The sequence below is a fragment of the Candidatus Buchananbacteria bacterium genome (assembly GCA_013359225.1).
Classification (GTDB): Bacteria; Patescibacteriota; Patescibacteriia; order Buchananbacterales; family UBA6539; genus JABWCG01.
The window spans coordinates 1-57,350 of record JABWCG010000004.1; the positions used below are offsets into that span (position 1 = coordinate 1).

The 57,350-nt window shown below is 42.9% G+C and carries 61 protein-coding genes and 1 tRNA gene (1 of these 62 running past the window's edge); 35 read left to right on the forward strand and 27 right to left on the reverse strand.

Annotated elements, in window-relative coordinates; genetic code table 11:
- The first annotated feature begins 306 nt into the window (after positions 1–306).
- The 3 genes from HUU49_04730 to HUU49_04740 all read left to right on the forward strand — a co-directional run bounded on the left by HUU49_04730 (position 307) and on the right by HUU49_04740 (position 2,483).
- Positions 307–573 (forward strand): hypothetical protein, encoded by a 267-nt coding sequence (locus HUU49_04730; GenBank protein NUM25885.1) that lies wholly within the window; start codon positions 307–309, stop codon positions 571–573.
- Between the two features lie 65 nt (positions 574–638).
- Positions 639–1,667 (forward strand): Holliday junction branch migration DNA helicase RuvB, encoded by a 1,029-nt coding sequence (gene ruvB / locus HUU49_04735; GenBank protein NUM25886.1) that lies wholly within the window; start codon positions 639–641, stop codon positions 1,665–1,667.
- Between the two features lie 249 nt (positions 1,668–1,916).
- Positions 1,917–2,483, forward strand: a complete 567-nt coding sequence (locus HUU49_04740; protein NUM25887.1) for a PH domain-containing protein — start codon at positions 1,917–1,919, stop codon at positions 2,481–2,483.
- A gap of 140 nt (positions 2,484–2,623) precedes the next feature.
- Here HUU49_04740 and HUU49_04745 read toward each other — a convergent pair whose 3' ends face one another.
- A complete protein-coding gene (locus HUU49_04745; GenBank protein ID NUM25888.1) occupies positions 2,624–2,902 on the reverse strand; it encodes a hypothetical protein in 279 nt (92 codons plus the stop codon).
- A 166-nt stretch (positions 2,903–3,068) separates the two neighbouring features.
- On the opposite strand from HUU49_04745, the gene HUU49_04750 reads away from it, so the two are divergent.
- From HUU49_04750 to HUU49_04760, 3 genes are read left to right on the forward strand one after another with little or no spacing between them, the layout of a single operon-like run.
- Positions 3,069–4,508 carry a flippase gene (locus HUU49_04750; GenBank protein ID NUM25889.1) on the forward strand — a complete coding sequence of 480 codons (1,440 nt, stop codon included), beginning with the start codon at positions 3,069–3,071 and terminating at the stop codon, positions 4,506–4,508.
- Positions 4,489–5,481, forward strand: coding sequence for an HD domain-containing protein (locus HUU49_04755; GenBank protein ID NUM25890.1), 993 nt, complete (start codon positions 4,489–4,491; stop codon positions 5,479–5,481). The genes HUU49_04750 and HUU49_04755 overlap by 20 nt, the downstream gene beginning before the upstream one ends.
- 2 nt (positions 5,482–5,483) lie before the next feature.
- The gene (locus HUU49_04760) at positions 5,484–6,767 is read left to right on the forward strand and encodes an O-antigen ligase family protein (GenBank protein NUM25891.1); all 1,284 of its coding nucleotides are present in this window, start codon (positions 5,484–5,486) and stop codon (positions 6,765–6,767) included.
- A gap of 52 nt (positions 6,768–6,819) precedes the next feature.
- Here the strand turns inward: HUU49_04760 and HUU49_04765 are convergent, their stop codons facing one another.
- Entirely contained in the window at positions 6,820–7,494 is a 675-nt protein-coding gene (locus tag HUU49_04765) for a hypothetical protein (protein ID NUM25892.1), read from the reverse strand.
- 61 nt (positions 7,495–7,555) lie between these two features.
- Positions 7,556–7,915, reverse strand: a complete 360-nt coding sequence (locus tag HUU49_04770; protein ID NUM25893.1) for a hypothetical protein — start codon at positions 7,913–7,915, stop codon at positions 7,556–7,558.
- 162 nt (positions 7,916–8,077) lie between these two features.
- On the opposite strand from HUU49_04770, the gene HUU49_04775 reads away from it, so the two are divergent.
- Positions 8,078–10,294, forward strand: a complete 2,217-nt coding sequence (locus HUU49_04775) for a type VII secretion protein EccB (GenBank protein NUM25894.1) — start codon at positions 8,078–8,080, stop codon at positions 10,292–10,294.
- A gap of 55 nt (positions 10,295–10,349) precedes the next feature.
- Here the strand turns inward: HUU49_04775 and HUU49_04780 are convergent, their stop codons facing one another.
- Both HUU49_04780 and HUU49_04785 read right to left on the reverse strand, forming a co-directional pair.
- Positions 10,350–10,988, reverse strand: a complete 639-nt coding sequence (locus HUU49_04780) for a class I SAM-dependent methyltransferase (protein ID NUM25895.1) — start codon at positions 10,986–10,988, stop codon at positions 10,350–10,352.
- Positions 10,989–10,998: 10 nt separating this feature from the next.
- Positions 10,999–11,226, reverse strand: a complete 228-nt coding sequence (locus tag HUU49_04785) for a DUF1653 domain-containing protein (GenBank protein NUM25896.1) — start codon at positions 11,224–11,226, stop codon at positions 10,999–11,001.
- A 911-nt stretch (positions 11,227–12,137) separates the two neighbouring features.
- On the opposite strand from HUU49_04785, the gene HUU49_04790 reads away from it, so the two are divergent.
- Positions 12,138–13,943, forward strand: coding sequence for a S8 family serine peptidase (locus tag HUU49_04790; protein NUM25897.1), 1,806 nt, complete (start codon positions 12,138–12,140; stop codon positions 13,941–13,943).
- A 205-nt stretch (positions 13,944–14,148) separates the two neighbouring features.
- Here the strand turns inward: HUU49_04790 and HUU49_04795 are convergent, their stop codons facing one another.
- The 4 genes from HUU49_04795 to HUU49_04810 all read right to left on the reverse strand — a co-directional run bounded on the left by HUU49_04795 (position 14,149) and on the right by HUU49_04810 (position 16,927).
- Positions 14,149–14,904 carry a hypothetical protein gene (locus tag HUU49_04795; protein ID NUM25898.1) on the reverse strand — a complete coding sequence of 252 codons (756 nt, stop codon included), beginning with the start codon at positions 14,902–14,904 and terminating at the stop codon, positions 14,149–14,151.
- Positions 14,905–15,021: 117 nt separating this feature from the next.
- Entirely contained in the window at positions 15,022–15,984 is a 963-nt protein-coding gene (locus tag HUU49_04800) for a hypothetical protein (protein NUM25899.1), read from the reverse strand.
- 22 nt (positions 15,985–16,006) lie between these two features.
- Positions 16,007–16,744 (reverse strand): SET domain-containing protein, encoded by a 738-nt coding sequence (locus tag HUU49_04805; GenBank protein NUM25900.1) that lies wholly within the window; start codon positions 16,742–16,744, stop codon positions 16,007–16,009.
- 96 nt (positions 16,745–16,840) lie between these two features.
- A tRNA-Ser gene (locus tag HUU49_04810) sits at positions 16,841–16,927 on the reverse strand.
- 130 nt (positions 16,928–17,057) lie between these two features.
- Here HUU49_04810 and galU point away from each other — a divergent pair.
- The 11 genes from galU to HUU49_04865 all read left to right on the forward strand — a co-directional run bounded on the left by galU (position 17,058) and on the right by HUU49_04865 (position 23,283).
- Positions 17,058–17,924 carry a UTP--glucose-1-phosphate uridylyltransferase GalU gene (gene galU / locus HUU49_04815; GenBank protein ID NUM25901.1) on the forward strand — a complete coding sequence of 289 codons (867 nt, stop codon included), beginning with the start codon at positions 17,058–17,060 and terminating at the stop codon, positions 17,922–17,924.
- Positions 17,921–19,303 (forward strand): extracellular solute-binding protein, encoded by a 1,383-nt coding sequence (locus tag HUU49_04820; protein NUM25902.1) that lies wholly within the window; start codon positions 17,921–17,923, stop codon positions 19,301–19,303. Before galU ends, HUU49_04820 begins: the two co-directional genes overlap by 4 nt.
- A complete protein-coding gene (locus HUU49_04825) occupies positions 19,300–19,767 on the forward strand; it encodes a hypothetical protein (protein ID NUM25903.1) in 468 nt (155 codons plus the stop codon). The genes HUU49_04820 and HUU49_04825 overlap by 4 nt, the downstream gene beginning before the upstream one ends.
- Before the next feature lie 133 nt (positions 19,768–19,900).
- Positions 19,901–20,260, forward strand: coding sequence for a hypothetical protein (locus HUU49_04830; GenBank protein ID NUM25904.1), 360 nt, complete (start codon positions 19,901–19,903; stop codon positions 20,258–20,260).
- Positions 20,261–20,357: 97 nt separating this feature from the next.
- Positions 20,358–20,756, forward strand: a complete 399-nt coding sequence (locus HUU49_04835; protein ID NUM25905.1) for a hypothetical protein — start codon at positions 20,358–20,360, stop codon at positions 20,754–20,756.
- Between the two features lies 1 nt (position 20,757).
- Positions 20,758–21,171: a hypothetical protein gene (locus tag HUU49_04840; protein ID NUM25906.1), complete on the forward strand. Its 414-nt coding sequence runs from the start codon at positions 20,758–20,760 to the stop codon at positions 21,169–21,171.
- A 7-nt stretch (positions 21,172–21,178) separates the two neighbouring features.
- Positions 21,179–21,574: a hypothetical protein gene (locus HUU49_04845; protein ID NUM25907.1), complete on the forward strand. Its 396-nt coding sequence runs from the start codon at positions 21,179–21,181 to the stop codon at positions 21,572–21,574.
- Positions 21,575–21,579: 5 nt separating this feature from the next.
- Positions 21,580–21,975 carry a hypothetical protein gene (locus tag HUU49_04850; GenBank protein ID NUM25908.1) on the forward strand — a complete coding sequence of 132 codons (396 nt, stop codon included), beginning with the start codon at positions 21,580–21,582 and terminating at the stop codon, positions 21,973–21,975.
- A gap of 5 nt (positions 21,976–21,980) precedes the next feature.
- Entirely contained in the window at positions 21,981–22,397 is a 417-nt protein-coding gene (locus HUU49_04855; protein ID NUM25909.1) for a hypothetical protein, read from the forward strand.
- 14 nt (positions 22,398–22,411) lie between these two features.
- Entirely contained in the window at positions 22,412–22,852 is a 441-nt protein-coding gene (locus HUU49_04860; protein NUM25910.1) for a hypothetical protein, read from the forward strand.
- An 11-nt stretch (positions 22,853–22,863) separates the two neighbouring features.
- Positions 22,864–23,283, forward strand: a complete 420-nt coding sequence (locus HUU49_04865; GenBank protein ID NUM25911.1) for a hypothetical protein — start codon at positions 22,864–22,866, stop codon at positions 23,281–23,283.
- Between the two features lie 91 nt (positions 23,284–23,374).
- On the opposite strand, the gene HUU49_04870 is transcribed toward HUU49_04865, so the two are convergent.
- Positions 23,375–23,953 (reverse strand): hypothetical protein, encoded by a 579-nt coding sequence (locus HUU49_04870; GenBank protein ID NUM25912.1) that lies wholly within the window; start codon positions 23,951–23,953, stop codon positions 23,375–23,377.
- 166 nt (positions 23,954–24,119) lie between these two features.
- Here HUU49_04870 and HUU49_04875 point away from each other — a divergent pair, with 166 nt between their 5' ends.
- Both HUU49_04875 and HUU49_04880 read left to right on the forward strand, forming a co-directional pair.
- Complete coding sequence (locus HUU49_04875; GenBank protein ID NUM25913.1) at positions 24,120–24,539, forward strand: hypothetical protein; 420 nt, start codon at positions 24,120–24,122, stop codon at positions 24,537–24,539.
- A gap of 75 nt (positions 24,540–24,614) precedes the next feature.
- Entirely contained in the window at positions 24,615–26,546 is a 1,932-nt protein-coding gene (locus HUU49_04880; GenBank protein ID NUM25914.1) for a DUF2079 domain-containing protein, read from the forward strand.
- Here the strand turns inward: HUU49_04880 and HUU49_04885 are convergent.
- The 8 genes from HUU49_04885 to HUU49_04920 are packed head-to-tail and all read right to left on the reverse strand — an operon-like array spanning position 26,521 to position 35,945.
- Entirely contained in the window at positions 26,521–28,188 is a 1,668-nt protein-coding gene (locus HUU49_04885; protein NUM25915.1) for a hypothetical protein, read from the reverse strand. The genes HUU49_04880 and HUU49_04885 overlap by 26 nt on opposite strands.
- Positions 28,185–29,831 carry a hypothetical protein gene (locus HUU49_04890; protein NUM25916.1) on the reverse strand — a complete coding sequence of 549 codons (1,647 nt, stop codon included), beginning with the start codon at positions 29,829–29,831 and terminating at the stop codon, positions 28,185–28,187. Before HUU49_04890 ends, HUU49_04885 begins: the two co-directional genes overlap by 4 nt.
- Positions 29,824–30,519 carry a glycosyltransferase family 2 protein gene (locus HUU49_04895; GenBank protein ID NUM25917.1) on the reverse strand — a complete coding sequence of 232 codons (696 nt, stop codon included), beginning with the start codon at positions 30,517–30,519 and terminating at the stop codon, positions 29,824–29,826. Before HUU49_04895 ends, HUU49_04890 begins: the two co-directional genes overlap by 8 nt.
- Positions 30,520–30,523: 4 nt before the next feature.
- Positions 30,524–31,234, reverse strand: a complete 711-nt coding sequence (locus HUU49_04900; protein ID NUM25918.1) for a polyprenol monophosphomannose synthase — start codon at positions 31,232–31,234, stop codon at positions 30,524–30,526.
- Between the two features lie 2 nt (positions 31,235–31,236).
- The gene (locus HUU49_04905) at positions 31,237–31,947 is read right to left on the reverse strand and encodes a glycosyltransferase family 2 protein (protein ID NUM25919.1); all 711 of its coding nucleotides are present in this window, start codon (positions 31,945–31,947) and stop codon (positions 31,237–31,239) included.
- The gene (locus HUU49_04910) at positions 31,944–33,299 is read right to left on the reverse strand and encodes a glycosyltransferase family 39 protein (GenBank protein NUM25920.1); all 1,356 of its coding nucleotides are present in this window, start codon (positions 33,297–33,299) and stop codon (positions 31,944–31,946) included. Before HUU49_04910 ends, HUU49_04905 begins: the two co-directional genes overlap by 4 nt.
- A gap of 1 nt (position 33,300) precedes the next feature.
- On the reverse strand, positions 33,301–34,863 hold the full coding sequence (locus HUU49_04915) for a hypothetical protein (protein ID NUM25921.1): 1,563 nt from the start codon (positions 34,861–34,863) through the stop codon (positions 33,301–33,303).
- 2 nt (positions 34,864–34,865) lie between these two features.
- Positions 34,866–35,945 (reverse strand): SIS domain-containing protein, encoded by a 1,080-nt coding sequence (locus tag HUU49_04920; protein ID NUM25922.1) that lies wholly within the window; start codon positions 35,943–35,945, stop codon positions 34,866–34,868.
- Between the two features lie 128 nt (positions 35,946–36,073).
- On the opposite strand from HUU49_04920, the gene HUU49_04925 reads away from it, so the two are divergent.
- From HUU49_04925 to HUU49_04945, 5 genes are read left to right on the forward strand one after another with little or no spacing between them, the layout of a single operon-like run.
- Positions 36,074–36,787, forward strand: coding sequence for a YebC/PmpR family DNA-binding transcriptional regulator (locus HUU49_04925; protein ID NUM25923.1), 714 nt, complete (start codon positions 36,074–36,076; stop codon positions 36,785–36,787).
- Positions 36,774–37,277: a crossover junction endodeoxyribonuclease RuvC gene (ruvC, locus tag HUU49_04930; GenBank protein NUM25924.1), complete on the forward strand. Its 504-nt coding sequence runs from the start codon at positions 36,774–36,776 to the stop codon at positions 37,275–37,277. Before HUU49_04925 ends, ruvC begins: the two co-directional genes overlap by 14 nt.
- A 6-nt stretch (positions 37,278–37,283) precedes the next feature.
- On the forward strand, positions 37,284–38,219 hold the full coding sequence (gene galT / locus HUU49_04935; GenBank protein NUM25925.1) for a galactose-1-phosphate uridylyltransferase: 936 nt from the start codon (positions 37,284–37,286) through the stop codon (positions 38,217–38,219).
- A gap of 27 nt (positions 38,220–38,246) precedes the next feature.
- Complete coding sequence (locus HUU49_04940; protein NUM25926.1) at positions 38,247–41,168, forward strand: PBP1A family penicillin-binding protein; 2,922 nt, start codon at positions 38,247–38,249, stop codon at positions 41,166–41,168.
- Between the two features lie 16 nt (positions 41,169–41,184).
- Positions 41,185–42,201: a hypothetical protein gene (locus tag HUU49_04945; GenBank protein ID NUM25927.1), complete on the forward strand. Its 1,017-nt coding sequence runs from the start codon at positions 41,185–41,187 to the stop codon at positions 42,199–42,201.
- Between the two features lie 45 nt (positions 42,202–42,246).
- On the opposite strand, the gene dnaN is transcribed toward HUU49_04945, so the two are convergent.
- Positions 42,247–43,386, reverse strand: a complete 1,140-nt coding sequence (dnaN, locus tag HUU49_04950) for a DNA polymerase III subunit beta (GenBank protein ID NUM25928.1) — start codon at positions 43,384–43,386, stop codon at positions 42,247–42,249.
- A gap of 284 nt (positions 43,387–43,670) precedes the next feature.
- Positions 43,671–45,032: a chromosomal replication initiator protein DnaA gene (dnaA, locus tag HUU49_04955; GenBank protein ID NUM25929.1), complete on the reverse strand. Its 1,362-nt coding sequence runs from the start codon at positions 45,030–45,032 to the stop codon at positions 43,671–43,673.
- 218 nt (positions 45,033–45,250) lie between these two features.
- Between dnaA and rpmH the strand changes: the two genes are divergently transcribed.
- The 6 genes from rpmH (at position 45,251) to HUU49_04985 (ending at position 47,662) form a co-directional block, all read left to right on the forward strand.
- Positions 45,251–45,388 carry a 50S ribosomal protein L34 gene (gene rpmH, locus HUU49_04960; protein NUM25930.1) on the forward strand — a complete coding sequence of 46 codons (138 nt, stop codon included), beginning with the start codon at positions 45,251–45,253 and terminating at the stop codon, positions 45,386–45,388.
- 4 nt (positions 45,389–45,392) lie between these two features.
- Positions 45,393–45,731, forward strand: a complete 339-nt coding sequence (rnpA, locus tag HUU49_04965; protein ID NUM25931.1) for a ribonuclease P protein component — start codon at positions 45,393–45,395, stop codon at positions 45,729–45,731.
- Between the two features lie 11 nt (positions 45,732–45,742).
- Complete coding sequence (gene yidD / locus HUU49_04970) at positions 45,743–45,982, forward strand: membrane protein insertion efficiency factor YidD (protein ID NUM25932.1); 240 nt, start codon at positions 45,743–45,745, stop codon at positions 45,980–45,982.
- A gap of 14 nt (positions 45,983–45,996) precedes the next feature.
- Positions 45,997–46,746 carry a membrane protein insertase YidC gene (locus tag HUU49_04975; GenBank protein NUM25933.1) on the forward strand — a complete coding sequence of 250 codons (750 nt, stop codon included), beginning with the start codon at positions 45,997–45,999 and terminating at the stop codon, positions 46,744–46,746.
- Complete coding sequence (locus tag HUU49_04980; protein NUM25934.1) at positions 46,730–47,011, forward strand: PRC-barrel domain-containing protein; 282 nt, start codon at positions 46,730–46,732, stop codon at positions 47,009–47,011. Before HUU49_04975 ends, HUU49_04980 begins: the two co-directional genes overlap by 17 nt.
- A 177-nt stretch (positions 47,012–47,188) precedes the next feature.
- Positions 47,189–47,662: a hypothetical protein gene (locus HUU49_04985; GenBank protein NUM25935.1), complete on the forward strand. Its 474-nt coding sequence runs from the start codon at positions 47,189–47,191 to the stop codon at positions 47,660–47,662.
- 21 nt (positions 47,663–47,683) lie between these two features.
- On the opposite strand, the gene HUU49_04990 is transcribed toward HUU49_04985, so the two are convergent.
- Both HUU49_04990 and HUU49_04995 read right to left on the reverse strand, forming a co-directional pair.
- Entirely contained in the window at positions 47,684–48,448 is a 765-nt protein-coding gene (locus tag HUU49_04990; GenBank protein NUM25936.1) for a hypothetical protein, read from the reverse strand.
- A gap of 4 nt (positions 48,449–48,452) precedes the next feature.
- Positions 48,453–48,893: a polymer-forming cytoskeletal protein gene (locus HUU49_04995; protein NUM25937.1), complete on the reverse strand. Its 441-nt coding sequence runs from the start codon at positions 48,891–48,893 to the stop codon at positions 48,453–48,455.
- 135 nt (positions 48,894–49,028) lie between these two features.
- Between HUU49_04995 and HUU49_05000 the strand changes: the two genes are divergently transcribed.
- Complete coding sequence (locus HUU49_05000) at positions 49,029–49,298, forward strand: 30S ribosomal protein S20 (protein NUM25938.1); 270 nt, start codon at positions 49,029–49,031, stop codon at positions 49,296–49,298.
- A 2-nt stretch (positions 49,299–49,300) separates the two neighbouring features.
- On the opposite strand, the gene holA is transcribed toward HUU49_05000, so the two are convergent.
- Complete coding sequence (holA, locus tag HUU49_05005; GenBank protein NUM25939.1) at positions 49,301–50,290, reverse strand: DNA polymerase III subunit delta; 990 nt, start codon at positions 50,288–50,290, stop codon at positions 49,301–49,303.
- 66 nt (positions 50,291–50,356) lie between these two features.
- Between holA and truD the strand changes: the two genes are divergently transcribed.
- Positions 50,357–51,763, forward strand: coding sequence for a tRNA pseudouridine(13) synthase TruD (truD, locus tag HUU49_05010; GenBank protein NUM25940.1), 1,407 nt, complete (start codon positions 50,357–50,359; stop codon positions 51,761–51,763).
- 83 nt (positions 51,764–51,846) lie between these two features.
- Here the strand turns inward: truD and HUU49_05015 are convergent, their stop codons facing one another.
- The 4 genes from HUU49_05015 to dapA all read right to left on the reverse strand — a co-directional run bounded on the left by HUU49_05015 (position 51,847) and on the right by dapA (position 56,945).
- Complete coding sequence (locus HUU49_05015; GenBank protein ID NUM25941.1) at positions 51,847–52,467, reverse strand: hypothetical protein; 621 nt, start codon at positions 52,465–52,467, stop codon at positions 51,847–51,849.
- Between the two features lie 177 nt (positions 52,468–52,644).
- A complete protein-coding gene (gene polA / locus HUU49_05020) occupies positions 52,645–55,374 on the reverse strand; it encodes a DNA polymerase I (GenBank protein ID NUM25942.1) in 2,730 nt (909 codons plus the stop codon).
- Between the two features lie 83 nt (positions 55,375–55,457).
- A complete protein-coding gene (locus tag HUU49_05025) occupies positions 55,458–55,874 on the reverse strand; it encodes a response regulator (protein NUM25943.1) in 417 nt (138 codons plus the stop codon).
- Positions 55,875–55,886: 12 nt separating this feature from the next.
- Positions 55,887–56,945, reverse strand: a complete 1,059-nt coding sequence (gene dapA, locus HUU49_05030; GenBank protein ID NUM25944.1) for a 4-hydroxy-tetrahydrodipicolinate synthase — start codon at positions 56,943–56,945, stop codon at positions 55,887–55,889.
- 130 nt (positions 56,946–57,075) lie between these two features.
- On the opposite strand from dapA, the gene HUU49_05035 reads away from it, so the two are divergent.
- Positions 57,076–57,350 carry the start of an AAA family ATPase gene (locus HUU49_05035; protein NUM25945.1) on the forward strand. The gene runs 2,095 nt beyond the window's last position, so only the first 275 of its 2,370 coding nucleotides appear in the window; it begins with the start codon at positions 57,076–57,078; the stop codon falls past the right edge of the window.

A 57,350-nucleotide genomic window follows, 5' to 3' on the forward strand; every position in this document is an offset into this window, starting at 1 on the left:
GCGAGCGGGCAAGGCGTGGAGGGGTTCAAGGGGAGGAAACGCCTTGCCCGCGAGCCAAAAACAAAGGCCCGCCGCCCGCGCGTCAGCGCGGAGCCGAGCAGAACATTTTGCTTTTCCTTAATTGAAAAATTTTTTGCGAGTGCCCTCTAAAAAATGTAAAGCAAAATGTTCTGCGAGGCAGGCCGCCGCTTTGCGGCGGCTGGCGGCGGGGCGATTCGGTCTGGTTTTTGTCAAAGATTTTTGCTAAAGTGAGTTCGAGCTTGGTTGTATAAATACACCACTCTTAAAATATAGGGTTGTAAAAATATGAGCTTGATTAAAATTTTTATAACGGCAATTGTTGTTAATTTAGTTTTCGTCGGTGGACTTTTATTCGCCGTTCATGACATTAGCCAAGCTTCAACATCAACCAATAAGATAACACCAAAAAAAGTATACTTTTCAGAAACCGAATGCGTTCAGGCAACGAATAAGTCTTGTCAATTTCGAACGTGCGATTATGTACCCGATAGCAAAACGTTTGAAGAAGTCTGCGGCGCCGACTTCAAAAAAGGCTGGGTGCCAATCCAATAGTAATCAAAAACAACCTGCCAGTTACGGTTGTTTTTTTGCGCCTAAAAAGCTAAGATACAGGTACTATGATTGAGTCTGAACAAAATCGAATTATCGACCCGGCCGAGCAGCAGCCCGATGCGGCATTTGATGTCAGTTTGCGCCCTAAAAATTTAAGTGAATTTATCGGGCAGCAAAAAATAAAAGACAACTTACAGATTTTTATGGACGCTGCCAAAGGCCGGCGCGAACCCATTGAACACGTCTTGCTCTACGGCCCACCGGGATTGGGAAAAACCACCCTCGCCCATATCATCGCCAATGAAATGGGGGTTAATATTCGTGTTACTTCCGGACCTGCCCTGGAACGCAGCGGCGACCTAGCAGCCATTTTAACCAATCTTGAGAATGGTGATATTTTATTTATTGACGAAATTCATCGCATGAATAAAATTATTGAAGAAATTTTATACCCGGCGATGGAAGACTTTGCACTCGACATTGTCATTGGCAAAGGGCCGTCGGCCCGAACCTTACGGCTTGACCTACCCCGCTTTTCCATCATCGGTGCTACCACTAAGATCAGCCTATTATCCAGTCCCCTACGTGACCGTTTCGGCAACATCTACCACCTCAACTTCTACGAAGATGAAGAGATTACTCAAATCGTCGGTCGTAGTTCAAGCATTCTTGACGTCAAATTAGACCAGCCCGCCGCTCGCGAAATCGCTTCCCGGGCGCGCAAGACTCCCCGGATTGCCAACCGACTACTAAAGCGCATCCGCGATTTTGCCCAAGTAAAACATAACGGCCTTATTAATCAAGATATTACCAAACAGGCGCTAACAATGCTTGATATTGATGAGTTCGGCCTGGATGAAGTTGACCGAAAAATTTTAGAGGTTATTATTACCAAATTTGATGGCGGCCCCGTCGGGCTTAATACCATTGCGGCGGCAACTGGCGAAGAAATGAGTACGATTGAAGATGTCTATGAGCCATTTTTGATTCAAACCGGGTTTCTGAAACGCACACCCAAGGGCCGAATGGCAACCGAACTCGCCTATCGCCACCTTGGACTTGACGATACTAAAAACCGACACAAGCTGCTATAATTAAATTATGGAGATTTCACTTTCACTATTCTATTTCATCTACCTAATCTTTGTTGTCATCTTTTTATTTTTCACATTTGCTAACGTTTATCACCTCCTGCGCTTTGGTTTTCTCAGCGTTAGTAATCTGGTACTGGTGGCATTTTATATTCTAGGATCAGTTGCAATTCTCGCCATCTCATGGGGCTATATCGGTCAAATTGACTGGACTCAAATGATTCCCATTATGACTCAGGTACAAGTATCATTATGATCAAATTTTTTATTCCTCACCGCAAAGACGGCGAAAAAATTATTTTTTTCCTGCGACGCCACCCATTTACGATTGCCATTAAAATCGTCTTTTGGGCGATTGTCGCTATAATGCCATTAGCATTTCATCTTATCCTGGAAGACACCGTATCGTCGTTATTAACCAACCAGTATATCGCGCCGATTATTATTTTGTTCTTGAGCCTCTACTACCTCTACGTCTGGCTATTCATGTTCCATAGTTTTGTCGACTACTACCTGGATGTTTGGATTGTTACTAATCACCGAGTTATTAATATTGAACAAAAAGGATTATTTTCTCGGACTGTCTCCGAACAAAAAATGTACCGCATCCAGGACGTGACTTCGGAACTTAAAGGATTGTTTGGAACATTCCTGGATTTTGGAACGGTCTATATTCAAACCGCCGGTGAACAAGCCAGGTTTATCTTTAAACAAATTCCCCAACCACAAGAAGTGGCCCGAAAAATTAACCAGCTAGTTGAAGAAAACAAAAAATATCACGAGCTAGAGATACAAAAAAACGGCCGTGAGGCCGACTAACCAACGCTTAATAAAAATATGGCAAACATCGTGCCATATTTTTGTTTTTGTTTTGGTTGTACGCTCGAAAAGAACAAATATATGATCGCCAATGATTTAAAGTATCGCCGGACCGGCGAACACGACTGGCGTTATTTGTATTAAAATCGAAAATAACCCTGGCTAAGCTTTTCACTTACAAGCTGCCCCGGCAAATACGCTGCTGACTGTTCAATCAAAGGAGCCGCCTCAACAGTTGACTGGTTACTCAGCAAATTAGTCGACAAACGCAGCAGCAAACCAACTGCTATAACAATAAAAAAAGCACTGATTAAACTCACCAGGAGCTGGCGCGAAATCAGGCTTTGAGGCAGGGCTTTATTATACTGCACCATCCCAAACAGAGACAGCACATCATGACCGGATTGAATTTTTGACATACAATTTGCTTTTTATTTTTGTTTTTTGGCTTGAACCGGAAAATGCGGTTCAAAAAAGAGAGTCTGTCTTGAGCTCTCTAAAATCAGTATAGCACATCTAAAAAATTTTGTCAATAAAAACCCATAAAACTTTGTATATTTACCAAAATTAAGATATTATCTTAATATGAGCGAAGTCCAAAAAATTGCCCATAACACGATTATTCAACTAATCGGCAAGGCGCTAACAATCGGTTTAGCGCTGATTATTTTTGGTTTCATCGCCCGCTATTTAGGGCAAGGCGGTTTTGGTCACTACTCAACCATCTACGCCTATATGGCAATCTTCGGTATCCTGGTGGACCTCGGGCTGCAGATGACTACTACTAAAATGATTTCCGATCCGGCCGAAAATGAAAATACAATCATTAATAACGCGCTGGCAATCCGATTTATCAGCTCGTTTCTGTTTTTAACGCTCGCGGCGTTTATTGCCGTGCTCATGCCGTATGGAACGATTGTTAAACTGGGCATCATTATTGCCGTTGCCGGTTTTACTGCTTCGGCCCTCACCACGGTTTTAACAAGTCACTTCCAAAAAAACCTTACCACCCATCAAATGGTTATTGCCGAACTAGCCGGTAAAACCGCTACGCTGACGTTAGTCATAATGGCAATCAAACTCAATGTTGGGTTACTGGGCGTAGTCAGCGCCACCATGCTTGACAGTGTCATCGTCTGTGCTGCTGCCTGGGGCTTTGCCAACAAAACACTCCGGCTTCGTTTAGCCTTTGACCCTGAAGTCTGGCAAAAAATTTTTTCAGCCACTTGGCCAATTGGCATAACTATTGCGTTAAACCTGATCTATTTCAAGGGAGACATTTTTATTATGTCGCTGATTAAAACCCCAAACGATGTCGGGCTGTATGCTGCTCCCTACCGGGTGCTGGAAGTATTAATCAACTTTGTGTATCTAATTCTCGGCCTACTTTTGCCGCTTTTAGCGGCCGCTTGGGCAGTCAAAGACCTAGCTAAATTAAAACGGGTAATCCAGGGCGGATTTGACTTTCTAATCAGCATTAGTGTTCCCATGATCGTTGGCGGCTATTTTGCCGGCGAAAGCTTAATGACCCTTGTCGCTGGTAAAGATTTTATTATTTCCGGACAAATCATCAAAATTTTACTGATCGCCACCGGACTGATTTTTATGGCGGGATTGTTTGGCTACGCTATCGTCGCTATTGGCGAACAAAAAAAGATGATCAAGTTCTATGCCGGCAACGCCATCTTTGCTATCGTCGGCTATATTTATTTTATCAATCGTTATTCCTATTGGGGTGCGGCCTGGATGACTGTGGCCACCGAACTGATTATGTTGCTCTCAACAATATATATCCTTAAAAAACAAATCAGTTTCTTACCACGGATTACTATTATTTATAAAGCGCTGGGGGCTAGTGTTGTTATGGCTTTATTCTTGGCGTACATACCATTAGCTAATTTCGTACTTTTAGTTCTGGCAGGCGCAACCATCTATGTAATTTGTCTATACATCTTTGGTGGATTTGATAAAAAAATAATTCAAGAAATTATCAGCGTTAAAAAACATGAAGGCATTAGTCATTAATGACAAAATTTACGGCCGTTTTACTATCACTGAACCGGTGCTAATTGAGCTCATCACTTCCCCTTCCCTCCAACGTCTTAAAAAGATTGAGCAGCACGGAACCTGGCAGTTCCATAAAACGTATCGACACCAATTTAACCGTTATGAACATTCAGTTGGCGTCATGCTGCTATTACGGCACTTTCAGACCTCGCTTGATGAACAAGTCCACGGCTTACTGCACGACATTTCACATACCGCTTTTTCCCATGTTTCTGATTTTCTATTTGGGTCCGATTCGATGAAGCACGACTACCAAGATAACCGAATCGCCAAGGCTTATGAACTACAAGGCATTAATAAGATTCTAAAAAAACACGGAATTGATTCACAATATATTTTAAATGAAAAAAATTTTCCGCTGGCCGAAAACTTGCTGCCCGACCTTTGTGCTGACCGGATTGATTATACCCTACGCGATCCCTGGGGCCGTGATCTAACCGCTGTTGATCCAAAACTGATTTTCAAAAATTTGCGCGTCGTTAACCAAAAATTTGCCTTTACTTCAAAAACCTGGGCAAAAAAATTCGCCAAACTCAACTTTTTACTCAACCAAAATGTTTGGTGCCACCCAATGCAAGTATCAATCTATGTTTTGTCAGCCAACATGCTACGTGAGGCGCTAAACCAAAAAATTATCACCAAAAAAGATCTTTATTTGACCGACAAACAAGTAACTACCAAACTCAGACGAGCTAAAAATCCAATGGTTACCTCCTACCTAAAACAGATCCAGGCCCTAAAAGTAAAGGAAGTTAGCCGACATCACGCCGATTTTGTTCGTTCATCAAAACCCCGGATTGTTAACCCCTTTTTCATTAATGGCCAAAAGCTAACCCGGCTCATGGATGTTGACGCTCAATACAAGAAACAGACCGCTACTTGGGTCAAAAAAGTCAAAAGAGGCTTTAATATAAAAATTATTAATTCGTAATTATGTTTTGGTTTGATTTTGCCTGGGACATCCAACATGTTTTAAACCAGTGGTGGTGGCAGATTAATTTTTTGCTATTAATCGTTTTTGTTCTACTAATCCGGCTCACCTGGAAAAAACCAATTAACGGTCTAGCATTAACCATTGTACTCTTACCCACCTACCTAATACGGTCGCAGATTTGGTTTTTACCTTTTACTTACTTAGAAATTTGTATCTGGGCAGTGTTTCTGACTTGGTTCATTAAAAATCTGACCACTAAAAACAGCCTACAATATTTCAGTAATCCGTATCGGGCGCCAATCATCCTAATCATAATCGCGGCCACTATTTCACTATTTATCTCGCCAGAAGTTCGGCAAGCGGCCGGCCTATGGAAAGCGTACTTCATTGAACCAATCATGCTGTTTACCGTTGCGGCAAACACTATTAAAAATAAATCTGACAAAGAAACTATACTTTGGGCCCTGGGATTATCCACTCTCACCATCTCTTTGTTGGCAATCTACCAAAAATTCAGCGCCTTTGGCATTTTCCAACCAGCCTGGGTTGCAAGCGACCATCGCCGGGTTACCTCAATCTTTAGTTCGCCAAACGCCGTTGGACTGTATCTCGGGCCAATTATTATACTGTACAGCACTTGGATTATTAATGATTTTAAAAAAATTAAAGCCACTGTTTTAAAATTTATCATCATGTTGCCCGCTTTATTGGCCGTATGGTTTACCGTATCACAAGGTACTTGGCTTGGCTTGGCGGCCGCAACAGTTTTTTTGGCATTTTTTGGTTGGGATAAAAAGAAGACGATTTTGTTAGTTATCGCTGGCGGGCTTATTCTCTTTGCTACGCCCGTAATTCGCGAAAAGGCTTGGCCGATCCTAACTTTTGCCGACGCTTCGGGACAAAACCGTTTAATTCTAATTAGTATGAGCGCTGATTACCTTGGCACCAGCGCCAAAAATTTTCTGCTCGGCGCAGGTATCCTGGGATTTGCCGACATCCAAAATCAATTACGAGATCCGCTAAAACTTGAAGCGCTTCTCTACCCTCACAACATTGTTTTAAACTTTTGGCTGGAAATTGGCCTACTGGGGTTAATTGGCTTTGGCTGGATTATTGCGAAATTCTACTACAAAGGCTTAAAACAACTGCAAGCCAGCCCGGACTGGATTACCCTTGGCGTTTTAGCCGCCATGATCACTGTTCTAATCCACGGACTAATTGACGTTCCCTATTTTAAAAATGATCTGGCGGTTTTGTTTTGGTTAATTGTGGCACTGCTTTAAAAAAGACAAAACAAAAACCCGGTCGCCTAACACGACCGGGTTTTTTACATTCTTATCGTCGGAAGAAACTGTCGACAATTTCTTTGGCTCGATCTTTGCCGCCGAGACCAAAGGCAATGCCTCCGGCCAAAGCAATCATGAAGACCAAGCCGGTAAACAATATCTGAATTAGTTCTGTAGCAACGCGCAATTGAATCAGCGCGGCCATTGAGGTAAACACCAAAATAGCCCACTGGGCAATGTTAGCCAACACCTGTGCTTCTTCGATTTTAGCCGCCGTCGCCGTTTCACGAACCAGCGTGTGAACAAAATTTCCAACAATAATACCAACAATTAGTATGACAATGGAAATAATCACATGTGGAATGTACAGCACGACTGACTGCAAAAACTGAGAAATTTGATTCAATCCCAGGATATCGGCCGCGGCCACCAAAGCAATTGCATACAGAAACCACGTCACCAATAGACCAAGCGCTTCACTGACTGCCAGCTTAAAGCCGATCTTTTCCAAGATTTTTTTCAAGCCGGTGGTCTCCATGGCCCGATCAACATAAATTTTTTTCAAGCCGGTTGCAACTAATTTGCCAAGCGATGAAGCGGCAAACAAAATAACAATAAAAACAATCGCCGCACCAATAATGCTTGGAATTAAATTAACAAACTTGAACCAAATTTCGACAAAGGAAGCAGTCAACACTTCTCCCCAGTCGGTTAATGATGACATAGGATATTCTCCTGTTTTTGCCTGATGGCAAAGCGTTAAATCTTTTAAGCACGCTCCTAGATTACTGAGCGCCGGTGGCCACAATCAACTGAGTAATGACGAAGCTGGCGATGGCGTACGAAACGAAGATGATAACCAAACCGATAATACCGGCGGTAATAATCTTTTTAGCCTGACCAACTTTTTCTTCGTTACCGGCTGAAGTCAACCAGACGAAACCTCCATACAGAATAATAACGATTGCAATAATACCTAAGAATCCGAGCAAGACGTTGATGATAGCCATGATACCTTCGCGCAAGTCTTTTGTTCCAAGACCGGTGTAGGTGCCGTATTCCAAGCCGACATTTAATGCCAATGCTGGAGTAACTGTCAAAGCAAACATCAAAACTGTCAAAGCAATTAATAAAACTTTTTTCATATTCTCACCCCCTTTCATGACTAATTTATTTAAAAATACCTTAGATATACTATACCATAAAACAACCTTAGACACCAAATTATTTACAAATGTCAACACTAAATGCTAAAATTAAACCACGAAAAACACTATTAATAAAGATAAACGAAACCAAAAACAAACATGCGACATCATTATCCAACAACTATTCTAAAATTAAGCCTGGCCACCGTGGCTTTTTTCATCTTGGGCGGGGTTACAGCCCAAGCCAGGACGTTTGATCCAAGCAACATTATCACCGACGATGATTTGATTAACAAAAGTGCGCTGTCAAAAACTGCCATACAAAAATTTTTGGAGCGCGAAAATAGCGTTTTATCGCGCTACAGCCAAATTGTTAACGGTCAAACGCTTAAAGCGTCAGAAATCATCTGGCAAATCAGTCAAAATCACACTATCAATCCAAAATTCCTTTTGACGACACTTGAAAAGGAACAAGCATTAGTCAGTAAAACACAGGCCACGGAAAAAGCGCTGGACTGGGCAACCGGTTACAGCTGCTACGGCGGCGGGTGCAATGAAAAGCACCGGGGGTTTTACAACCAAGTTGATGCCGCGGCTGAAACTCAACAAATCTACTGGCAGAAAGCGGGGCAGTTTAATTTTAAAGTCGGACAAACCACTAAAAGTTTTGACGGCTACCCCGTTACGCCGGCCAATCAGGCAACGGCTAATTTGTATATCTACACTCCGTATGTCGGCTATTCGCCGGAACTGGGTGTCACGGCGCCGTATGGTGGCAACCGGCTCTTCTGGCGAATTTGGAACCGTTACTTTACCGACCAAAAATTCTTAGACGGTCAAATTTTAACTGACGGTTCATCATATTGGTTAATTGAAAAAAATCAAAAACGAAAGTTTGCTTCAAAAGAAATTTTCTTCCAAGACCACACCAGTGACCAGGCAATCCGAGTTGGCTCGACGGATCTTGCGGCTTATCCTGATGGCCCGGCCGTTAGTTTTGCCAACAACACACTGGTAAAGTCAGATGCTTCGGGGCAAATTTATCTGCTGTCTGATGGCACTAAGCGGGCCATCGTCGACAATGCCGCCCTGGCTTTACTAAACGACTTTCGCATTGCTATAAGTGAAAATGAAATTCCAACCGTTTCTGAGCGGCAGCTTGATAACTACCCACTAGGAAGTTTAATTTTTAGCACTTCGGTGTACCCACAGGGTAAATTGTTCAAGGACGAAACCGGAACAATTTGGCAGGTAAAAGATGGTTTAAAACACTTTGTTGACACACCGGTCTGGCAAAATCGTTTTGATTCCGAAGCCCCAGAAGACACTACTGCTTCAACGCTAGAAAAATACCCGACTGGCGCACCAGTCAAACTTAAAGACGGCACGTTTACCCTCAGTACTAATACCGGCATCTACTACCTGATTTCAGACGGCGCGCGCATGAAAATTGAAGACTTAACAATTTTTGATCGTATTTTTGGGCCCGAAAAAAAGAACAGCGCCCTGCGCGTTTCAACCGAGCTACTTGAAGCTCACGACGCCGGTGAAGTAATCGACTATGTTGATGACACCGTTAAAGACACTGATGTACCAAACTCTGGGCCCACGCCCCCAGCCCCTGCCGGCGCTTATGCCGGAACGTTTGCCACCATGCTGCCCGAAGGGTTAATTATGATGACCGGACAAAAACAAACAGTTACGGTTACCTTCAAAAATACCGGTTCAACCCCCTGGCAACAAGGCAATGTGTGGCTTCAGGTTACTGATAAGGATAAAACCAGCTCAACGTTTGGTGTTGTCAACAAAATTGACTTTGCCGAAAACTCTGTTTCAACTAGTCAGCTAGCAACATTTACGTTTGAATTAGCTGCCCCGACTGAACAAAGCGGATTATTAAGCCAGGAATTTGGTATCTACTACAGCAAAAATGGCGTGCCAACCAAAATTGCTTCTATTGGCAAATTCGTGATTGTAAAGCCGGGTGCGGCGGCGCAAATTGTTGAACATAACATCCCAGTTGCTGTCCGTAATACTTGGCGGCCGATTCAAATTACCATGAAAATCCAAAACAACAGCACCGACATCACTTGGTTAGCTAGAAAAACAGCTCTTGAAATTACCAACGACGACGGTTCAACTAGTTATTTTCATGACCCTAATGACTGGATCAACAAAACTACCGCGGCAGCGGCCGTCAATAAAACATATATCAAACCTGGTGAAATCGGGGAATTTAAATTCACCCTTGACCCGCGCGGTATTAAGCGCGGAAACTATATCCTGAAATTCGGGCTCAAATTACTTGATCAAAATGGCAAAGAAATTTTCTTAAATGGCGAGCAAAACTGGAGACGAGAAATTAGAGTTGATTAAGCGTAGCTAAAATAAAAAATCGGCTTATCATGATGAGTCGATTTTTTTAATTATATCAAACAAATTTTAAAAACGGTTTTTTCTTTCTAGCAATAACACACAAATCCTCCTTGATTCGATTATGCGTAAACGGTTCAACTGACAAGGGATCATCAACTGCCAGTTGCCGAATGGCAACAAATTGTTTTGCTCTTTTAAGTTGGTACAAAAGACCTTCAAGATCATAACACCACTTATGTGCCTCATGGGGCAAGCTGTGTGCAAAAATGGAAAAATAAAAGCTGGCCGGAGCATCTTTAGGAATGCGATGATGCGCCCACCATGAAAAACCTTTGAGTTCAGAGTAGCTGTTAGCTAAATACTTTTGAATATGCACTCTTAAATCAGGAACGGTGATTAAAATATAGCCGCCAGGATTTAATAGCTTGGCACAATTTTCCAAGCAACGCTGACCTTCTTCCATGGATAAGTGTTCAAACACGTGCTGCAGACGAATAAAATCAAACGTCCCAAGAGCTGCAACAGTTTCATCAGACAAGTGAGCGATATCGGCCTGGGTGTAACGGTCTTTGAACTCCTCGGGAACCTCATGGATAGAAAATAAATCCAAATAATGAAATCCATCCTCAAAGCGATCACCACAACCAACATCAAGCCAGCGAATCTTTTTTGACACTAGTAATTGTTCTTTCAAATTCACGTTTTTATTCTCCTAAATAAGTAAATCGCGGCACCGTCGCATGGTTAATTTCTATTTGCCCTAAAAACATCTTAGCCGGCCGAACCCAAAGCCGTGACGTTTCATTGTTATATAACGCTTCATACACCACTAAATCTTCCAAGGTCTCGCTGTGCTTGGCCAAACCAATCACCCGGTACTCTTTTCCGGTGTTATGTTTTTTACGAGGTAAGAACGAAAACGCTGTAAACAGCAATAAATCGGTATAGAAAGGCCACTACTTCCAAATTATTGGAATGTGGTCTTTTTTTGATACTATAAGTTTATTTCAATGATGCTATATCAGTAAAACTACCTCTACAATATTTCTCGTCTTTTCATTTCCCCAAAATTGATTTTCCTCAACTTTGTAATATAAGACCACCATTAATTTACTTAGCAAGCAGTAAACTCTTGGTAACACAGTAACATTGTCTCAAAGTGTGACAAATCAATGTTTCCGTAAATAGTAAAATGTGACTAGTGAGACAGGACTACTGGACGATTTTCACTTTTGCATGTAAACGATATAATAAAAATGTAAATTTAAGGATTTATTAAATGACCGTTACTAGAGGATGGAAGCCATATATTGATTTTAATATATGTTTCTGTCTATTTTTTACTTAAAATATTCAGAATATAGCTACTATAGTAAATTGTACATAAAATTAATGTTGATGTAACTCTATTGTAACCGATATGACTTATGCTGATAGCATACTTATGCCTCCATTATAGTAATTATCGAACGATTGTTCACTCTACTCTTCATTACAACTTATTTATTGTATTGGGAAATATTTGGGAAATATGAAACCTTTGGAACACTTTTACAGTCTAATATTTCAGAGGACAATTTAAAGTCCTCCGATAAACATAAGAAAAGTAAAGGGAGGTGGGTGCCATGCTACATATTAGGTCGCCGGACAAACTCATAGAACATGCTGGACAAAGAAAATAGGCTCTCGCATATCATAAAAATCTCAACACCTCGAAAGTCGGCGATTTAAGGATATTTAAGAGCCTATAGCCCTATTATACATCAGCATTTTTGCTGAATGCAACAAAGTTTTATAAGTGTTATAAAGCGATTTGGCTACAAATGAAAGGAGTTGTTTTTCAATGAAAAGAAAAGGACTTTCGATTTTATTGACATTTGCATTGGTATTCTTTATGTTTGGTAGTACTGTTAATGCAGATAATGTAAAAAAGCCGTTACCTGATTTCACAAAAGCAAGTACTGTGGAAAAGAAATCTGTATCTACCACTGGAGAAAATGAAAAAAGCATAGAGCTTAAACTTGAAGGTCCAGTTAAATCAATGGCATGGGAAACCCAAAAAATCTATCCTGATTTGCAAAAGCATTTAGACAGCCTTAAACCTGATGAGACCATAAAAGTTGACGTGTGCTTGGATTATAATTCGGACGTAACAGTAGATACATTTGTAAACAAGATTGTGTCCCAAGAAAAAGGTACATTTGGTAATACTAAAATTGAAAAACGCACGGCATTCCATTTCCTTACGGATGTCAATAAACAACAAATTGATGCCCTGTCTAAAATGAAAGAAGTAAAATATATCAAGCTACCAGCAGTAAAGCAACAAATTAGCACTCCTAAAAAGACGAATGGATTATTAAGCGACAGTGGAATCATCCCAATGATTAATGCATCAACTGAGATGACCGGAGCCAAAAAAGCACGCCAGGATTATGGCGTCACAGGGAATCGTGATGGAAATGAAACAAGTTACAGCAGCAATGATGTAGTAGTAGCCATCATTGATACTGGGATTGACAATACCCACGTTGATTTAGACGGCGGAAAAGTTATCGGCTGGAGAGACTTTGTAAATAATAATGCAACCCCCTATGACGATAATGGACATGGTACGATGGTATCAAGCATCGTGGCGGGAACGGGCGAAGGAGATCCGGGCATTGAAGTCGGTTTTGCACCTGGTGCAGCATTGGTTGGAATAAAAGTTGCTGATAGCACGGGAGGTTGGACAATTGATGATCTGGTTGACGGTATTGATTGGGCTGTCGCAAACAGAACTACTTTAGGGATAAGAGTCATTAATATAAGCTTGGGTGCATACGGCAACAGCTCTAGTGAAATTGACGCCGTCAATACTGCAATTACGAATGCAAATAATGTAGGAATTGCAGTAGTAGTAGCAGCGGGAAATGATGGCCCAGAGTATGATAATATGAGCCAATTGGTTTCATGTGATGATCCAATAGTAGTTGGTAGTATGGCTGACCCATATGAGGGTGGCTGGTATCCTAGTCTTTTCTCTTCACGTGGGACAGGCACCACAGGTCCTCTCATTATGGCTCCTGGAGAAAATATAAGGGCAGCTGAGGCTAATTCGACAAATGAGTATGTTACCGAAAGTGGAACATCTTTCTCAACTCCAGCAATATCAGGAATTATTGCATTAATGATGGATGCAAGTAACGGAAGCTCAACCCTGAACTTCTATATCGAAGACTTTGGTAAATCAGGCTTCGATCCTGTTTGTGGCAATGGTGAGGTTTTGGCTTACGATTCCATCAAGGCAGCTGGAGGATACTCATCAGGCTCCTTTAATGATTATCGAGATCATATTCGCGCTTCTGACACCATGCAGCAAGGAGATATACATGCTTACGACATTAACGTTTATGCAACAAGTTCCAATTTATATTGGGCAACAACCCTTATTATGACTGATGAGGACAGTGATGATTTTGACCTATATATTTGGAATCCAGGGAGTGATCCTTCTGTTGATCCTCCGGATTACTCAAGCACATCAGTCGATCCCCAGGAAGTTATAAGTTTTAAACCTACTACTACCGGAGTTTACACTGTTGCTGTTCATGCATTCTCAGGCAATGGTAACTATGCTTTAGACTTTTCTGGCCAAATTCGTCCTTAAAAGCATACTTGCCAAGAATAAATCCAAGTCCAATCTTGGCTCCTTACCTACAGTTAAAAGGATTGGTGGATTTCTCCATCAATCCTTTTAATATATTCCATAAAATCAAACCCATGCTTTTCTGTCCAAAGTGATGGATGGTTTTCATGGAGTATGTTCGGTAATGTTTACACATAGAAACTGGTCATATCGTCATTAAGATTACTTATTTGACTTCAATATCCTTTACTGCCATTAATTCATCAGGGCTTATGTTTTTTCCATTTTTAAGCTTTGGAAGCAATTTCACTGTAATGGAGTATTTTCCCGGTGGAACTCTGTTACCATTATTGTCCGTGTAACCCCAGACTTCAGAAAATGAAAGTTTTTCATATTTTTTTAATTCGATTTCTATGATGGACATTAGAAAACCTTTGCCATGGGACCATCTATACACTTCATCTCCATTACTGTCTGTAATAAAAATATCAAACTTTTGACTTGAACGGAAATAAAGAGCCAGGTCTTTGTCAGAAATATTATGTAGGGAAAAGTCAAGCTTGACCCCGCTGTCTTCCTGTTTAATATCCATTTCTGTATCGAAGACCCCTGTTACAGACTTTTGAGATTCCTCTTTTATCTGCTTTGTCCGTTCCATAAATTCAGGGTCTGTTTTTTTTATTGCCGGCAAAGAATTAGTTTCAACGGAAGCCGGTACAGGTTTTATTTCAATCGTGCTGTTATCCTGTGGTGTGTCTCGTTGTGTTGGTGACATGCTGATTGGCATCATGCTATTTAATTGACTGACTGTATTTTTAGCGTTAAGCATATTTTTGGTTTTGTAGTCAAATCCAAAAATATTCTTATTTAATGAACCCAATAATATTGCCGTACAGCATAAAACCAAAACAGCGATGACTTTCTTGGTTTTTTTTATAACCTTCATAATATTACCCATCCTTTCTTCAAATTCATTTTTCATTTTATTAGACGTAGAAGCTGTATCATTTGTTCTGTATAAGTTCAATTTTCTACATCTCCTAAAACTTTTCGACCTGTGCAATAATAGCATAAACATATTTAAACTATCTAAACTAACTTATATATTTTCCAGCCATACCCGAAATTCCTCCAGCGTCATGTCCCCTTTTAGGCACAATTCCCGTTTTTTTCTTGCCTCCTCCGCCCATTCGTAAAAAGCTTCCTTCGTGATTTTTCCATACTTAATCCATGCAAACCGTTTTTTGTAGGCTTTACTGTATGCTTTTAAAGCCGGTGTGTCGGCTTTCTTTTTCTCCCATAGGCGAAGCGCCCCCATTTCCTTACAGGTGCGTCCAGTGCTGTCAAAGGGCCTGTCGCAGTATTCCGTGTTGATATGTCCGGTCAGGGCAAAGAATTGATTACAGTGCTTGCAGACACGGAAGCGTATCTCCCGTTTGATACATTCGCGCACAAAAAAATCAATGATATCGTAAATGCTTTTTGGGTATAGGACTTCGGTAAAGGTCATTGAATCAACCACTTCAAAGCTCATGCGCAGGGGTTGAAATTCAAATACTTCCGGGTCACTCAGCCTTCTATCCCTTTTGGGGTTATAGTAATCTGCCATTTTCTTTTGTATGGGTTCATCGGGAGAGAGGATATCCAGCACATGGTTCCATAAAGCCATAAGCTGACGTTGCATGGTGGAAAGGTTCATGGGTAGGTGGGTTAGCTTCTTGCGGGGAAGCAAATCCAGAACATCTTTAAAGCCTTGTTTTTCAGCCTGTTCCAGCTTGTCCAGCCATTCCAGGCGAAGGAATTCAAAATAGACATGTACTTTTGAAAGCGTGTTTAAATCATCCTTAATCTCCTCCACCAGTTTCAAGTCTTTATCGGGATACAGGTTATAAAGGTTTTCCCCCATCCGATTAAATAACTCACTATAAGGCCAAATGTCAAGGTATAGAATATCCATCAGGCTTTGCGAAAATGCGAAGCTCTTTTTTGTTGTCTTCTGCCCGTCCCCATATTCAAAATATTCTTTTCCATCGGATATATACACTTTATAGCTACATGCCAGCTTAATCTCTAAAAGCATAGTTTTAACGACTACCAATAATTAACGCACCCGAAACCCCATTAACGGTAAAATCAATTTTTTTAAAATAAATTCGGCGTCCAGTTTCTCTAATCAACGCCCTAACTTTTGAGACAGCTGGCAACCTGACCGCCAAACTAACATACGGAGGTTTTTGCGACGAACCATACAGTTCGTTGCCGCGAATATCAGCAATGCGGCGCGGATAGGTATCCAGTGCCAACAAATTCTGGCCATACCGTGCCGGGCAATAGTTTCGAAAGGGTCGATAATACGGGGCTTCATATTTTTCCCACATTTTAATTAGCTGAGTCGGCGTATGCAAATTCCCTCGACAATTTAAAGCGCCGCAGCGACAAATGTGCTCCCGGCACTCCCCCGCCCGACATAACAAAACATCATACAAATAGTTAACGGTCAACTCTTCGCCCGGAAAAATTCGTCTCAGGGCAAAATAAATCACGTGACCCCGATACGAATGCATAGCGCAATTCGGGGCACACGCGTGATTAATTAAATGAATGCCAATTTGTTTTGGGTCGGGCAGCACAATCAATTTGTCGGTGCAGTGCATGGCGTAAAAACTTTTTTCGTTTTCTTGCCCTTCGCGCTGTTCAGAAATGACCGTGCCCAAATAATCACCGATCACCGTACCGGGGTTAATTTCTTTTTTAGCAAAAACCCCACGGCCCTTACCTTTAATTTTTTTGACCTGCCAATAATCGGCAGAAAGTAAAAACATATAGTTTAATGCTGGCGGAGAGGACAGGATTTGAACCTGCGAGGACTTGCGCCCATCCCGTCGTTCACGAACGACTGGACGAGATCCCACATTAATCGGAAGGGGCGAGATTCGAACTCGCGAGACCGTTGCCGGTCTACCGCTTTTCGAGAGCGGCGCTTTCGACCACTCAGCCACCCTTCCGATTAATGTGGGACAAGCCGTCGCCTTAAACCACTCGGCCACCTCTCCATTGCTTATTATTAACACATTTAATCAGTTTTTACAATTTAGCGTTTTTTTGTTATAATTTAAAACAGAATTGTTAAAAAATATGTCAAAAATTAGAAAAGTTGTTATCCCGGTTGCCGGCCTTGGCACTCGCTTCCTGCCCGCAACCAAAGCCCAGCCGAAAGAAATGTTACCGGTGGTTGATAAACCAATCATCCAATACATTGTCGAAGAGGCGGTCGCGGCCGGCATTACTGACGTAATTTTAGTAACCGGCTCAACCAAACGCGCGATTGAAGACCATTTTGATCGCAATGAAAACCTGGAAAACCATCTTAAAAAAAATGGCAAATCTAAATACTACCAGGCTGTCAAAGAGGTTGCTGAACTGGCAAACTTTATTTTTATTCGACAAAAAGGGCCCTATGGCAACGGCACACCGGTACTTAATACTAAAGCAGTGATCGGCGATGAGCCATTTGCCGTCGTGTGGGGAGATGATATTTGGGATTGCCCAAGCCGGCCCCACATTAAACAGCTTATTGATGTTTATGAAAAATATGGCGACCCGGTAATCACCGCTTATAAGACCGACGCCGAAGGCACATCAAAATACGGCATTATTGAGGGCACGGAAGTTGAACCAAACGTCTATCAGGTCAAATCAATCGCCGAAAAACCAGGTCCTCAAAAAGCTAAAAGCCGCATCGCTTCATTTGGCGGCTACATTTTTACGCCAGACATTTTTAATGAGCTGGAAAAAACCCCTCTGGGCAAAGGCGGCGAGCTGTGGCTGGTTGATGCAATTGCCCGACTACTCAAAAAACGCCCGATTTACGCGAAGATTATCGATGGCCAGCTCTACGACACCGGCTCAAAGCTTGGTTGGTTGAAAGCGAATGTTGAGTTTGGTCTCAAAGACAAAGAAATCAATAAAGAATTCAAAAACTTTTTGAAACATAAGCTATGAAAATAAAAACGAAACTTTATCTTTTAATTTTATTAGCCGTGGTGGCGGTTTCTTCCGGATTCAGCTGTAAATTTATTACGCCGTCGCAAAAGGAGTTGCTAGAACCGATTGAATTAACTTGGTGGGGTGTTACTGATGAGCCGGAAAATTTCTACGAGGTCATCGGCGATTACCAGGCCGCACACCCAAACATTAAAATTACTTACCGAAAATTACGCCTAGAAGAGTTCGAAAATGAGTTGCTGGAGGCCTTGGCCGAAGACCGCGGTCCGGATATTTTTTCCATTCATAACACCTGGGTAAATAAATATTTATCAAAAATTGAACCCCTGCCGGCCAAAACCACCCTGGCATATCAAGTTACAAAAACCAGCCTCGGCATCAAACAAGAAACACTCATTGAAGTCCGAGACGTTCCGGCCATTACCGCACCACAACTCAAAGAAACATTCTTAGACGTTGTCTATAATGATGTTGTGCGCGACAACAAAATTTACGGCCTGCCGCTGAGCGTTGATACGTTAGTCCTATTTTATAATCGTGACCTGCTCAATAATGCCGGCATTCCTCTGCCGCCCAAGACCTGGAATGAATTGCAAGAACAAGTTAAACGCTTGACCTTCCAAAATCAAAACGGCGACCTCATCCAATCCGGTGCTGCTCTGGGAACTGCCGAAAATATTGAGCGCAGTTCTGATATTGTTTCGCTGTTGATGATGCAAAACGGTGCGGAAATGATTACCGGCCGAAACGTCACGTTTGGTGTTGTTCCATCCACATTCCCCGACCAAACCTATAATCCAGGTCCTGAGGCAGTCCGCTTTTACACCGACTTTGCCAACAGTAGTAAAGAAGTATATTCATGGAATAAAACTTTTTCCAACTCCATTGACGCCTTTGCCGAAGGAAGAGTTGCCATGATCTTTGGTTATAACTATCACATCCCTATTTTAGAATCCAAACGCCAGGGCAAGCTAAACTATGGTATTAGTAATATGCCGCAAATTGAGGGCCGGACCGAAGTCAACTTTGCCAACTACTGGGTTAACACCGTTTCCAAAAAAAGCGCTCACATTAATGAAGCGTGGGATTTTATTCAATTCATAACAACTAAAAAAGCGGAAACTGAAAAGTACCTAGCCAAAACCCTCCGGCCTACGGCACTACGAACACTGATTCAAGATCAAACCAACAACGATGCGTTAGCAGTATTTGCCAAGCAGCTTCTCACCGCTAAAAGCTGGTACCGCGGCGCTGACGCCGTGGCAGCGGAAAATGCTTTAAACGAAATGATTGAATCAATTTTAGCCGGTAACGATCTGCAAGAATCGGTAAATTTAGCCGCTCTAAAAATTCAACAAACACTTCAAACGCTATGAAAAAAATTATTATAATATTTTTACTGGCTATCCTCGGATTGACCCTGGGCAGCCCTGCCTTAGCCCAAGAAAATAAAAAACCTTGGGTTGAAGAAATTTTAGGCGGTCCGCTGATTCCCTCCGGGTGCACCGAAAGCCAAGCTAATGCCGGTTCTAGCCAAGTAACCAAATGCGGCCTTAATGAAATGCTGCAGGTTGGTATTAACTTTTCAAAAATCCTGCTCGCCCTAACCGGCAGCGCTGCTTTATTGATGTTTGTGTATGGCGGCGCGATGTTTATCATGGCGGCCGGCAAACAAGAAATGGTACAAAAAGGTAAAGCGGCGATGACTGCCGCCGTCATCGGCATTGTTATCATTTTAGGGGCCTATCTAATTGTCAACTTTACCATTCTTGCCCTGACTAAAGGCGAAGTCGGCGGCAATGCCACCATCTTTGGCCAACCTTTCAATCAAACTCCATAAGATTGCCGCTAAAACATCTGGGGTTTTCATTGACACTAGCAACCAGTATTTATTATAATTTAGATAAGGTTATTTAAAATTAAGGCTGCAAGCGAAAGCAACACAGCTTCCAACCGTGAAAGGGGGTGAGAAAATGAAAAAAATTGCGATTTTAACAACTTTAGGCGTAATCTTTGCCTTGAGTGCCATGCCAGTTTTGGCGATTGACACCGGCTTAAATTACGGCACTTACACTGGTTTGGGAACAAAGGACTTACGAGAAGGTATCATGAACGTCGTCAACGTCTTGCTTGGATTCTTAGGCATTTTAGCAATCATTATTATCCTGTGGGGAGGTTTCCGCTGGCTTACTTCGGGCGGTAACGAAGAAAAAGTTGGTGAAGCTAAAAAGATTATCACCGCCGGTATTATCGGTTTGGTCATTATCTTTACGGCCTACGCCATCGCCAGCTTCGTCATCGTTCAGTTGATTCAGGCCACTGGCGCTCAATAATAACTAGTTTGAGTTTCAACGGTTATTAGATACATTCAAGCTGGGGAGACCTTCATAACTTTGGGGGTCTCCCCAATTGATGAAAATTTATAAAACCATGAAAATTTTAATTACCACAATCGTTATATTTTCAATCTTATTTTTGGTAGTCGCGCCAGATATACTACTAGCCGCCTGCCAAGGAACTGACTGCGTCACCGCCGGACTGGAAGTAACTACCGAAAAAGCCGGGCTTGACACCGGTGCCAACGCCACCAACCTGCCCCGAATCATTGGTCGCGCCATCAATGCTCTATTTGGCATTATCGGCGTTATTTTTCTAACCGTCGTCTTAATTGGCGGCTACGAATGGATGACATCCGGCGGCAGTGAAGAAAAAATCGCCAAGGGCAAAAAATTTATCATCAACGGCATCAACGGCATGATCGTTATTTTTTTGGCCTACGCCTTAGTCTACGTCATAATGTTTTCTCTAAGTCGCGCTACGGGCAGTTAACATGAAATTTACTTTTTTACAAAAAAATTTTTTGGTTGTCAGCTTATTGATACTGACGACGTTTTTAATGACAACTCATTTTGTCGCCGCCAGCACCATGGACCAGGTTAACAGCGGTTTTGCCCAGACTGGTGAAGAAGCAGGCTTTCCAACTCAAGGTGGCAAACCAAAAGTGGAATTTAGTCAGGCTTTTATCAACTACGTCAACAGCATGATTGGCCTCATGGGTTTACTGTTTATGGTTTTAGTCATCTACGGCGGTTGGCTTTGGATGTCTGCGCGCGGCAGCGAAGAACAGGTTACTAAAGCCAAAAAACTTATTATTAACGCGGTCATTGGCTTAGCGGCGGTCATTGGCGCGCGCCTGGTGGTAGAATTAGTTATTATTTATTTGAGCCGAACTTTTGTCAGTTAACATGAGTATGTTACAAAAAACTTTTTTTATTGCCCTGGTTCTGACGCTTGTTTTTCACGGTGTCGGGGTATTAGCTGCCGGCACACCTATTGGCGAACAAATGGGCGGCGGCCTGAACACCGCCATTGACGAAGTTTATGGCAGAGACGTTACGGTTGATCAAACCACATTTAACAGCGGTTTAATTACAATTATTAACACCCTGCTAACGTTTACCGGCATCATTTTTTTGCTACTGATCATTTATGCCGGGTACTTATGGATGACCGCACGCGGCAACGAAGAACAGGTTGACCGGGCAAAAAAAATTACCCGCGAGGTAGTAATTGGTTTACTGCTAATACTGCTGGCCCGAATTATTACTGAATATATTTTGATTCAAATTGGCAAAGCCACTAACTAAAAAGTATGAAAACTATTTACACACTCTTATTACTCAGCATCATTACTGCCGCCCTAGCAACACTAACGCCGGTACTGGTCCTGGCACAGGGCGGTGATATTACTCAACAAATGCAAAACAGCCTAGCAAACGTCAGCTTGCCAAGCACTAACAAAGACGAGGGTCGGGTTGAAGTCATTGTCGGGAAAGTAATCGGCGCATTTTTGAGTATTTTTGGTATTATTTTCATGGTATTAATTATTTTTGGCGGCTATAAATGGATGATGGCTTCCGGCCGTGAAGAAGAAATTTCCAAGGCCAAAGCTACGATTCGCTCAGCGGTTATCGGCTTAATTATTGTTTTAGCGGCCTACGCTATCACCTTCTTTATTACTAATGCTCTACAACAAGCCGTTGGCTAAAATGTATGAATGACACACTTAAAAAAGCGACAATTTTTTTCACCGTTATTGCGCTGCTTCTGGCCTTAAACATTGGATCGGTTTTAGCCCAAGGCACGCTTGACTTGACCGGTAAACTGAAAAACGTCGGCGGTAACGCTGGCTATTCCGCCGAGGTAACTGAAAACACGCTTCCTAACACCGTCGGAAATATTATCAAGGCCCTGCTATCCCTTTTGGGTATTATTTTTATGTCTTACATTGTGTACGCAGGATATCTCTGGATGACCGCGGCTGGCAACGATGAAAAAATCACCAAAGCTAAAGCGATTCTTCGCGGCAGCATTATCGGCTTAATTATTGTTTTAGCGGCCTACGCTATCACTCAATTTGTGCTCGTTTCAATAACTGAGGCAACCGGGTATAGCTCCGCAGGAAGCTAATAAACTTCAACTTTATGTTTAGTAAACTTTACCGCTCAATTATTCTGACCCTTTTGCTACTAGCCGTCGTTGGCATCACGTTCTCATTTGGTGCTATAGACACCAATGCCCAGGAAGGGTTAAGTCTTGATGAAATGACCAAACAAGCGGCCGGCGCTGCGGGCTACAGCGAAGAAACCAACGAAACCACGTTTGCCAAAATTGTTGGTACGGTAGTTCGGGTATTTCTTTCGTTGCTCGGTGTCATTTTTATCTCTTACACTGTATATGGCGGGTTCTTATGGATGACCGCGGCTGGCAACGATGAAAAAATCACCAAAGCAAAGCACATTATCCGCGACGGCATTATCGGCTTAATCGTCATTCTGTCAGCAGCCGGCATCTACTACTTTATAGCCGAGTTTTTAATTGACACCTCTGGCACTTCCGGCGGCACTATTCCTGGCGGAGGTTAAAAGACAAATCTATGAATAAAAAAATAAAATTTTTACTGACCTTTCTGCTGCTACTAGGCATTTTAACCCTGAACGTGACGCCGGTTTTGGCGCAAGGCCTCCAGGACCCGGCTAAACAAAAACTTGATGCTCAAAACGAAGCTTTTTTGGCTGAAACCGGACTTGGAACTCAGACGAGTTTGTCACTGATGGTAAGCGCCATCATCCGAGTATTTCTGTCTTTTCTGGGAGTAATCTTTGTTGTTTTAATTATCTACGCCGGTTTTATGTGGATGACGTCAGCCGGCAATGAAGATAAAATCAGCAAGGCCAAAAAAATTATGGCTTCCGCCATTATTGGTTTAGCAATCGTACTGGCGGCATACGCCATCACCTACTTTGTACTTGATCAGCTACTTGAAGCAACTAAGGGCGGCCAAGGACTCGACTAATCAATCTTGATAAAATAAATAGAGGGTGCACTATTTTTTCCGTTCTGGAAAAGTGCACCCTCTTTGAAAAAACAAAGGCTCGCTAGGCTCGCTAGGGAGCGACGATTGACCAGTCGCAGGTAAAACCCTCAACTTGGTTATCCGCTTCCACGGTGTCGATATCGCGCCAACCTCGCAGATAAGCGCTGCTTGATCCGGCGCGATAGAGTTGCACGTAGTACCGATCAGCCGGCAAAAACGTCCACTCTTTAGCACCAGGACCAATGGTTCGAACCAGCGCGAACTGGCCATAACTGACCTCAAACCGTACTGGCCGGCTTGAAGCGTTATAAAGGACCCCCCGATAGAACTTAAAGGGTCCTCGCGGCAATGTCGCTGACGGATCAGCATTCAAATCTGGCAAAGCCTTCCAGTAGCTTTCGCCCTGAAGCTCCCAGAATTGCCGCACCGCTTCGTCGCGGTTGGCGCGCGCCTTCATCCAAGCCTCGACGAAATTCTGGTTGGAGTCGGTATAATGCTCTACTCCTCCCACGTGCAGCTCAGCAGCCTGATAGCCGACCCAATACTTGCTGTCTGCGTTCTGCTTTGCCACCAAGGCCGCTCGACCAGTTGGCGTCACGGTACTGCAACCAACCGCCAGCAGCAACACTATTGCACAAATCTGTTTCATCGTAAAACCGCTCCTCTTGGTTATCGGCCGCTAGGCCTAATTTTTCAATTCAAAGGGCACTAAAGAACTTTGAATATTAACATAAATTAGCAAATTTGTCAATAAATATTCCCCTAAAAACAGATAAAATGGTATAATTACCTTACTTAACTTTTAAAATACCTGTATGACCAAAACAGCTTACCTATTTTTACATGCCCTAATGGTTTTTACGCTCTTGCTCAGCCTAGTACCGGTTAATGCTCTGGCAGTTAGTGGCGACATTACTGATTTAATGAAAGATCAGCTCGAACCAATTGAAGAAGTCTATGATCCGCGCGACGACGTTACCCCATCAACTTTTTCTAAAAACGTTGCTCAAATGATTAATGTCGTGCTTGGATTTCTAGGAATTGTTTTCCTCATTTTAATCCTCTACGCTGGCTGGATGTGGATGACGTCAGCCGGCAATGAAGATAAAATCAGCAAAGCCAAAAAAACAATGGTTGCCGCCATTATCGGAGTGGCGATCATTTTAGCAGCGTACGCCATCTCCTACTTTGTTATTAATCAATTATTGATTGCTACCAAGGGCGAAGGATTATAAATGGTCTCTAAAAACAACCCGGCGCCATACGGCTTTCGGGTTGTTTTTTATTAACTAAAAAACTACAATAAGTACATGAAGCCGTCTGTAATCCAATCATGGATCACCACCCACAACCGGCAAATTCTTTTTGCGGCAATCGCGCTATATAGCGGATTATTTTCGCTAATCGCTATCTGGAAATACCACAACTTCTACTATACTGCCATTGATCTGGCAATTTTTAATCAAACTTTTTTCAACTCGCTTTTGGGAAACTGGTTTGGGCTAACCATTCATCCGCCAAGCTACCTAGGCGATCATTTTTCACCATTACTCATACTATTACTACCGTTTTATGCCCTGACCAAAAATCCGGAAAGTTTGCTGATACTGCTGGCAACAATCAACGGCCTAAGTGCTTGGCCACTATATCTGATTGCCAAAAAAGCGCTGGGTGCTAAACTGGCGCTGCCAGTTGCCCTGGCCTGGTTGCTAAACCCGGTAGTACAAAACACCACGCTGTTTGAATTTAATTTTTTGTCGTTTGCCGTGTTCTTTTTGTTCTGGGCGTTTTATAGCTACCAAAGAAAAAAATTCCTGCCGGCAGTCCTCTTTTTACTATTGGCGATGCTTGCCCGCGAAGACGTTAGTCTAGTAGTCTTAATGTTTGGCATTGTTGCTTTAGGTCAAAAAAAATCATGGCGTTGGGTTGTTACGCCGTTGATTATGGGTTTGGTCTATTTTAGCGCCGCAGTTTTTGTAATAAAAGTCTTCGCCCCGGCCGATGAATATAAATTTTTTATCTACTACCCCTGGATTAATCACCTAACAACCCAGCCATGGCTACCGATTATTTATCTGCTACGACCCAATAACATTATCTACCTTATCGGTCTTGGGTTAACGGTAGTTTTTTTACCATTAATAAGCCCGCTCTTTTTATTACTTGGTGCCATTATAGCGCTACAACTCCTGCTTGGCGGGTCGGGTGGCGGACAACTCCTGCTGGAAACCCACTACTCCAGCCTGTTATTGCCAGCACTATTTATCGCCTCAATTTATGGCTTAAAAAAAATTTTTGACCCAAACCAGAAACCAACCATTATTAAGCTTGTCAACCAACACCGTGCACTACTTACTACACTCTTAGTCTTTGGCGTTTTCTATGCTAGCGTAACACTGGGCCCGGCCTCCGGCATTTGGCAGCACCGACACCGAACCGACAACAGTAAAGCGCGCGCCACCATGCTTCGGCAAATTCCCGACGACCAAGCCGTTGCTAGTAGCTACCAATTTTTACCGACGCTATCCTCGCGAAAAAATATTTACTCTTTTAATTATGCCTTTTTAGGCAAGCAGCAATTTTTACGTAGCGACTACAAACTGCCCGAAGACACTACCTGGATCGCTTTAGATTTTTCCGATCTAATCACCTACCAAATCCAATACGGCTTCAATCCTTATTACCAAAATCAATACCAGGCCGCGCTTAAAACGTGGCCAAAACTGCTTGATGATTTTGGGCTGGTGGCCATTACTGATAGCTACGCCCTATACCAACGCAATGCAACTGCAGCCTTTGAACTAGTAAAAATTTTAGACACGCCACCAATTAATGCCAATGCTGTTTCCCTAACCAACGGGGTGATATTTTTAGGTTACCAAAAAGAAGCCGGACAATATCAACTACTTTGGCAACTCATGCTGCCGCAAGAAATACCTTATCGCATACGCCTAGAATTGATTAAAGACGGTAAAACCGTATACCAAAAACTGTATCCCTTTGGATATGATTTATTACTAAACGCACCAGCGGGGCCAGCAAATGTCCAAACTAATTATTGGTTTAACCCCGACCATCGCGTAGCTCCCGGAACATATGACCTAAAGCTGACGCTGGTCAAGATAATTGATGGCGGTATTGAGGTTGATGAAATTCGGTCCACTAAAAATGTGATTGATCAGGAAGAAATTATAGGCGAAATATTAAAAACAAAATTTATTGTACCACTTGATACACTGTAACGCCCTGAGACGAAAACACTTCGTGCAAATACTTATGAAGGGCCGGGTTAAAGCTACCCAGCTCTTTTTCGTAATCACTGTATATGAGGTATGAGATATTATTAGCCAACAAAAACTCATGCTTTTTATCGGCATAGTCGTTGTCTAAGAAAAACCACTGAATATAGGCTGCCTTGGAGCCAAAAAATAGCGTTTCGTGAGCATGGGCCGCATATACCGCATGCCCGGAAAATCCTGGCGCAAATTTAAGCGGAATATCAGCGCCAAACACCACTCCGGCCCGAGACTGCTGGGTCGCCAGCCAAGCATAGGCGTCAAATAAACCATTGGGCAAAAACAGTTTGGTGGTAATAGCAGGACTGTTGCTGAAAATAAAATAAAAATCGCGGCCAACACTATACAAATTTGACGGCATCAGCCAAATCACAAACAACAAAATCAGTAGCACGCTATTATTAATCCAGAAATCATACGTTGCCGGCTTGAGCCGAGTTCGCAGATATGCCCCCAATTCGCTTAGACCAATAACCGTAAAAATCACTAAAATAATATGTAGACCCTGCGTATAGCGGCTATGGAAAGGAAACGGCGAATAAATCAAAACAATATCAACAATAAACCACGAAAGCAACAACCAGTGACGGCGATCAAACTTTTTTTGGTGCCACAAAAACCATAAGCCCAAAATAAACCCCAGCCACAACAGACCGTAACCTAATACCACAAAAATAAAAGGTGAGATATTAGTGACATTTTGAATCGCCCGCTGACCAATCACCGGACTAGCGCCAATCAGCCAAAAATGATAAATCACCGACGGTAATGATATTAAAAATACCACTATTAAATAGCCGGCTTCACGCCATAAAAATCGATTAGCCCGCAGCATTAAACCAAACAAATAAAGCCCTAAAACACCAAAAATAACCGGAAAATAATATGGGTGAAAATTAAAATAACACAAAGCCAAAACACCACTTACAGCCGCATATACCATTTTTCTCCTACTTTCAAACGCTAGCGCCATCAGTAAAAAAATAAGAATCATCAGCGTAATTGAGGCGATAAAATGCGACGTTTGATAAAGCGTGTTAAAAGTATTTGCCTCAGTTAACCATAAATCAATTGGCCAGCGGTAGGGGTCGGGTCCTTCAATGCCCAGCGCGTCAATTGGTGCGGCAACATAAAAACCAAGGCCGCTAGAAAAAAGTAAAAAGATAAGTGCGGTTAGTCGCACCGCGCGGTCGGAAAAAAAGTAAGCGATAAAAATATAAGCTACTGTTAAAAAAACAGGAATCATAATCAGCCGCGAAAGTTGAAACGCTAAAATAACCGGCAGATTAAATATGCCCGCCAACTGCCCAATCCAAGCCCACCATATATTCAAGGTTCCGAATGCTTGCGGTTCAGGAGTTAATAAGTTTTTTACGAATATTTCGCCGCTACGGGCCTGATTGATATATGAATAATAAACAGGAATATCTCCGGGACTTAACGCGTGCAAACCATTATAGGTAAAACCATTAGGTGCAAAAAAATACCCCGCCAAATATGGCAGGCCGGTAATAATAATCATCACTAGCGCCAACAACCAAACCAAGCGCCATTCTTGTTGACTGATAGTGGCTAAAATTTTTTTCATAAAACTTGATAAATTATTACTTCGCTGTTGCGATACACCTCCTGTAAATACGTTTTAGAAGATGGATCATAATCCCCCAAAGCCCGTTCGTCCGGACCGTAATAAATCAAGGTAATGCCGCGCTGGGTTAAAAATGATTTTTCCGTTTCGTCGGGCCGGTTAGTTTCAAAAAACCAGTTTACTTCTCCCTGCTTAAAATTAAAAAACGGAGTTTCGACTCCGTGTCCGACATAGACACGCTGATTAGCGAAAGCTGGTAAAACATTAATGATGTTTGCCGCTGTGTTTAAAACAACGCCCTCTGGCACCTGCTCCAGCCAGCGGGCCGCTACCACCTTTGACTGTTCCAAATATGACAAGTTCAGATGATTGGTGTACATATAGTAATTAACGGCAATGTGAAAAACGTTTGAAGTAATCAGTAAAAACCCTAAAGTGAATGAGAGCCCGTACCGCTTTTGGTATAACATCCTGGCCACTGGATGACGGCTGGTCGTCATCCAAACAGACAGCTGTATTAATGCCACAGTCGCCAAAAGTGCCAACGGAACGTGTAACCCTTGGGTCATGCGGCGCTGCCATGGCACCGGAGCAAAAATCAACAGTCCCTGAAACACCAACCAGGTTATTAAAAAAATCTCAGTGGTTGATTGCTTGCCTCTCTTGATATACCACCCCACCGCTCCCGCGGCTAAAATAAGCAACAAACCATAGCTAACCAAAACAATCCACCACGGTGGCGTTAGGGTCAAATTCTGCAATGTTTTTTGACTAATAACCGGATCAATCTTGATTAATAACAAATAATAAAACACTGACGGGAAAGCCAGCACGCTAAAAATAAAATAGTACCAAAATAACGGCCAATGCCAAGCCCGATCGCGCACTACCAGCACTAGAAAAAAAATCAAGATAAAACCATAGATGGTTAAAACGTGAAAAGGATGAAAAGAAAAAAGCGCTAACCCGATTAGTCCGGCGACAACAGGATACCAATAATTAGCCTGAAGCGTAAACAAAAGCGTTAACCAGAAAATAAGTAAAATCAGAATTGATGAAGCAATAAAATGCGGCGAATAGTGCAAAGTCAGATAGGTAAAGGCTTCCGGCACCCATAAATCAAGCGGCCAATTGAATTGCCCGTTGGAAAAATTATTCGGATATCGAATAAGGCGGTCAATTAAAAGCAACCCCAGCCCAGAACTGAAGCTCAACATAATAATGCTCAGCTTCCTTTTAACTAAATCCGAAAAAATAGTTGCAATCAATAGATACGCCGTCGCCATAAAAACCGGAATCAACATAATACGAGCGGCCTGAAACGCCACAAATGCCGATAGATCAAAAATTCGAGCCAGCCAGCCGACCGCTAACCAACAGATATTCAAGGTTGGCAGCTGATGGTCGGCTGAAAACAAATTATCAAACAAAATTTTACCGCTTTTAGCCTGATTGATGTATGAATAATATACAAACCAGTCATTAGGGGCCGAAAAATGCACCCCCATAAAAACCTTGTCGGAAGGCGTAATTAAAAAACCATAGACCAACGGTGCGGTAGTAATCACAATCAAAAATAAACTTAAAAGAATGACCAGGCGCCATTCCTTTTTACTAATTGATCGAAAAATTTGCTTAATCATGGTAATTAAAACGATAAACAATCAACAACCATAATGCCTTACATCCATCAATCCAGCTGATTTTTTTACCTTCATTAAATTGTCGTGGCCGGTAGCTGATTGGCAGCTCTAAAATCTTAATTCCCTGCCTTAGAACTTTTGCCGTTACCTCAACCTCAAATCCAAAATCATTTTGTCGTAACGACAGCTGACGTAACAATGGGCCGCTAAAAACCTTATAACACGTTTCAACGTCCGTAATCTGCGCCCGATATAAAACCTGAGCCAGCCACGAAATTAGCTTATTGCCCAAATAATAACTCAAATGCCCGACCGGATTTTTGCTAATCATCCGCGAACCGTACGCCACCTTTGCCTGCCCCCGAACTATCGCCTGAACCAATGGTTCAAGATCAGGGGGGCTATATTCCAAATCAGCATCCTGAATCGCCACAATATCACCGGTAGTGTGTTTAAATCCCTGCCGCAAGGCCGCACCCTTACCCTGATTGTGTTCGCTGAAAATAACACGCCAGTTTGGTCGGTTGATCATTTTTAACAAATCAATCGTGCCGTCAGTTGAACCGTCATCGACAATTACCACCTCTTTATCCAAGCCGGTAATCTCCAGCCGGTCCACCTTGTTTAAAATTTCCGCAATGTACTTTTTCTCATTATAAACCGGGATAACAATAGAAAGCGTTGGCATACCCTTAACGAGATTTTTGATTCCTTAGTTTTAAAACTTTCCAAAAACTTTCGATGATAATTTTGATGCTAAATTTAGACTTGCCTTCGGCTCGTTCCGTAAAAATAATAGGAATCTCAACAATTTTATACCCGGCTAAATGAACCTTATACGTGGTTTCAATTTGAAAGTTGTACCCCACCGAACTAAAATCAGCTAAACCAATTTTCTCTAAAACGGTCCGGCGATAACACTTAAATCCTCCCGTCAAATCGTGATATGGTAGCCCTAAAACAGCTCGGGCATACAAATTACCAAAACGGCTAATCAACCGACGGCTCCAATTCCAGTTAGTTACTCCGCCGCCGGCAATATAGCGAGAACCAAGCACTAAATCGGCCGATTCAATCGCACGTAAAAAGTCTGGGATATATTTAGGATCATGGGAAAAGTCAGCATCCATCTCAAAAATATACTCCGCACCAGCCCGTAATGCATGCTCAAATCCGGCCAGATAAGCCCGCCCAAGCCCGTCTTTGGTCTGACGGCTCAGCAGCTCCAGATTGGCAAAGCGAGACTGAAGCGACGTAACCAGTTCACCGGTCCGGTCCGGAGAATTGTCGTCAACAATCAAAACATGCACATCATTAATCCCTAAGGCAAAAATTGTTTCAAGTAGCCTTTGGACGTTTCCTCGCTCATTATATGTTGGAATAACTAAGTATGTTTTAGCCATATTTACATAAGTCTTTTTCGCAACTCCAAAACGTGTTTAAGATACGCCAGTGCCAGTGACCACGGCTTAACGCGACTTTTATCTGACCCTTCGCGCGGATCTTGCCAAATCACCGGTATTTCTTTAATGCGATAGCCCTGATGGGCGGCCAAAATTAAGAGCTCCGAATCAAAAAACCACTGGTCATTTTGCACGTGGGGTAATAAATTTTCTTTAATTTTACTATTAATTGCCTTAAACCCACAAGGCGCGTCTTTAACTCGCAGACCAACCAATAATCGCAAAGCCAAGCGATAGCCCAAAGAAAATACCCGGCGCGTTAACGATCTTTTCACCAGCGAATCAGGGTGGTACCGGCTGCCGACCGCTAAATCATACCCGCTGGCCAAGCCGTCGATTAAAGCGGGCAAAGCAGCTAAATCGGTAGCCAAATCGGCGTCCATAAAACAATATACGTCGGCTGAAAAATTATTCCAGCCCGCTCGAATAGCCGCACCCTTGCCCCTCACTGGAACCATTAAATATTTAACCTGAAAAAATTTTGCCGCCAACGATTGAACAATCAAAGCGGTCTGATCTGTTGATTGGTTGTCAGCGACGACTACCTCCCAATCGACTGTTAGATTTTTTGAAGCAAAGCTAACCACACGCTCAACCGTTGACTGAATGAGCGTTTCCTCATTATAAGCAGGAATAACGATTAAAACTTTCATATGATTTTAAACTTGTTTTCCCGACGGACGAAATAATAAAAGCCAAAAACCAATGTTGGGATAATCATTGCCACTGGCATTAAAACCGACGAATATGGCGAGATGATAACAAAGCCGGTCAAAAAAACCGCGGGCAAATAAAAAAATTTTTTTGATAAAAACATTAACGGTATCAACCAAATCAAATATTTCGGATAAAACCAAAACTTGGCCAGCAGCAAAAACCAGCTTAAAATGATCACGCTGCTGTACACCATGGTTGACGCCGTCATCTCCATAACGCGCCAAAACCGATACAAAGTCAACGCATAAATGGCGACAAAAAATAATTCAAAAATCACCTTCAAAGAATACCATTCCAAAGTCGGACTGACAAAATAAAATATAATGCTAACTAACCCCGGAAATGAATTAACATCAAAAAATCGCCCGACCCAAACTACCCCATCTAGCGTGCCGGCCCCCTGCCAAAACGGGGCAAAAAATCCAAGCGTCATCAAGACCAGGGTTGCTGTTTGATATGCAGCCACTTTTAACTTAGCTCCTGTAGTCGACTGACGACGCCAAAAATATATCAAAAAAATTGGTACTAATAAAATAGTGACATACTTAATCAAAACCGACAAACCAAGAGCAGCAATCGCTAAAACGGGTCTTTCTTTAATCGCCAAATACACCGCCGCCAGCAGCCAAAACACCAATAAGATATCAGTGCCACCTCCGGCAAACGTACCAAACAGTATTAACGGATTCCACGCACACAGCAAATAAATAAAAATAGCCTTGGCAGGATCAAACTGCCGGGCAATCTGATATGCCAGCCAAGCTGACAGCGCCGTAAATACGGCAAATATAACTTTGTATAAAAAAATCCCAATAACAATGCTCCCCTGGCTTAACCAGGCTGCCGGTACTGTCAATAAAAACCGTGCTGGGCCGTGCTGGGCCGGTAAAAACTGCCAGCCACTCAAGACTGCCAGCGGCTCGTGCGGCACATTAAGTGGGGCAACAAAATACGGATTTTGCTGGTACTTAACAATCACGATATCTTCAAAAAAATAATGGTAAAAATCATTGTATTCCCCCGGCACCATCAACACCATGATCAGTATAAAAACAGCTCCAAAAAATAAAATGGTTTGAAGCTCGTCACGTTTCCAAGAATGATTTTGATAAAATTGAAACAACAAAAAATAAACTACATACAACCCCAATAAGGCCATTGAGGTTATGACATATGCTGAATCTAAATAATCAAACCGATTAATAATCAGAGCGAGGACGAAATAAAAAAAGGCCGAAATCAGCCCCCACATCACCAATGGCTTGTTAAATAAAAAATTTTTAAACATGTTATTCATTCAACCGATATATCTTTGCCTCTTGATTACTAAACACTTCCTCAAACAACGGCTCGTCCGCCAAATGGTTGGCAAAAGATTCATTTTGCTTAATGTCAACAAAAACATACCGAGCATTATACAAATTCTTGATTTTAACATACAAATCCTGATCATCGTGTCCCGTTACAATGTCAACCCAGCGCTGATGTAGCCCCGGATCATATTCATACATAAACGTCGGGTCTAAGCCGACCAAATAATAATTTTGGTCGTTATGATAAAACAAAATCGGAAATTCATCCCAATCACTGTGAAATACCACGTCACCAGGCTGACTATTTTCCTTCAACCAGCGCGCCGGCTCTTCAAATTTATTAAAAGCAAAACCGCGGCGGTAAAAATCCTTGACCGATGCTAAGTCGCGGGCCGCCACCGGTATTAACCCAATCACGATAACGGCAAAAAGCAGCCAAAGATATTTGCGCGAAATCAGGCGAACAATTTCTCCTTCAAATTGACGCACCAATACGTTAAGGCTCAGTGCCGAAAAAATTAAAGCCAGGGGGATAAAATACTCAACATAACGACGCGATTTTAAGGTGAGGGCAAAAAACAAAAAACTGACCACTAGAAAAAACCAAGAGTTCATCGGCTGCTTGTCATAAAAAATAATGAACGCTAGCAAGGCAATCAACACTAGGGCAAAAAAAGGAATTGCACTAGCCAATAAATCTAGCGGGCTGTATGGGTACCACTCAGCGCCAACATCAATAATATACTGATAATTAACCACAGCGATCTTAAATGACTGCTGCCAATAAAAATTAAGGTTGGTTGGAAAATAGGGGCTAAAGAATAACCCGGCAGCAAGCCCGATTACAATACTTAAAAGCAGCCAGGCGTTCTGCCAATGCAATTTTAACCGGTCAAGCTTGAACTTGAACCAGCCGCGCTGTGATATATTCCAAAACCAGTTAACTGCCGCGTATAAAAATCCCAATAATAGCAATAAAGGCCAACCAGCATACGACCAAACGTACACACAGGAAACCAAAATCAGCCCGATATAATTACGTCGCAACAAGAAAAATAAAAATAAAAACAGCAGCAGCAGCACAACCTGCTGGGCTTTTGCCAGGCTCAAGCGAAATACAAACGGGTTAACAGTAATTAGAAACAAAGCATACCAAAATGCTCCCCTAACCTGCAGGCTGCGTAAAAACCAAAATAGTGCCAAAATAGTCAGGCTAGAAAAAATAACCGTAAACACCTTAAGCCCAATCAAAGGTGTTAACAACAAAACAAACGGCACCAAAAGAATATGGTATAAAAAGTGATGGTCAATAAATCCACGCGCCAAGGTTGTCACCGAAAGCCATGGAAATTCGGTAATTGCTCCCTTGGTAATTAAAAACTCGGTTAGCTTAGCATGATAAAAAGAATCCGGATCAGCAAATGTCTGATCAAAATGCAGATAACCAAAAATACCAAGGCCAATGATAAATAAAAGGCAATATAAAATATACGGCCGATGATTCAAAAAAGTAACTATACTATTGATGGCTCGTCCCATACTTAACGCTGTCTATCAAGCTGACGTTTAAAGTAATCAACCCACGGAATAAGGTTTGGATTAATATTATTAAGCAATGCTAAATAAAAAGTGGCATAACTGCCAAGCGATAAAATCTCTAACGCCTGACCCAACCGATCTTGCGCAGTGACAGTATACGACAGCTGTTTAATGGCATTCTTACGGACTACCTGTTTAGTCACTGAGAATCGCAACTGGTTTTTGGGGTAGTAAAGCTTTGACTCAAAAAACATAAACAGCAGACTGGTCCGATTCGTTTTTGGATTTTTTAAACTTTCTAGTAGATGGTGGTTAAGTTCGGGAATGGCATAATAGGTTGAAAACGTTTTACCGGTTTCATTAGTTTGATTGGCAAAAATATGGGCGGTGCCAACCAGATGTTCCGACGCCACTATCACCGCCGCATTGCCGGCCAAAGCTAGCGCCATCTTTTTTGCCGGATTCTTAGACTGGGTGACAGAAAAACCAAAGCGCTGGTTACATTTTTTCAGTAAAGCTAATTGCTGCTTGATATCAAAGTCGGTTATTCGTAAGAGCCCTAGTTTATTAAACAGTGCTAGCTGAGCCGTCAGCGAATAGCCCAACCCTAATCGCGGCTGACCGGACGGATTAGCAACCGGGTCAAAAACAAAACCAGGGATTTTACCGGAAGTAATCAGCTGCCCAAGCTTGCCCCCGGCGGCAATGCCAAAAATTTTAGCACCACGACGCCTGGCTTCGGCGATTGTCGCCAACGGTTCTTCTGTATTACCCGAATAACTTGAAACGATATATAGGGTTTTATTATCTATATAGCCTGGCAACTCATAGCTGTTCACAATCACAAACGGCTTTTGTAGCTCTTTGAAATAAACCGAGGACAATAAATGCGCCCCTAATTGAGAGCCTCCCATCCCATTAAGCACAATTTTATTAATCTGCCGATATGATTTTGGCACACTCACTTTCTTAAAATCGCGCCAGGCAGAGGCCACTTGTTCTCCCAGCTGCGCTACCGCCTCAAGCGCGTGCCCCGGGTCCAGTTTGGCAACTATTTTTTCATCATCTAAACGACTAGTCATAATAATAATTTATTTTTTATCGTTACTAAATTATACCACAAAAACTAAATAATCGCCATTGAAAAAAGGTTAAAAAATTGTTATAGTTACTAACGTAATTAATAAAAAATAACCAAAAAAGTCTTTGTATGTCTGGACACAGTAAATGGCACCAAATCCATCGACAAAAAGGTGTCGCCGACGCTAAACGTGGGGCAATCTTCACTAAACTAGGCAATAACATTACCGTTGCCGCCAAGCTTGGCGGCGGTGACCCTGATAGCAATTTTCGCTTACGCCTAGCTATTGACCAAGCCAAGGCCGCCAATATGCCCAAAGACAACATTGAGCGGGCAATTAAGCGGGGTACTGGTGAGCTAAACGACGGCAAAAAAATTGAAACTGTTAACTACGAGGGATATGGGCCGGATGCCACGGCTTTCATCATTGAAGCGCTAACCGACAATCGCAATCGCACGAGTTCAAATATTAAACACATCTTAAACAAAGCAGGTGGTCTCTTAGCCGGACCAAACAGTGTAGCCTGGATGTTCGAACAAAAAGGAGTAATTCGGATCAAAAACCTTGCCGAAGACCTTGAACTCCCCCTAATTGATGCTGGGGCACAAGACATTGTTAAAGAAGATGGCGGCGTCACCATTTATACCGACCCAAGTAGTCTAAAAAAAGTAAAGGAGTTATTAGAACAACATGGCGTTGAAATTGATTATGCTGAAACCGAGCAAGTAGCTAAAGACAAAAAGGCGGTCAGCGAGGAGCAAAAAGAAAAAATCCAAAAACTTTTTGATGATCTTGATAACGACGAAGACGTCAGCAATTATTACACGAATGCCGAAATCTAGTACAACGCCATTAGTCATTCTGGGCATTGACCCGGGCCTAGCCGACACTGGTTTTGGGGTTGTTCACCAAAGTGGTAATAAACTGAAAATGGTTGATTACGGTTCAATTAAAACTAAAGCTGGATTACCACTTGAAAAACGACTGCTAGAAATCCACGAATCGCTAGTGACATTAATTAAGGCTCACCGGCCAAGCGCCATTTCAATTGAGAAGCTGTTTTTTTGTAAAAACTTAAAAACGGCAATTGACGTGGGGCAGGCCCGAGGCGTGGTCTTACTGACCGCCGGACAATACCAGTTACAAATTAGCGAATTTACCCCTCTGGAAATAAAACTAGCACTAACCAGCTATGGCAAAGCCAGCAAAAATCAAATAAAACAAATGGTTAAAAATATCTTGCAACTGGAGAAACTGCCTAAATCCGATGACGCAGCCGATGCATTAGCTTCCGCCATTTGCTGTGCCCACTCATTAACAAAAATAAAATAACCTTTTATGAACAAATCTGAAATTCGCAAAGATTATATTCAAGATAAATATGTTATTATTGCGCCGCGACGCAACAATCGCCCGCACGACATTGAAAAACCAGTCCGACAGCCAGTCCCTAAAAAGGATTGCGTATTTTGTCCGAAAGCAGTCGATAAAAACAACACCGTTTTAGCCACCACTAAAAAAACAGCTGGGGCAAAAGAGCCCTGGGCCGTTAAGGTTATTGCTAATAAATTTCCGTCAGTAACTACTGACAACCCCAAAGCATACGGCCGGCAAGAAGTTATTGTGGAAACCCCTAATCACCAGCATGAAACCGAAGAACTTTCCGACAGCCGGGTGGTTGAGATTTTAAAAACCTACGCCGATCGGACCAAAAAAATATCTGAGGACAAAAAAATCGACTACATCTTGATTTTTAAAAATAACGGCGGCGCCGCCGGGGCATCGCTTCAACACGCCCACTCCCAAATTTTTGCCACCGAATTTTTGCCACCGAATTTACGGGATAAATCCGACAAAATCCATGATTACAAAATCAGAACCGGCCGGTGCGTCTTTTGCGATGTAATTAAAAAAGAAAAGACCGGGCCGCGGCTGATATTTCAGGACAAACATATGATTGCATTTTGCCCATATGCTTCGCGACACAACTATGAGGTTTGGCTCATGCCTAAAAGACATCTGGATAACATTACTTTAATTAACGAACAAGAATTAAAAAGCTTCGCCCGATTTCTTAAAAAAATTCTTAAAAAAATTAATAAATTAGGTTTGCCGTACAACTATTACTTTCATCAAGTAATCAAAGACGAAGACCAGCATTTTTACATGAAAATTACCCCGCGAGGTTCTGTTTGGGCTGGAGTGGAAATTGCCGCCGGACTCATTATCAATCCCATTGCTCCGGAAGAGGCGGCGAAATTTTATCGCCAATAAAAATTTTAATCTTTTAACTACACCACCATGCCAATCCCCGGCCTTTCAACTAAAACCACCTCCCCGCAAAACTGGAGGAAACCAAGCCGACGACTGCGGCAGCTTGGCGGCAGCGGCTTTAAAAAATTTCCCATTTACACCGGACGAAGCCGCGGACCAAAAAAACTGCCGGAAAATTTCACCAAACTATTGCTCACTTTTGGCGGCATTTTTCTTGCCGGGCTAGGAATTTTTAGCATTATCTTATTGGCCTGGATTGCCAAAGATCTGCCAAACCCCAACCGAATTATTGATCGCTCCATTGCTTTGAGCACAAAAATTTACGACCGCACCGGCGAAACCTTACTGTATGATGTGCACGGCGAAGAAAAAAGAACGTTTATTAAACTGGAAGAGATCCCGGCCAATTTAAAAAATGCCACCTTGACTGCCGAGGATCGAAAATTTTACGAACATAAAGGCATTAGTGTGACTGGTATTATACGGTCGTTTATAAAAAACATTACTACCGGTTCAAAAGTTGGCGGTTCAACACTAACTCAACAGTTGGTTAAAAATGCCATCTTAAGTCCGGAAAAAAAATACACTCGCAAAATTAAAGAGATTATTTTATCCTACCAAATTGAAAGGAAATTCTCTAAAGATGACATTCTGCAAATGTACTTTAATGAAATTCCGTACGGTTCTGTTGCGTACGGGGCAGAAGCCGCCTCGCAAACATATTTTGGCAAAAGCGTTAAAGACCTAACTTTAGCAGAGTCAGCGGTGCTCGCAGCTTTACCACAGGCGCCAACCTACTACTCACCATACGGCAGCCACACTGACGCTTTATTCTCTCGGCAACACTGGATTTTAGACAGCATGGCAGAGCTTGGATATATTACTCAAGAAGACGCCAACAAAGCCAAGGAAGAAAAAATTGAATTTAAAAAACGTGACGAAAATATTACTGCCCCTCATTTTGTCATGTACGTTCGGGAGTATTTAACTGAAAAATACGGCGAGTTGGCGGTTGAACAAGAAGGGTTAACCGTTATTACTACGCTTGATTTATATAAACAGAAAATTGCTGAAGAGGCCGTAAAAGAGGTCGCTCCCAAAAACGCCGAACAATACAACGCCCACAATGCAGCACTAGTCGCACTCGACGCCAAAACCGGCGAAGTCTTAGCTATGGTCGGTTCAAAAGACTTCTTTGCCGACCCCTATCCCGAAAATTGTACTCCGGGCAAAGATTGCTTATTTGATCCTCAGGTTAACGCTGTGTTGCGGCTGCGGCAGCCCGGATCATCATTTAAGCCAATTGTCTATACGGCCGCCTTTAAAAAGGGCTACACTCCGGAAACAGTTTTATATGATGTTAACACCAAATTCCTCAACTATGACGGCCGCGATTATGAACCAAAAAATTACGACCTTGGTGAACGAGGCCCCCTTACTATCAGAAAAGCACTCCAGGGCTCACTCAACATCCCGGCAGTTAAGGCAATTTATCTAACGGGGGTGGACAACGTTATTGATTTGGCCGAAGATCTTGGCTACACCAGCTTTAGTGATCGCAGCCGTTTTGGCCTGTCGCTTGTATTAGGCGGCGGCGAAGTAAAAATGCTTGAACACGTCAGCGCCTTTGCAACACTAGCTCGCGAAGGCGAATGGCACGCGCCGGCCCTTATTCTCGAGGTGCGCGATAAAGACGGAAATGTCTTGGAAAAATTTGAGAAAAAAGAAAAAAAAGTTCTAGAAACCCAAATCGCCCGCCAAATCAATAACGTTCTTTCTGACAATGCGTCACGAGCCTATATTTTTGGCGAAAGTAATTACCTCACTCTTGGTGCGCGGCCAGTGGCGGCCAAAACCGGCACAACTAACGATTACCGCGATGCCTGGACCATCGGCTATACTCCGTCGCTGGCGGCCGGCGTATGGGTTGGTAATAATAACAACGGTGAAATGAAGCGTGGCGCTGACGGTAGTATTGTGGCAGCACCAATCTGGAATAAATTTATGAGCCGCGTCCTCGGCGACACTCCAGCCGAAGGCTTTAAAGAACCAGATCCGATTGATACTGATAAGCCGGTACTTAACGGCTCCATTGCCGAAGGCATTAAGGTTAAAATCGACAAAACATCCGGCAAGCTAGCAACGGAATTTACTCCTGAAAGCCAAATTGAAGAAAAAACATTCCGACAAATTCATTCCATTCTTTACTATATCAACAAAGATGACCCGCGTGGCGATACTCCGCCTGATCTAAACAGCGAACAATACAAGCGCTGGGAAGAGGCGGTCCAGGCGTGGGCACAAAAAAACAATTTTGTTTCCGAAGATCCACCAACTGAATTAGACGATGTCCACACTCCTCAGGATCAACCCAGCATTTCTATCACCAGCCCAAGCAGCAACCAATTAATTACTAGTCGGAATTTCAGCGCCTCCGTGAACGTCAGCGCACCCCGAGGCGTCAGACGAGTTGAATACTATCTTAATAATAAATTAATCAAAGAGGTTACAGTGTCTCCATTCAACCTTGAGGTTTTTATTGAAGATCCCTCCATTAAAACTGGCTTTTACACCCTTAAAGCCGTGGCATATGATGATATTGATAACAATAAGAGCGACGAGGTTGAGCTCAGTTTTAAACTCCCGGCAGCACCAGCAACCCTTACTTGGATTAACCCGACTGCCAGCGCGACGGTTAAAACGTCAGCCTTTCCTCTAACTATCAAAGCAACGCTGAGTAGTTTGACCGCTATTGATAAAATTGACCTGTTTTATACCCATAACGGCCAAACAAACTACATCAATACCGCTAGGCAATTTCCCAGCAACCAGCTAAGCCTTCAATGGCTCCAGACACCCGAACCGGGTTCGTATCAAATTTTTGCCTCAATCACCAACCAAGACGGTTTTACCTACCAAAGCGGGTCGCTTGATATAGCTATTGAGTAATAATTAACTTTTCCGAGTGAAAAAATTTTTTCTCATTTTGCTGCTGAGTAGTGTTATCGTTACAGTTTTTTTATTATGGTCAAACAACACCAAACTCACACCCCAAAGCGGTGAACAAACACTGCTGCATAACGGTATTACACGAACCTACGTTGTTCATCTGCCAAAAGACAATGAGAAAAAACAAAACCTGCCGCTAGTGATTGTTTTACATGGTGGTGGCGGAGACATTGAATCAATACAAACCATTACCTCCTTTAATCAGGCGGCAGACAACAACGTCTTTGTCGCGGCATATCCACAGGGCACAGGTGTTACCTACTTAGGCAAAACGTTTGGTACCTGGAATGCCGGCACCTGTTGTCCCCCCGCCACCACTAATGATAGTGACGACGTTGGTTTTATTAAAGATCTAATCAGTGAGCTGCATAAAAAGTATGCAATTGATTTACGCCGCGTCTATGTTACCGGCCTATCCAACGGCGCCCAGCTTAGTTACCGTCTTGCCTGTGAACTTTCCGACCACATTACCGCCATTGCACCCGTTAGCGGGATTGCTCCTTTTGATGGATTAAAAAAGTGCCAGCCCCAAAAGCCGGTGCCTATTTTTCATATCCACGGCACTAATGACCCCTGCGTCTTTGTTGCCGGTGGCAACTGTGGCGGCTGTTTTGCCAGCCTTACCAGCGCACTCGGTTTAGAGTCTCAACCACACATTTGGCTCTGTTCCGACCTTGATAGTTACCTAAAAGCCTGGGCCACAATTTATGACTTAGATATTAATCAAACCAAAACATACCACACTGATTCTCTAGATTGTCTAACATACACCGACGCAACCAATAACCACCCCATAACAAAATGCTTGGTGTCTAATAACGGTCACACCTGGGCCGGTGGCAATTATGGCCCGGCCTGCAAACAGCCTGATTCAAAAATTTGTACTGTAACTAAAGAGGTGCTCGGACCACTAAACTCAACCGTCAACACTACTCAATTGATTTGGGATTTTTTTTCACAATACCAAAAATAAAGTAATAAAAAAGACGGTTACATTTTGCAACCGTCTTTTTTATTACTACTGCTTAATCGGCATAATAATATACAAGTAGTCTTTATTTTTTCCGCCCGGCCGCAACACACAAGGGCTGCTCCCATCTATTATCTCAACAGCAACTTGTTCATCACCAATGTTTTGCAGGCCGTCTAAAAGATACCGATAATTTACGACAATTTTATTATTACTGCCGCTAATTTCCCCGGATAATCGTGAAAAATTTTCTCCCAGCTGATTATTAGCCGACGAAACCACAATTTCTTTTTTGTTAGGTAAAAACTCCAAGCTCACATCATAAATTCCGCTTCTGGTAAAAAGACTAGTTGTTTTGGTTGCTTTAATAAATTCCGAACTAACAAGGTTTGTTGTGGTATTAAATTGGTTTGGTATTATTTGCTGATAGTCGGGGTATTGTCCTTCAACTAGACGAGAGATCAACTCAATATTACCAAGAACAAATAAAATTTGATTTTCCGCCAAATAAATTTCTACATCCTCAAGATCAGAAATAGCGGCCGGATCCTTAAAACTTCCTAAAATTCTTTGTAACTCCTGTAAGGTTCGGGTGGGAATAATTATTTTTTGCGGAACACTGCTTGATTTTTTATTTAATATCACCGTTTTTTCCGCCAAACGATAACTATCAGTAGCGGCTAAAATCAGCTTATCACCCACAAAGTTAAAAAGTACCCCATTAATTTCAGGTCTGGTTTCACTAATAGAAACCGCAAAAGTCACCTGACTAAGGGCTTGCCGTAAACTTTGACTATTTAAAATATAAGGGTTTTTTCGGTCGATTTGAGGAATTAAAGGAAAATCAGCAGCACTCTGGCCTTTAATTTTTGTTGAGTTATTTTTACACGCAACCTGTAAAACAGTTTCATTCTCAACTGTTTCTAAATCAACTCGATCACGTGGTAAAAGGCCAACATAATCAGCCAATAACCTTGATTGAACCGTAAAATCTCCTTCAGCTTCAACCTTGCCGCGAATAACACAACTAACTCCAATTTCTAAATTAGTTGAAGATAATGTAATTGAGCTTTCTGCCGCCTTAATTAAAATATTATTTAAAATTGGTAGCGCGGTATTTTTAGAAGCAATGTGACTAACAACGAACAAACCCTGATTTAAATTTTCTTGAGTGCAGGAAATCTTCATACGTGTTATTTTATTTCTTAATTTATATATTAATAGTAATAATAAGGGATGAGGATAAGTAGAATAAGTCGTATAAATGTTTTTATTAAGCGACTTTTTAACATCGGTGCTGGGTAAAAGATATACAGTAAACTGTTGAAAACTTCTTGATAATTATTCCTCAACTATTTTGGGGTAAAAGATATACAGGTTTGATCACAAGTTTTTCCCAATACTTATCCAAAATAGTTTCCCCACCACCTCTAGTAATTGTAAACAACTTATCCGGTGTACGTCTGTAAAAATTAATTGTACAATTTTTCTTTGATTAATCTGATGTCCTGATTTATTTTTTCATCCTCATCTATTAATTGAGCAATCTTTAAGTGAGCGTGCATGGCAGTAGTATGATCGCGATTACCGATCTCCTGGCCGATTGATGGAAAAGAATTTTTAAGTTCCTCGCGCATTAAATACATCACAATTTGTCTAGGAACAGCAAGGTTTTTTTTCCGCGAAGCACCTAAAATTTCATCTAGCTTAATGTCGTAAAACTCGCAAACAATATTAATAATTTGTTTAGGGGTTACCGAACGTTTTCTTTGAGTTGAAGAAATCGTTGAAAGAATTTTTTTAACATTATCAATCTCTGGTTCAACGCCGTGCAGCTGGTGGTGAGCAATAATTTTATTTAAAGCCCCCTCAAGCTCACGAATATTGTCTTGAATGTTGGTTACAATGTAGTTAATGACTTCATCTTTAAGCTGGTAGTTTTTTTCTTTGCATTTATATCGTAGAATTGCTGAACGTGTTTCCATGTCGGGAGTTGAGATGTCGGCAATCATCCCCCATTCAAACCGCGATACAAGCCTGCTTTCTAGAGCTGGGATGGCTTTAGGTGGACGATCGGAAGTTAACACCACTTGTTTATTCGCTTGATGGAGATCGTTGAAAGTGTGAAAGAAAGCCTCTTGGGTTCCTTCCTTGCCGGCCAGAAATTGGATGTCGTCAATTAGCAACACATCAACACCGCGGTAGGTTTCTTTAAATTTTTCTGCCCGATTACTAGAAATTGATTTAATAAAATCGTTGGTAAATTTTTCGCACGAAACGTATAAGATCCGTTTGTTGGGAGCGGTTTGTTTAATTTGGTTGCCAATCGCCTGCATTAGGTGAGTTTTACCAAGACCGACGCCGCCGTAGATAAACAGCGGGTTGTACACTTCCCCGGGTTTTTGAGCCACCGCGGCGCTCGCCGCTTGGGCTAGTTCATTTGCTTTACCAACGACGAAACTGTTGAAGTTATATTTTGGATTTAACCCAAACTCATTCAGGCCAGGCGTTTCTACAACCTCTTGCATCACCACCACTGTTTCTGGCTCAGCTTGGGCTTCGTTAACTTCGCTGCCGGCCTTTACTTTAGCCTCTACGCGGTAAATAAGAGTTTTAACCCGATTACCAGTGATTTTTTGCAGCGCCTTTAGGATGGCGGAATGGTATTTTTTTTCCAGCCAGGCTTTAGTAAAGGTATTGGGTACCCCAACCGTGATTGCATCTTCGTTGTATTGAGAGATAAAGGTATTTTTAAACCAGGTGGTAAAATTAGCCCGGCTAAGGGTTAATTCGAGTTCTCCAAGGGCAGCTTGCCAGATTTTTTCCTCTTCCATGTTGGCAATATATTATAATTTTTAATTAAATTGGGTAAATTGTGGCGATTTTCATTATAGCATAATCGAGTTATCCACAAAACCGTTCTAGCCAGCCCTAAATGTTTTTAAGCTGTTAATTACATGTGTATAACACCTTAATTCCCCTTGCTGCTGGGTAGGCCCTTTGACTAAGTCGTAAAGTTCTGATATTATAGTTGAGTAATTATAAGTAGAATATGCCAAAAAGAACCTATCAACCAAAAAATCGAAAGGCTAAGAAGAAGCACGGTTTTCGATCCAGGATGAGCAGTCCGGGTGGTAAGAATGTGCTAAAAAGCCGACGAGACAAAAAGAGAAAAAGAATTTCTCTTTAGGTTTATGTTGCCGACAAGCTATCGATTAACCCAAGAAAAAGACTTTCGAAGAATTACTGTTTCAGGCAAGTCTTTTTTTTCACACTTTTTTAGGCTTCGTTTAGCTAAAAATAACCTTAAAATTAGTCGATTTGCCGTGGTAATTTCCAGCCGTGTCAGTAAAAAAGCCGTGATGCGAAATCGCCTCAAACGTCAACTGCGCGAGATAATTAGGCTTAATTTAGCCAAAATTAAAGGAGGTTTTGATGTGGTGGTATCTAGCAACAGTAAAGCTTTGGACGCAAATTACCAAGAATTAGAGCAACAATTATTACAATTGCTACGTAAATCCCATTTACTATGAACGTTGTTAGCATGGCGGCTCGAGTGACCGCGCTTAAGCTTATTAGAATTTACCAGAAAAGCCTGTCGTTTGATCATGGTATATTCAGCCGGCTGTTTCCTTATGGGTATTGTCGGTTTCACCCCACCTGTTCTGAATACGGCTACCAAGCGATTGAAAAGTGGGGTATTGTTAAAGGGGGTTATATGACCATCGGCAGAGTTTTTCGTTGCAATCCCTGGAGCAAGGGTGGGTATGACCCGGTTAAATAAATAATTTAATATTCATGATTGAACTATTTAATACCATATTATTTCAGCCGCTGTTTAATTTGTTGGTATTTTTTTATAACTTAGTGCCCGGTAATGACTTGGGCGTAGCGATTATTTTACTGACGGTTTTAATTAAGGTAGTGCTGTATCCCCTTTCGTTGCAGTCAATCCGATCACAAAAGGCGTTGCAAGAGCTGCAGCCGAAGATGGATGCGATTAAAAAGCAGTATAAAGACAATAAAGAGGCCCAGGCTAAGGCGTTGATGGATCTATATAAACAGGAAAAGATTAACCCGTTATCATCCTGTTTGCCGTTGCTGGTCCAGCTGCCATTTTTAATCGCCGTGTTTCATGTTTTCAGTCGTGGGTTGAGCTCCGAAAGTTTAGATTTGTTGTATCCATTTATTCAAAATCCAGGCCACTTAAATCCAATCTCGCTTGGATTCTTTGATTTATCAAAACCAAACATTATTTTGGCGGTATTAACCGGTTTAGCACAATTTTTCCAGAGCAAAATGCTGGTGAGCACTAAACAGCCAAAAGTGCCCGGCGCGAAGGACGAAGACATGATGGCGGCGATGAATAAGCAGATGCTATATTTTATGCCGTTAATGACAGTGGTAATTGGTGCTTCTTTGCCAGCCGGTCTTTTGGTGTACTGGTTTGTAACAACGGTATTAACTGTATTGCAACAGCAACTAATTTTTGGCCGTAAGAAAATAAAGCCGGCCGAAACTACAAACAACGATGAAAATCTCAAGTAATGATTTAATCAATCTACCGGTGTACACTGAGGCCGGACAACATTTGGGCCGCATTATTTCTTTTGATATTAACATTGATAACTATCTGATTGAGAAATTTTATGTGAAAACCGGACTGATTCAGGGGCTGTGGCATGAGCAGTTGATTATTAATCCATCTCAAGTAGTCTCAATTACGAAAGAAAAAATGGTGGTAGATAATTCGGTGGAGGCTGGCGAAACAGAAGGATTAAAGAAGGTAAGCCTGTCTCCGGCCACTAAGTAGTTGGTTAGATAATCCAAAAACAAGGGTGTTTTCACCCTTGTTTTAATTAGGGATGCAGGAGTAAAATTACAATAGCCAGTATTTAGAGTTAGCATATATTTTTGGCCAAGGAACATTGACAACCAAGAGGAGGGCAAGACGGTGAGCCAGAACAAAGACCGTAGCCGCTTGAAACCAATGCAGCTAACCGATCATCATATGATTCCTCGGTCCCGACTTGGACCGGAACGAAGGAACACGCTTGGTCGGCGTAACATTAAGCGGGTGCAATGGCAATACCATGATGCCTGGCACTGCTTATTCTTGAACATGACGCCCTATGAAGCGGTAATCTGTATCATTGAGCGCCTAGCTCCCCCAGACTATTTTTCGAACGTCAGGTTGAAAGCCGTTTGGGGCGGTGCCGAGTATGAGTACAGTCTTCGGGCAGAGCGTGAGCCGATTTTGATGATCGATCACTACCGCACCAAGAAGGATTGTGATCGATTTTTGAAGACGTTGTTTGCCGGTAAGGATTGGCCGGCGATAATTTCGGAAGTGGTGACCAGCTGGTCGCCAGAAGGATATTGGCAAACCGCCGTAGTGCGGACGCACCAACGCGGACGCAGGAGCTCTTTTATGTATCAAAACCAAGAGGCCGTTTCTGCCTAGAGAGGAACGGGCCTTATTTTTTTAGAACAAGCGATTTTTGCCGACGATGATCTGGAGTTTTTTGGGGACGATTTCAATTTGGACGGGAGTTTTTAAAACCTTTTGGCCGTCGGTGAAAATGGGCACCGACTGGGAGCTACGGATGAATATTTTTTTAAACGGGATAATGCTACTGTTTAATGAGGTGGTTTTTTTGAAAAAATTAAAAAATCCCGAAGCAATTGGCTGTACTAAAATTTCTAGCAAGCCATCTTTTGGGTTGAAATAGTTGGTTTGTCCGAGATTGGAAGCTAATAACGGTTTAAAATTGCAGATACTAACTTGATCCTGGGCTTGGGTAGTCAAGCGGTATTGATCTTCGCATTCAATCGTGACTCCCTCGCTAGATAATGTGATGCTGGACAGAAAAAAAGTATCGTTAGCCTTACCTAGGTCGATACGTTCAACAATTCGGCCAGCTAAAATATTGCACGCTTCTTCCGGGGACGGGATGCCAAGCATTTGAGCAATTTTGTTGTCCGGTCCGACGGGAATAATTCCCATGGTGATATTGAATCTCGCCGCCACATTAATAACCTGGCTGACGGTTTTGTCATTACCAACCGCCACAACGGTTTTAATGCCGTTTTTTACCTCATCGCGGAGCAGCTCCTCAATGTTACGCAGCGGGGACAGACGAAAAATTTTTCCCCCGACACCTAAATCGGTTAACCGGGTTTCGATTTTTGCCACCAGTGAGCCGTACCGCTTCTCATTCAAAAAAGAATCGTATAAATACAAATACATAAAACTATTTTACCTTTTCAACCAGCGGGGTGAGTGGCTTTTCTTTTGGTTTGATATTTTTATCTACTTTTTTATAATCTTCAACTTTTTCAAAACGCGATTTTTTTTCTTCACCAGCGCTGCACTTGCCGTGCAGGACCGCGCCTGAACCAATGGTTAAAACGGTGGCTCGGACATCGCCAAAAACTTTAGCCGTGCCGGTTAATTCTAGGCTGCCGTCAACCCGGACATTGCCCTGCACCTCGCCGGCAATTAAAGCATTGGCGGCTGAAATGTTGGCAAAGATTTTAGCCTGTTCGCCGACCCGTAAATTTTTTTCCGTTTGGATATTTCCGGAAACCACCCCTTCAATAATAATGTCGCCGTTAGCAATAAAATTTCCTTCAACTTGTACGGACGGACCAATAATGGTTTCGATCTCGCCGCTTTCTTCTTTTCTAAACATAATATTAAGAGGGTTAGTGAGTTATTTTACTTTTTTATTCTAGGCCGTTTTGGCGTTACTGTCAATTTGAAATTATCTCTTGATTTATTTAGTTGGTTGTGTTATGGTAAGGTCTGTTACTATTTATTTTAACTTATGCCAGTAAAGAAAGCAGCTTTTAAAGCGCTACGACAAAGCAAGCGTAAGGCTAATATCAATCTTAAAGTTAAAAGCGACATTATCGCTTTAACTCGCCGAATTAATAAGGCGATTTTGGCGAAAGACGAAGCTAAAGCCAAAGATTGGTTAAAACAGCTCATCAAGAAAGTCGATAAAGCGACTCAGAATAAGGTGATGAAAAAAAATACTGCCGGCCGCAAGAAATCTCGCTTAACCAAAGCAGTCAACGCGCTTAGTAAAAAATAGATTCAATTTTTAATTACTAACAAGTCAAACAACAGCTCGGCGCTCGTTTGGCTTGTTTTTAATTGGTAATCAATTACCAGCAGGTGGCGGTAGATTTTTTTCAAGTTCTCAAGCTGATAGTGCCGGCAGGCCTCGGCGGTTTTTTTAATCACAAACGGGTGAAGTCCGATTTGGTAGCTGAGGCGTGCAGGCGGGTAACTCGCGCCGTGGCGTTCCATAAAGTCTTTGACGAGCAGCAGATTTTTGAATTGCCAGGTAATTTTAGCCAGTAGTTCGGTTGGCGCGGTTCCGGACTGTAATTGGTCGGCGATTAATTTTAAAGCTAATGATTTACGGCGTTGGCCAAGCGCATCGGTGAGTTTAAAAATATCATCGTCAAGCCTGGTTTTAACCAATAGCTCAACGTCGTTGGTGGTGATTACTCTTGCTTTGGCGTAGTTGATTAATTTATCAACCTCGCCGTTTAGCTGCCACAAATCGTTTCCGGTGAGGTCAACAAGCAAGCGTAACGCACCCGGTTCAATTTGAGCACCCCGCCGCTTAATTTCATCGGCCGCAAAGCGAACGACGTCTGATGTGTTTAGCAGTTCAAACTCCTGCGCATATTTTTCTTTTTTCAACTTAGCCAATAGGTTTTGTTCTCGGCTGGTGGTGGACTTGGTTTTTTTGGCCTTCGCGGGTCCGATTTCGCTTTCCCAAAATACTAAAATAGTGTCGGTGATTATTTTATTATTTAAAATATCAAGAATTTCTTTTTGGATTTTAGGGCTTTTATTTTTAGAGATTAAATCCTCGATAATCACCAGTCTTTTTTTAGCCAGAAATGCTGGCGCAAAGACCGCATTTTCAAACTCGGCCGGGTCCAGCTTGGCACCAGATAGCGTTTGCACATTAAGCCCTGATTTATCGATTTCACGGATAAATTTATCTTTGATTTGTGACAGTTTTTGGCGAGACCGAAACGTGTCTGGCCCGTATAAGAAGATAATCATAGGCGAGGTTTATTGTAGCAAAAAACCTCGTTGGTTTAAAGCCTGGCAAAATGCTACAATAATTTTATGTCAAAAACCTCAGTTGATTACTATTTATTAGAACAGGAGCGCTTGGCCGAATATCGGCGCACCCAGCCGGAGCTGGTAACGCCCAGGCGTAAACACACCTATGAAGAAATTTTAAAACACATTGGTATTGAGTTTGATTTTGGTTATTTACCCCAAGGTTATTTGAACTTATACCCCCAAGATTTTATTGTGGAAGAGCTCGATTTGGCCGGCGGTGTTAGTACTATTGAACCAAATCAACAGGAAACCGTTCCGGCTAAGCCGTCCGGGAGGTCGACGCTTTATGCCGACTTGGTGAAAGTCGGCTTTTCTAGTATTGAGGCGGTTCAGACGCTCGCCGCCGGCCTTGGTGTTGACGTCAAAGAAATTGGCTATGCTGGAATTAAAGACAAGGTAGCGATTACGAGCCAAAGAATCTCGATACGAAATTTTGAGATTGAAAAATTAAAGCAGTTCCATGGAGAGGGGGTTTTTCTTAAGAACTACACTTGGGGTAAGGGTGTTGTTGGGCGTGGCGCTATTTCGGGAAATCGTTTTACGATTACCGTGCGAACGCCGGTGACGCTGGGTCAGGGATGGCTAGACACATCCCTTAAAAAGTTAGAAAACGGCTTTTATAATTTTTATTTTTTGCAGCGGTTTGGCTCCCCTCGCCTACTAAGTCACGCTTTAGGCCGAATCATTCTACAACAAGATTATGAACAGGCCGTTAGAGTGTTTTTGTCGGATCAAGGAGTGCAAGATGTTGGGCTACTTAATCGCGTTCGCGAACAGGCCGCGCGCGATTTTGGCAAATGGGCAGAACTGGAACAGGCGTTTTCGCTACTCCCCTACACTTTTCGGTTAGAACTTGCGTTGGTACGATATCTTAAAAATCATCCCGCCGACTTTCGGGGGGCGTTAAAACAAATTGACGACCAAGTAACACTTTGGGTGTATGCGTATGCAAGCTATTTGTTTAATAAACACCTGTCCAGTTTGATTGCGCGAGCCGAAAATTTGCCGGCTGAGCTGCCCTTGTTGTTAAACCCCGCTTATAAAACGGTTGATACGTATGTTGCAAACCTTGAACGTGACGGCATTACTGACTTGGGAAAAAGCGTGATTAAAATTTTTGGTCATAATGTGTTGCAATCTAAAAATAGTACTGCCACAGTTCATCCCGCCAAGATCAATGTGGTTAAGATTATTGAGGGTGCGGTAGTGATTAATTTTGATTTGCCGAAAGCGGCTTACGCCACAACATTTTTAACCCATATGTTTTCGCTTTTTCGGGGCCTGCCCTTGCCGGAATGGCTGAATAAAGAAAAGGTGGATGGTAAAAAAATTCTGGGTCTTGGCTCGGTTGAGGATTGTGAGCAAGTTTTGGGGGACTATATTTTTACACCTCATCTAGAAGAGTAAAATTATTGAAACAAAAGGAAAGAGGCTCGACACAGACTGTTAGGTCTTGGTCGAGCCTCTTGTTGTGCGTGCAGGTTGGACCGCTACTCGTCGACTTCGTCGACGTGAGCGGTCACGGGGACTGCGCACAGTTCGTGGTTACGCACCACGAGAGCGTTTTCGGGGTCGCGATACTTGCCGGCTCCGTCATCCCACTGGCGTCCGACGAGGTTGATTGTCGCCGTCTTGTCCGGATTGCTCCAGACATGGGCATACTGCCAGGTGGTGTTGGCGAGTTCGCGCAGGGCGCGGGTGGTTCCTTCCGGCAGGTCGGCCGACGTCGTCGCTTCGCGGTCAAACGTGAGGCACACCATGTGCTTGGGTTTGTGGCCGCGCTGCGCCGGGGGTTTGGTGAAGTAGTGGGCGTCGGTGAGACGATACCCGTTATTCACCAGTCCGCGCCGGATCATCGCCGTCTGGACCATGCCCAGGTTCTGGATCACCGGCGTGCCGGTGTCCACCCTGCCTTCGCGGTGGCGTCCGATTTGGGCCTCTTCCGTTTGCCCAGACTGGACCGCCGAAACCATGTGAGTGGCATCTACCACGTGGTCGGCTTCCCGCTTCTTTACGGGGATTCCGTTCGGGATATGTTTGTCGTTGGTGAACGCGAATTTCACGATCACTCGCGACGGACCGTTCCCATTCAAACTCAAACATTGCTGCATGGCCGTTTCTCCTCTATTGTTGGCCCTATAAACCCGTTGTTTATCGCCCCATTCCCGTGAAAAGAGCAATAAATTATCATAGCATATTTGGCTTAAAAAGTCAATATATTAAACAAAAAATGGCCTTATTCAGGCCATTTTTGATAATCTTAGTTTAAATTTAGCTCAGTTTAGTAATTAATCAAAACTGGCAAGCTCGCCCCAGTTCTCCCCGGCTTTCAGGTGGGTTTCCACTGGTGCGCGGAGCTTATAAATTCCTTCCATGGCAGTTTTAACAAACACTGCTACTTGTTTAAGGTCAGCCTCGGGTACCTCAAAGACTAATTCGTCGTGGACTTGTAAAAGCATGCGGGCATCAGGACAGATGTTAGGCAGACCCTGATGGATCTCAATCATCGCGAGTTTCATTAAGTCGGCGGCGGTGCCTTGGATAGGGTGATTAATTGCCGCGCGTTCGGCAGCGGCACGAATTTGTTGGATGTTGGAGTTAATTTCCGGAAAATACCGACGGCGGCCAAACCAGGTTTCAACGTATCCTTTGTCAGACGCAAGTTCTTTGGTTTTGTCTAAGAAATCTTTAATGGAGTGGTGAATTTCAAAATAGCGGTCAATAAAATCCATAGCGCGTTGACGACTAATACCGGTGCCGGCGGCTAGACCCCACGCTCCCTGGCCATAAATAATACCAAAGTTAACGGCTTTGGCGGCGTAGCGCATTTCTTTAGTAACTTTTTCCAGCGGCACCTCGTTGATTTCGGCAGCGGTGCGAGCGTGAATGTCCTCTCCCTTTTTGAATGAAGCAATCATTTTTTCATCATTAGCGAGTGACGCGATAATACGTAGTTCAATTTGGGAATAGTCAGCCGACAACAGTCGGTAGCCCTTAGGCGCCACAAAGGCTTTACGAATTTGATTGCCTAGTTCGGTGCGAATGGGAATGTTTTGGAGGTTTGGTTCGGACGAACTCAAGCGACCGGTAGCCGCTACCGTTTGATTAAAACTGGTATGTAGTCGAGCGGAATTATCAACTAGTTTAGGTAAGGCATCAAGATAGGTTGATTTTAATTTAGTCAGCTCGCGATATTTAATAATATGATCAATAATTTTGTGAGACCCCTGGAGTTTTTCGAGTTCAGCCGCGGCGGTTGAAACACCAGTCTTGGTATGAGCCAGGCCTTGCGTTGAAATATTTAATTTCTCAAATAAAATTTCTTTCAGCTGCAAGGGTGAAGCAATGTTAAACGTTGTGCCGGCCAGTTTGTAAATTGTGTCTTCAAGCGTTTTAATGTCTTTGGTCACCGCTTTGCTCATTTGATTTAGAAACTTAGTATCAAGTAATACGCCATTTTTTTCCATATTGGCTAACACCGGCACCAAGGGCATTTCAATTTTTTCAAACAAGCCGAGATTATTTTTAGTTTCTAATTCCACGCGCAGTGGTTCAACCAGCCGCCAAGTAAAATCGGCGTCTTCACAAGCATAGTCAGATACTTGATCAAGCGGCACGTCTTTAAGGGTAATCTGTCCCTTGCCCTTGCCAATTAGGTCGGTAATCGGCTGCATTTGATAGCCTAATTCCGTAAACACCAGTCCGTCTAAATTGTGTTGACGACTGCCGGGGTTAACAAGATAGGAGGCAATCATGGTGTCAAAGTGGACACCCCTAACATTAATGCCGGCGTGATCCAGGCTTTCTAAGTCAAACTTGATATTGTGTCCGGCTTTTTTGATGGTAGCGTCTTCAAGAATCGGTTTGATTTGGTTCAGCCATTCAGGTTTAGCAACCAGATAATAGGCTTTGCCGGCTTGCCAAGCGACACTAATACCAAGTAGTTCGCTTTGAAACGGGTCAAGGCCGGAAGTTTCAGTGTCCAGCGCAAATATTTTTTGGGCAGTAAGTTCTTTAAAGAATTTTTTAAAGTCGATGTCGGTGTTGACTAAGCGATAATCGAATTTTTTTGATTTGGTTTTAGCCGACGATTCAAACCTAAAGCTGTCTTGGCCCTTGGGTGTGCCTTTGGCTAACTCTTTTGGTAGTTTGGCAATTAGTGATTTAAATTCCAGTTCCTGAAATATGTCTAATACCCGGTTGATATCGTAACCTTCAACTTTGGAATCGGTAAGCGAAAAGTTAATCGGTACGGTATCGACCAACTGAGACAATTCTTTTGACATGAAGGCTTCTTTTTTTTGTTCAGATAACAGCTTACGGTAGCGTTCGGTAATTTTTGGTGAGCCCAAATTATTATAGAGGTTTTCTAATGTCTTAAATTGTTGTAGCAAGCTGATCGCGCCTTTTTCGCCGATGCCGCGAACACCCGGAATATTGTCGGATGGGTCACCGCGCAATGCTTTATAATCAACGATTTGTTCCGGGGTGAGGCCATCAAAGCGTCGACGGACTTCATCGGGCGTGTAAATCAAGGTATCAGAAATGCCTTTATGCATGGTTAAAACTTCCGTGTTATCATCAACAAGCTGCAGCGTGTCCATGTCACCGGTAACAATAACGGATTTAATTTTTTCAACGTCAGGGTGGCGCGTCAGGGTGGCAATCACGTCGTCGGCCTCAAACCCTTCCTGCTCATAGATTGGGATATTAAAAGCCCGAACTATTTCTTTAATCCGGGGGAACTGTTGATAGAGCTCATCAACCTGCTTGGTGCGGGTAGCTTTGTACTCGGTGTATTGTTTATGGCGAAATGTCGGCGCGGCCAAATCAAAAGTAACAGCCAGGTAATCTGGTTTAAGATCTTTTAGGACTTTTAACAGCGTCATGGTAAAGCCGTAAACCGCGTTAACAATCTCGCCGTTTTTAGTAGTCATGGTCGGCGGCAGAGCGTGAAAGGCGCGGTGGACTAGGGCGTTACCGTCAATGATGACGAATTTTTCTTGTTTTTTAGCCATAGAAGCATTATAACATCTTTGTTTTAGATAAAGAAAAAGCGCACCAATATTTCTAATAGGTGCGCGTGACAATAAAGATCGGATTAGCTTTGCGCCAAAATTGTGGCGCGGCGGTCTGGGTGTTGTCCGCTGACAAAACCCTTGCCGTCGGCGGCCAGGAGTAGGCCTCTCACGAATACCGGTTGGGTAAAAACGTTGTTGGCGCCAGCGGCAATGCAGCGTTCGGCTAATTGCCTGTAGAGTTCCTCGGTTGCCGTCAGGGCGACAACCGTTTCAGCCGTTCGCAATTTTCGCGTCCGGCTGATTAGTTCCACGTCGTCGGCGTTTTCTAACCGGATAATCAACGGCTTGAGGCCGTGTTGAGCTGTCCAGTCGGCCAAGTGATCAACATCCGAAAAGACTTGAACGCGGATGTTAAAATCGCTGATTTGGACTGCCAGGGCGTGCAAGGCATCATTGAGGTTACCTAGCAGGCAAATCGTTTGATGGTTAGTAACCAATCAGTTACTCCTTTAGCCAAGCTGTTGTCGGACATTGATTCCGTAAAACGCTTCCAACCGGGAAAACGTTTCCGGGGCGTTATGATGAACTTCATCCAAAGCTTGCCGGCAGGCAGCCTCGGCTGAATCATCAACCGGTCCAAGCGGCGGCCGCATGGTACCGGTATCAAGACCAAGGATGCGCATCATGGTTTTGATGGCGCAGGGGTTGGGCCACTTGTCGGTGACGTGGCTTTGGGGATCGTGGTTAGTTCGCGGTCCGGCTGAACTGACGCCAACTTTACCAAACAGCGGGTTGAGTTGTTGGTTAAGTTGGCGGCCAAGCGCACAGTTGCGACGAAGAATGGCCTTAACCATCCGGTCAATCGGGTTTGGGATGATGTTACTCATCACCGAAATCACACCGTCGCCGGCAATGCCGTCGGCAATCATCATGTCAGCAGTGATGGCGTCATCGCCGCTGAAAATCTTGAAATGCTCAAGGATCCCAATTTCGTTTTGGACCAAGAAGCGCGTCCGGCGCATGTTTTCAAGATCGCCTGTTGCCTCTTTGACCGCACGAACGTTGGGGCACTCTTGCGCCAAGATCGCCAGGTCAAGCGGCTCAAGCTTGCAGCAGGTGCGTCCCGGGATGATGTAGGGCACGACCAGACATTTGGGGTTGGCGTGGTAGACGGCTCGCGCAATCGGTTGGTGGTAGTGTTGGCGCAATTGAGCCGAAGCTGGCTTGTTGTAATAAGGCTCAACCAGCAAAACCCCGTCCGCGCCATCTTCGGCCGCCTCAATGGAGGCTTTGAGGGCTTCGGCGGTGTTATTGCTGCCAGTGCCGGCCAGAACAAAGACTCGACCCTTGGTCCAAGAGATCACGCGCCTGATTAGGCGGTAGTGTTCTTCCCAGGTTAGGGTTGGGCTTTCGCCGGTGGTGCCGCAAGGCAGTACGCCAGCCACGCCTTGGCTGATTTGAAATTCCAGGTTGCGCTGCAGGCGCTCCCAATCAATTTCGCCGTTTTCGGTGAACGGCGTCACCAGGGCGGTGGTTACGCCCACCAGTCGCGACTGTGGTTTTTCCATGACTTAACCTCTGGTTGTGTTTGGCCAAATTTTACAGGGCAAAAACTTGAAGCAGAAAAAAACTACTTCTGCTAAACATAGTAAAAATGTTGTTTTTTGTCAATTATTTTGGTAAAATAATTCTAAGTTTATGTATCTTCATAAGATTGAAATTCAGGGCTTCAAGTCATTTGCCCAAAAAACCGTCATCGAATTTCCACGACCCGGCTCCGGGTCTCCTTTAATTAAAAACGGTTTGACTCATAAAAATGAACCGCAACTCCCCCAAGGGGTTTGTGGGATTGCTTGTATTGTGGGCCCAAATGGTTCGGGTAAGTCTAATATTGTGGACGCCATCCGTTGGGTACTAGGTGAACAAAGCCTGAAAAGTTTACGGGGCAAAAAGTCACAGGATGTTATTTTTGC

Excerpts from the sequence above, each read along its gene's own strand:
- HUU49_04730 (NUM25885.1), top strand. The coding sequence starts at position 307 with ATGAGCTTGATTAAAATTTTTATAACGGCAATTGTTGTTAATTTAGTT.
- ruvB (NUM25886.1), top strand. The coding sequence starts at position 639 with ATGATTGAGTCTGAACAAAATCGAATTATCGACCCGGCCGAGCAGCAG.
- HUU49_04740 (NUM25887.1), top strand. The coding sequence starts at position 1,917 with ATGATCAAATTTTTTATTCCTCACCGCAAAGACGGCGAAAAAATTATT.
- HUU49_04745 (NUM25888.1), bottom strand. The coding sequence starts at position 2,902 with ATGTCAAAAATTCAATCCGGTCATGATGTGCTGTCTCTGTTTGGGATG.
- HUU49_04750 (NUM25889.1), top strand. The coding sequence starts at position 3,069 with ATGAGCGAAGTCCAAAAAATTGCCCATAACACGATTATTCAACTAATC.
- HUU49_04755 (NUM25890.1), top strand. The coding sequence starts at position 4,489 with ATGAAGGCATTAGTCATTAATGACAAAATTTACGGCCGTTTTACTATC.
- HUU49_04760 (NUM25891.1), top strand. The coding sequence starts at position 5,484 with ATGTTTTGGTTTGATTTTGCCTGGGACATCCAACATGTTTTAAACCAG.
- HUU49_04765 (NUM25892.1), bottom strand. The coding sequence starts at position 7,494 with ATGTCATCATTAACCGACTGGGGAGAAGTGTTGACTGCTTCCTTTGTC.
- HUU49_04770 (NUM25893.1), bottom strand. The coding sequence starts at position 7,915 with ATGAAAAAAGTTTTATTAATTGCTTTGACAGTTTTGATGTTTGCTTTG.
- HUU49_04775 (NUM25894.1), top strand. The coding sequence starts at position 8,078 with ATGCGACATCATTATCCAACAACTATTCTAAAATTAAGCCTGGCCACC.
- HUU49_04790 (NUM25897.1), top strand. The coding sequence starts at position 12,138 with ATGAAAAGAAAAGGACTTTCGATTTTATTGACATTTGCATTGGTATTC.
- HUU49_04795 (NUM25898.1), bottom strand. The coding sequence starts at position 14,904 with ATGAAAAATGAATTTGAAGAAAGGATGGGTAATATTATGAAGGTTATA.
- HUU49_04805 (NUM25900.1), bottom strand. The coding sequence starts at position 16,744 with ATGTTTTTACTTTCTGCCGATTATTGGCAGGTCAAAAAAATTAAAGGT.
- galU (NUM25901.1), top strand. The coding sequence starts at position 17,058 with ATGTCAAAAATTAGAAAAGTTGTTATCCCGGTTGCCGGCCTTGGCACT.
- HUU49_04820 (NUM25902.1), top strand. The coding sequence starts at position 17,921 with ATGAAAATAAAAACGAAACTTTATCTTTTAATTTTATTAGCCGTGGTG.
- HUU49_04825 (NUM25903.1), top strand. The coding sequence starts at position 19,300 with ATGAAAAAAATTATTATAATATTTTTACTGGCTATCCTCGGATTGACC.
- HUU49_04830 (NUM25904.1), top strand. The coding sequence starts at position 19,901 with ATGAAAAAAATTGCGATTTTAACAACTTTAGGCGTAATCTTTGCCTTG.
- HUU49_04835 (NUM25905.1), top strand. The coding sequence starts at position 20,358 with ATGAAAATTTTAATTACCACAATCGTTATATTTTCAATCTTATTTTTG.
- HUU49_04840 (NUM25906.1), top strand. The coding sequence starts at position 20,758 with ATGAAATTTACTTTTTTACAAAAAAATTTTTTGGTTGTCAGCTTATTG.
- HUU49_04845 (NUM25907.1), top strand. The coding sequence starts at position 21,179 with ATGTTACAAAAAACTTTTTTTATTGCCCTGGTTCTGACGCTTGTTTTT.
- HUU49_04850 (NUM25908.1), top strand. The coding sequence starts at position 21,580 with ATGAAAACTATTTACACACTCTTATTACTCAGCATCATTACTGCCGCC.
- HUU49_04855 (NUM25909.1), top strand. The coding sequence starts at position 21,981 with ATGAATGACACACTTAAAAAAGCGACAATTTTTTTCACCGTTATTGCG.
- HUU49_04860 (NUM25910.1), top strand. The coding sequence starts at position 22,412 with ATGTTTAGTAAACTTTACCGCTCAATTATTCTGACCCTTTTGCTACTA.
- HUU49_04865 (NUM25911.1), top strand. The coding sequence starts at position 22,864 with ATGAATAAAAAAATAAAATTTTTACTGACCTTTCTGCTGCTACTAGGC.
- HUU49_04870 (NUM25912.1), bottom strand. The coding sequence starts at position 23,953 with ATGAAACAGATTTGTGCAATAGTGTTGCTGCTGGCGGTTGGTTGCAGT.
- HUU49_04875 (NUM25913.1), top strand. The coding sequence starts at position 24,120 with ATGACCAAAACAGCTTACCTATTTTTACATGCCCTAATGGTTTTTACG.
- HUU49_04880 (NUM25914.1), top strand. The coding sequence starts at position 24,615 with ATGAAGCCGTCTGTAATCCAATCATGGATCACCACCCACAACCGGCAA.
- HUU49_04885 (NUM25915.1), bottom strand. The coding sequence starts at position 28,188 with ATGAAAAAAATTTTAGCCACTATCAGTCAACAAGAATGGCGCTTGGTT.
- HUU49_04890 (NUM25916.1), bottom strand. The coding sequence starts at position 29,831 with ATGATTAAGCAAATTTTTCGATCAATTAGTAAAAAGGAATGGCGCCTG.
- HUU49_04895 (NUM25917.1), bottom strand. The coding sequence starts at position 30,519 with ATGCCAACGCTTTCTATTGTTATCCCGGTTTATAATGAGAAAAAGTAC.
- HUU49_04900 (NUM25918.1), bottom strand. The coding sequence starts at position 31,234 with ATGGCTAAAACATACTTAGTTATTCCAACATATAATGAGCGAGGAAAC.
- HUU49_04905 (NUM25919.1), bottom strand. The coding sequence starts at position 31,947 with ATGAAAGTTTTAATCGTTATTCCTGCTTATAATGAGGAAACGCTCATT.
- HUU49_04910 (NUM25920.1), bottom strand. The coding sequence starts at position 33,299 with ATGTTTAAAAATTTTTTATTTAACAAGCCATTGGTGATGTGGGGGCTG.
- HUU49_04915 (NUM25921.1), bottom strand. The coding sequence starts at position 34,863 with ATGGGACGAGCCATCAATAGTATAGTTACTTTTTTGAATCATCGGCCG.
- HUU49_04920 (NUM25922.1), bottom strand. The coding sequence starts at position 35,945 with ATGACTAGTCGTTTAGATGATGAAAAAATAGTTGCCAAACTGGACCCG.
- HUU49_04925 (NUM25923.1), top strand. The coding sequence starts at position 36,074 with ATGTCTGGACACAGTAAATGGCACCAAATCCATCGACAAAAAGGTGTC.
- ruvC (NUM25924.1), top strand. The coding sequence starts at position 36,774 with ATGCCGAAATCTAGTACAACGCCATTAGTCATTCTGGGCATTGACCCG.
- galT (NUM25925.1), top strand. The coding sequence starts at position 37,284 with ATGAACAAATCTGAAATTCGCAAAGATTATATTCAAGATAAATATGTT.
- HUU49_04940 (NUM25926.1), top strand. The coding sequence starts at position 38,247 with ATGCCAATCCCCGGCCTTTCAACTAAAACCACCTCCCCGCAAAACTGG.
- dnaN (NUM25928.1), bottom strand. The coding sequence starts at position 43,386 with ATGAAGATTTCCTGCACTCAAGAAAATTTAAATCAGGGTTTGTTCGTT.
- dnaA (NUM25929.1), bottom strand. The coding sequence starts at position 45,032 with ATGGAAGAGGAAAAAATCTGGCAAGCTGCCCTTGGAGAACTCGAATTA.
- rpmH (NUM25930.1), top strand. The coding sequence starts at position 45,251 with ATGCCAAAAAGAACCTATCAACCAAAAAATCGAAAGGCTAAGAAGAAG.
- rnpA (NUM25931.1), top strand. The coding sequence starts at position 45,393 with ATGTTGCCGACAAGCTATCGATTAACCCAAGAAAAAGACTTTCGAAGA.
- yidD (NUM25932.1), top strand. The coding sequence starts at position 45,743 with ATGGCGGCTCGAGTGACCGCGCTTAAGCTTATTAGAATTTACCAGAAA.
- HUU49_04975 (NUM25933.1), top strand. The coding sequence starts at position 45,997 with ATGATTGAACTATTTAATACCATATTATTTCAGCCGCTGTTTAATTTG.
- HUU49_04980 (NUM25934.1), top strand. The coding sequence starts at position 46,730 with ATGAAAATCTCAAGTAATGATTTAATCAATCTACCGGTGTACACTGAG.
- HUU49_04985 (NUM25935.1), top strand. The coding sequence starts at position 47,189 with ATGCAGCTAACCGATCATCATATGATTCCTCGGTCCCGACTTGGACCG.
- HUU49_04990 (NUM25936.1), bottom strand. The coding sequence starts at position 48,448 with ATGTATTTGTATTTATACGATTCTTTTTTGAATGAGAAGCGGTACGGC.
- HUU49_04995 (NUM25937.1), bottom strand. The coding sequence starts at position 48,893 with ATGTTTAGAAAAGAAGAAAGCGGCGAGATCGAAACCATTATTGGTCCG.
- HUU49_05000 (NUM25938.1), top strand. The coding sequence starts at position 49,029 with ATGCCAGTAAAGAAAGCAGCTTTTAAAGCGCTACGACAAAGCAAGCGT.
- holA (NUM25939.1), bottom strand. The coding sequence starts at position 50,290 with ATGATTATCTTCTTATACGGGCCAGACACGTTTCGGTCTCGCCAAAAA.
- truD (NUM25940.1), top strand. The coding sequence starts at position 50,357 with ATGTCAAAAACCTCAGTTGATTACTATTTATTAGAACAGGAGCGCTTG.
- HUU49_05015 (NUM25941.1), bottom strand. The coding sequence starts at position 52,467 with ATGCAGCAATGTTTGAGTTTGAATGGGAACGGTCCGTCGCGAGTGATC.
- polA (NUM25942.1), bottom strand. The coding sequence starts at position 55,374 with ATGGCTAAAAAACAAGAAAAATTCGTCATCATTGACGGTAACGCCCTA.
- dapA (NUM25944.1), bottom strand. The coding sequence starts at position 56,945 with ATGGAAAAACCACAGTCGCGACTGGTGGGCGTAACCACCGCCCTGGTG.